The 50,359-nt window shown below is 63.5% G+C and carries 44 protein-coding genes; 17 read left to right on the top strand and 27 right to left on the bottom strand.

From position 1 onward, the window contains the following. The first annotated feature begins 184 nt into the window (after positions 1-184). From EGJ86_RS09000 to EGJ86_RS08990, 3 genes are all read left to right on the top strand, one after another. On the top strand, positions 185-760 hold the full coding sequence (locus tag EGJ86_RS09000) for a TetR/AcrR family transcriptional regulator (RefSeq protein ID WP_125834848.1): 576 nt from the start codon (positions 185-187) through the stop codon (positions 758-760). Between the two features lies 1 nt (position 761). Continuing rightward, positions 762-1,640 (top strand): alpha/beta fold hydrolase, encoded by an 879-nt coding sequence (locus EGJ86_RS08995; RefSeq protein ID WP_125834847.1) that lies wholly within the window; start codon positions 762-764, stop codon positions 1,638-1,640. 384 nt (positions 1,641-2,024) lie between these two features. Further along, a complete protein-coding gene (locus EGJ86_RS08990) occupies positions 2,025-2,684 on the top strand; it encodes an endonuclease (RefSeq protein WP_125834846.1) in 660 nt (219 codons plus the stop codon). A 59-nt stretch (positions 2,685-2,743) separates the two neighbouring features. Here the strand turns inward: EGJ86_RS08990 and hutC are convergent, their stop codons facing one another. From hutC to hutI, 6 genes are all read right to left on the bottom strand, one after another. After that, entirely contained in the window at positions 2,744-3,457 is a 714-nt protein-coding gene (gene hutC, locus EGJ86_RS08985; RefSeq protein WP_106733253.1) for a histidine utilization repressor, read from the bottom strand. Between the two features lie 88 nt (positions 3,458-3,545). Then, a complete protein-coding gene (hutH, locus tag EGJ86_RS08980; RefSeq protein WP_125834845.1) occupies positions 3,546-5,081 on the bottom strand; it encodes a histidine ammonia-lyase in 1,536 nt (511 codons plus the stop codon). A gap of 116 nt (positions 5,082-5,197) precedes the next feature. Then, the gene (hutU, locus tag EGJ86_RS08975; protein ID WP_125834844.1) at positions 5,198-6,859 is read right to left on the bottom strand and encodes a urocanate hydratase; all 1,662 of its coding nucleotides are present in this window, start codon (positions 6,857-6,859) and stop codon (positions 5,198-5,200) included. Between the two features lie 38 nt (positions 6,860-6,897). Continuing rightward, the gene (locus tag EGJ86_RS08970) at positions 6,898-8,223 is read right to left on the bottom strand and encodes a YjiH family protein (protein WP_125834843.1); all 1,326 of its coding nucleotides are present in this window, start codon (positions 8,221-8,223) and stop codon (positions 6,898-6,900) included. Between the two features lie 80 nt (positions 8,224-8,303). After that, positions 8,304-9,239 carry a formimidoylglutamase gene (gene hutG, locus EGJ86_RS08965; RefSeq protein ID WP_125834842.1) on the bottom strand — a complete coding sequence of 312 codons (936 nt, stop codon included), beginning with the start codon at positions 9,237-9,239 and terminating at the stop codon, positions 8,304-8,306. Next, on the bottom strand, positions 9,229-10,446 hold the full coding sequence (gene hutI / locus EGJ86_RS08960) for an imidazolonepropionase (protein ID WP_125834841.1): 1,218 nt from the start codon (positions 10,444-10,446) through the stop codon (positions 9,229-9,231). Before hutI ends, hutG begins: the two co-directional genes overlap by 11 nt. A gap of 227 nt (positions 10,447-10,673) precedes the next feature. On the opposite strand from hutI, the gene EGJ86_RS08955 reads away from it, so the two are divergent. Together EGJ86_RS08955 and EGJ86_RS08950 are read left to right on the top strand one after the other, a co-directional pair. Beyond that, positions 10,674-11,264 (top strand): HutD family protein, encoded by a 591-nt coding sequence (locus EGJ86_RS08955; protein WP_125834840.1) that lies wholly within the window; start codon positions 10,674-10,676, stop codon positions 11,262-11,264. A gap of 267 nt (positions 11,265-11,531) precedes the next feature. After that, on the top strand, positions 11,532-12,836 hold the full coding sequence (locus tag EGJ86_RS08950) for an OprD family porin (RefSeq protein WP_125834839.1): 1,305 nt from the start codon (positions 11,532-11,534) through the stop codon (positions 12,834-12,836). A gap of 59 nt (positions 12,837-12,895) precedes the next feature. Here EGJ86_RS08950 and EGJ86_RS08945 read toward each other — a convergent pair whose 3' ends face one another. The 10 genes from EGJ86_RS08945 to bioB all read right to left on the bottom strand — a co-directional run bounded on the left by EGJ86_RS08945 (position 12,896) and on the right by bioB (position 24,055). After that, on the bottom strand, positions 12,896-14,674 hold the full coding sequence (locus EGJ86_RS08945) for an acyl-CoA dehydrogenase C-terminal domain-containing protein (RefSeq protein ID WP_125834838.1): 1,779 nt from the start codon (positions 14,672-14,674) through the stop codon (positions 12,896-12,898). 165 nt (positions 14,675-14,839) lie between these two features. After that, entirely contained in the window at positions 14,840-16,159 is a 1,320-nt protein-coding gene (locus EGJ86_RS08940) for a GGDEF domain-containing protein (protein ID WP_372237964.1), read from the bottom strand. A gap of 115 nt (positions 16,160-16,274) precedes the next feature. Next, entirely contained in the window at positions 16,275-18,080 is a 1,806-nt protein-coding gene (locus EGJ86_RS08935; protein ID WP_099525876.1) for a phenylacyl-CoA dehydrogenase, read from the bottom strand. A 169-nt stretch (positions 18,081-18,249) separates the two neighbouring features. After that, complete coding sequence (locus EGJ86_RS08930) at positions 18,250-18,987, bottom strand: putative metalloprotease CJM1_0395 family protein (protein WP_125834837.1); 738 nt, start codon at positions 18,985-18,987, stop codon at positions 18,250-18,252. 54 nt (positions 18,988-19,041) lie between these two features. Then, a complete protein-coding gene (locus EGJ86_RS08925) occupies positions 19,042-19,341 on the bottom strand; it encodes a hypothetical protein (RefSeq protein ID WP_099525878.1) in 300 nt (99 codons plus the stop codon). Positions 19,342-19,440: 99 nt separating this feature from the next. Beyond that, entirely contained in the window at positions 19,441-20,127 is a 687-nt protein-coding gene (gene bioD / locus EGJ86_RS08920; RefSeq protein ID WP_125834836.1) for a dethiobiotin synthase, read from the bottom strand. Positions 20,128-20,185: 58 nt separating this feature from the next. Further along, complete coding sequence (gene bioC, locus EGJ86_RS08915) at positions 20,186-21,031, bottom strand: malonyl-ACP O-methyltransferase BioC (protein ID WP_256672393.1); 846 nt, start codon at positions 21,029-21,031, stop codon at positions 20,186-20,188. Next, positions 21,024-21,746 (bottom strand): alpha/beta fold hydrolase, encoded by a 723-nt coding sequence (locus EGJ86_RS08910; RefSeq protein ID WP_125834835.1) that lies wholly within the window; start codon positions 21,744-21,746, stop codon positions 21,024-21,026. Before EGJ86_RS08910 ends, bioC begins: the two co-directional genes overlap by 8 nt. Further along, positions 21,739-22,908 carry an 8-amino-7-oxononanoate synthase gene (gene bioF, locus EGJ86_RS08905; RefSeq protein ID WP_125834834.1) on the bottom strand — a complete coding sequence of 390 codons (1,170 nt, stop codon included), beginning with the start codon at positions 22,906-22,908 and terminating at the stop codon, positions 21,739-21,741. Before bioF ends, EGJ86_RS08910 begins: the two co-directional genes overlap by 8 nt. A gap of 88 nt (positions 22,909-22,996) precedes the next feature. Next, a complete protein-coding gene (bioB, locus tag EGJ86_RS08900; RefSeq protein ID WP_125834833.1) occupies positions 22,997-24,055 on the bottom strand; it encodes a biotin synthase BioB in 1,059 nt (352 codons plus the stop codon). Positions 24,056-24,251: 196 nt separating this feature from the next. Here bioB and EGJ86_RS08895 point away from each other — a divergent pair, with 196 nt between their 5' ends. The 5 genes from EGJ86_RS08895 (at position 24,252) to rarD (ending at position 28,340) form a co-directional block, all read left to right on the top strand. Next, positions 24,252-24,545: a hypothetical protein gene (locus EGJ86_RS08895; RefSeq protein ID WP_017675774.1), complete on the top strand. Its 294-nt coding sequence runs from the start codon at positions 24,252-24,254 to the stop codon at positions 24,543-24,545. Positions 24,546-24,588: 43 nt separating this feature from the next. Further along, on the top strand, positions 24,589-25,329 hold the full coding sequence (locus EGJ86_RS08890; RefSeq protein ID WP_125834832.1) for a ComF family protein: 741 nt from the start codon (positions 24,589-24,591) through the stop codon (positions 25,327-25,329). Positions 25,330-25,390: 61 nt separating this feature from the next. After that, entirely contained in the window at positions 25,391-26,155 is a 765-nt protein-coding gene (locus EGJ86_RS08885) for a TOBE domain-containing protein (protein ID WP_125834831.1), read from the top strand. Positions 26,156-26,253: 98 nt separating this feature from the next. Beyond that, the gene (locus EGJ86_RS08880) at positions 26,254-27,228 is read left to right on the top strand and encodes a serine/threonine protein kinase (RefSeq protein WP_125834830.1); all 975 of its coding nucleotides are present in this window, start codon (positions 26,254-26,256) and stop codon (positions 27,226-27,228) included. A gap of 218 nt (positions 27,229-27,446) precedes the next feature. Beyond that, entirely contained in the window at positions 27,447-28,340 is an 894-nt protein-coding gene (gene rarD, locus EGJ86_RS08875; protein ID WP_125834829.1) for an EamA family transporter RarD, read from the top strand. Positions 28,341-28,652: 312 nt separating this feature from the next. On the opposite strand, the gene EGJ86_RS08870 is transcribed toward rarD, so the two are convergent. Continuing rightward, positions 28,653-29,171: a glycine cleavage system protein R gene (locus tag EGJ86_RS08870; RefSeq protein WP_125834828.1), complete on the bottom strand. Its 519-nt coding sequence runs from the start codon at positions 29,169-29,171 to the stop codon at positions 28,653-28,655. Between the two features lie 36 nt (positions 29,172-29,207). Continuing rightward, positions 29,208-29,657: an N-acetyltransferase gene (locus EGJ86_RS08865; RefSeq protein ID WP_125834827.1), complete on the bottom strand. Its 450-nt coding sequence runs from the start codon at positions 29,655-29,657 to the stop codon at positions 29,208-29,210. A gap of 303 nt (positions 29,658-29,960) precedes the next feature. Here EGJ86_RS08865 and EGJ86_RS08860 point away from each other — a divergent pair, with 303 nt between their 5' ends. Then, positions 29,961-32,138 carry a malate synthase G gene (locus tag EGJ86_RS08860; RefSeq protein ID WP_125834826.1) on the top strand — a complete coding sequence of 726 codons (2,178 nt, stop codon included), beginning with the start codon at positions 29,961-29,963 and terminating at the stop codon, positions 32,136-32,138. Between the two features lie 123 nt (positions 32,139-32,261). Here EGJ86_RS08860 and EGJ86_RS08855 read toward each other — a convergent pair whose 3' ends face one another. Then, on the bottom strand, positions 32,262-34,328 hold the full coding sequence (locus tag EGJ86_RS08855; protein WP_125834825.1) for an LTA synthase family protein: 2,067 nt from the start codon (positions 34,326-34,328) through the stop codon (positions 32,262-32,264). Between the two features lie 165 nt (positions 34,329-34,493). On the opposite strand from EGJ86_RS08855, the gene EGJ86_RS08850 reads away from it, so the two are divergent. Further along, the gene (locus EGJ86_RS08850; protein ID WP_125834824.1) at positions 34,494-36,425 is read left to right on the top strand and encodes a putative nucleotidyltransferase substrate binding domain-containing protein; all 1,932 of its coding nucleotides are present in this window, start codon (positions 34,494-34,496) and stop codon (positions 36,423-36,425) included. Then, positions 36,422-37,123: a PolC-type DNA polymerase III gene (locus tag EGJ86_RS08845; protein ID WP_125834823.1), complete on the top strand. Its 702-nt coding sequence runs from the start codon at positions 36,422-36,424 to the stop codon at positions 37,121-37,123. The genes EGJ86_RS08850 and EGJ86_RS08845 overlap by 4 nt, the downstream gene beginning before the upstream one ends. Before the next feature lie 124 nt (positions 37,124-37,247). Here the strand turns inward: EGJ86_RS08845 and yegQ are convergent, their stop codons facing one another. The 8 genes from yegQ to EGJ86_RS08805 form a co-directional block, all read right to left on the bottom strand. Then, positions 37,248-38,555 (bottom strand): tRNA 5-hydroxyuridine modification protein YegQ, encoded by a 1,308-nt coding sequence (gene yegQ / locus EGJ86_RS08840; protein ID WP_125834822.1) that lies wholly within the window; start codon positions 38,553-38,555, stop codon positions 37,248-37,250. 166 nt (positions 38,556-38,721) lie between these two features. Beyond that, complete coding sequence (locus tag EGJ86_RS08835; protein ID WP_099525892.1) at positions 38,722-39,228, bottom strand: hypothetical protein; 507 nt, start codon at positions 39,226-39,228, stop codon at positions 38,722-38,724. A gap of 91 nt (positions 39,229-39,319) precedes the next feature. Beyond that, the gene (locus EGJ86_RS08830) at positions 39,320-41,089 is read right to left on the bottom strand and encodes a sodium:solute symporter family protein (RefSeq protein ID WP_125834821.1); all 1,770 of its coding nucleotides are present in this window, start codon (positions 41,087-41,089) and stop codon (positions 39,320-39,322) included. A 6-nt stretch (positions 41,090-41,095) separates the two neighbouring features. Beyond that, positions 41,096-41,356 (bottom strand): DUF4212 domain-containing protein, encoded by a 261-nt coding sequence (locus EGJ86_RS08825; protein WP_099525894.1) that lies wholly within the window; start codon positions 41,354-41,356, stop codon positions 41,096-41,098. 140 nt (positions 41,357-41,496) lie between these two features. Further along, complete coding sequence (locus EGJ86_RS08820; RefSeq protein WP_125834820.1) at positions 41,497-42,285, bottom strand: hypothetical protein; 789 nt, start codon at positions 42,283-42,285, stop codon at positions 41,497-41,499. Between the two features lie 144 nt (positions 42,286-42,429). Further along, positions 42,430-42,732, bottom strand: coding sequence for a hypothetical protein (locus EGJ86_RS08815; RefSeq protein WP_125834819.1), 303 nt, complete (start codon positions 42,730-42,732; stop codon positions 42,430-42,432). A gap of 52 nt (positions 42,733-42,784) precedes the next feature. Beyond that, positions 42,785-44,128, bottom strand: coding sequence for a cell envelope integrity protein CreD (gene creD / locus EGJ86_RS08810; RefSeq protein ID WP_125834818.1), 1,344 nt, complete (start codon positions 44,126-44,128; stop codon positions 42,785-42,787). A 179-nt stretch (positions 44,129-44,307) separates the two neighbouring features. Then, on the bottom strand, positions 44,308-44,730 hold the full coding sequence (locus EGJ86_RS08805; RefSeq protein WP_112211574.1) for a phage infection protein: 423 nt from the start codon (positions 44,728-44,730) through the stop codon (positions 44,308-44,310). Positions 44,731-44,975: 245 nt separating this feature from the next. Here EGJ86_RS08805 and EGJ86_RS08800 point away from each other — a divergent pair, with 245 nt between their 5' ends. From EGJ86_RS08800 to EGJ86_RS08785, 4 genes are all read left to right on the top strand, one after another. Continuing rightward, complete coding sequence (locus EGJ86_RS08800; RefSeq protein ID WP_125834817.1) at positions 44,976-46,607, top strand: VRR-NUC domain-containing protein; 1,632 nt, start codon at positions 44,976-44,978, stop codon at positions 46,605-46,607. After that, positions 46,604-48,892 carry an ATP-dependent DNA helicase gene (locus EGJ86_RS08795; protein ID WP_125834816.1) on the top strand — a complete coding sequence of 763 codons (2,289 nt, stop codon included), beginning with the start codon at positions 46,604-46,606 and terminating at the stop codon, positions 48,890-48,892. The genes EGJ86_RS08800 and EGJ86_RS08795 overlap by 4 nt, the downstream gene beginning before the upstream one ends. Positions 48,893-49,268: 376 nt before the next feature. Further along, complete coding sequence (locus EGJ86_RS08790; protein WP_125834815.1) at positions 49,269-49,604, top strand: hypothetical protein; 336 nt, start codon at positions 49,269-49,271, stop codon at positions 49,602-49,604. A gap of 154 nt (positions 49,605-49,758) precedes the next feature. After that, positions 49,759-50,241 (top strand): hypothetical protein, encoded by a 483-nt coding sequence (locus EGJ86_RS08785; protein ID WP_125834814.1) that lies wholly within the window; start codon positions 49,759-49,761, stop codon positions 50,239-50,241. Positions 50,242-50,359 lie beyond the last annotated feature (118 nt).

The following is a 50,359-nucleotide window of genomic DNA, read 5'->3' as shown; positions in this document are numbered from 1 at the left end:
GGCCCCGCCCGGCCCCCCCGCCCTCCCCCCCCCCGGCCCCCCCCCCCCCCCGGGGGGGGGGGCCCCCACCCCCCCCCCCCCCCCCGCCCCCCCTCCGGGGGGGCGCTTCACTGTGCCGATATGCCCTGATCTGAGGCCTGAATGACACTGGCGACTAGACCGACCGGTCTACATAATCCACGCCATGACCAAGACCACTCGCGACAAACTCATCGACGCCATGATCGATGCCCTGCAACGCAAGGGCCTGCATGGCATCGGCCTGACCGAACTGCTGGCCAGCGCCGCAGCGCCCAAGGGCAGCCTTTATCACCACTTCCCGGGCGGCAAGACCGAGCTGGCCGTGGCCGCCATCGAACGTGTCGGTCAGCGCGCCACACAGGGGTTCGCCACACTGTTCGAGCGTCAGTCCGACCCTCTCGAAGCATTCGCCACCTGGCTGCAGAACGCCATCGAGCAATTGCAGGGCAGCGTCTTCGAGCGCGGCTGCCCGCGGGCCGCCATCGCCCGGGAAAGTGGCCCCGAAGACAGTGAAGTGCGCCTTGCACTGGCCAATGCCTTCAGCGCCATTCGTGAGGCCCTGCAAGAGCAACTGCAACGCCATGGCTACCCGCAACCGCAGGGCCTGGCCACCCTGTTCATCGCCCTCTACGAAGGCGGCCTGCTGCAAGCCCGCGTCGCCGGCAGCAGCGAGCCACTGCAGCAGGCTGTCGCCACCCTGCTGCACCTGACCCGCCAGCACCGCATGGAGCCCACCTGACATGAGCACGAGTATTCGCCGCGAAACCCAACCCCTGCTGGCCCTCGACGACTATCCGTTGGCCGCCACGCGCTACCACGCCGAGCGCCCCCAGGCGCAGTTGCTGATCGCCGGCGCTACCGGCGTGCCGCAAGGTTTCTATCGGCGTTTCGCCGAACACGCCGCCAGCCGTGGCTTCAACACCCTGACCCTGGACTACCGCGGTATCGGCCAATCCAGGCCCGACAGCCTGCGTGGTTTCGAGATGGAGTATCTGGACTGGGCCAATCTTGACCTGGCCGCGGCGGTGGATCAGCACCGGCACGCCGAGCGTCCGCTGTTCATGATCGGCCACTCCTTCGGCGGCCATGCCTTCGGCCTGCTGCCCAATCATGATCAGGTCGCCGGCTTCTACACCTTCGGCACCGGCGCCGGCTGGCACGGCTGGATGCCCAAGGCCGAGCAAGTGCGCGTGCTGGCCATGTGGCGGGTGATCGGCCCGTTGATGACGCGCTACAAGGGCTACCTGGCCTGGAGCAAGCTGGGCATGGGCGAAGACCTGCCGCTGGGCGTCTACCGCCAGTGGAAACGCTGGTGCCGTTTCCCCCGCTACTTCTTCGACGACCCGCAGATGCCGGGGCTGGCCGAGCGCTTCGCTCAGGTGAACACGCCGATGTTGGCGCTCAACAGTCTGGACGACCTGTGGGCCCCGCCTACCTCACGCGACGCCTTCATGGCCGCGTACGTCAACGCGCCCTACCAGGCGCGTACGCTCGACTCGCAGGCGGAAGGCCTGGGCAATATTGGTCATATGGGGTATTTCCGCCCGGCGGCGCAGCGCCTGTGGGACGAGACGCTGGATTGGTTCGAGCAACTGCGCGTCGAACAACGCGCGGCGTGAGCAGGCTGCTGAAAATCCATGGGCCAGAAAAAAGAAAACCCCGCGATTGCGGGGCCTTGCAGACTGTAGTCCTGACATCCTTGATCTGCTCACCATCCTGGCGGCTGTCCAGCGTGTCCCTGTTTGTCTAGGCGCTTCCTGCGCTGAATCCATGTGCGGCAGAGTACGCCCGTACCAGATCAACCAACAGTGGCGATATTCGGCACATCGTGTAAGCCATGGCTTACACGGAACCACCTTTCGTCAGCCGCCTCGCTTTGCCCTGACCATCCCGAGTTGGGCGAAAGCATTTGGCCATGTTTTTTGTGACGTACGTCTTGCTAGACTGCAGTTTGTCCTACAAAAACAACAGACCCCGACAACGGCGGTCACTGGGGCTCGAGTATGCGCGCAGTCACCTTGCTTCTCGGTTGCCTGGCAACCTGCACCAGCACCTTCTCCCTGGCCAGCGGCCAGACCCGACTGGACGATGCCAAACAGGCCATCGATCAGGCGTTCTGGCAGGAGCTCTACGGCAGTGGTGGCACCACGCTCTACTGCGGCCAGACCTTCGCCCGCGAAAGCGGCACCCTGACTGCCAGCCCGATCTACAGCAGCAAGCAGCTCAAGAGCGCGATGCGCTGCGTCACCGACCGCCAGTGCACCATCATGAACCCGCGCTATCCGTACATCGTCGCCGACCTGCACAACTACTACCCGGCGCTGACCCGCGTCGAGCTGGTACGGCGCAACGCCCAGTTCGCCGAACTGGGCGATGACGTGCCGAGCAAGTTCGCCGACATCGGCTGCGACCTGAAAACCAGCTTCCAACTGGTGGAGCCGCGGGGCGAAGCCAAGGGCAATATCGCCCGCGCGATCTTCTACATGCATGTCGAGTACGGCCTGCCCATCGTCGGCCTGGTGCCGATGTACAAGGCCTGGCACCGCATGGACCCGCCGGATGCCGAGGAGAAGGCGCGCAACGACAAGATCGAGGTACTGCAGGGCACGCGCAATCGCTTTATCGACGATCCTTCGTTGGTGGATCAGCTGATCAGCGACTGACTTCGATCACTGTGGGAGGGGCTTTACCACTGCGGATCGCCCTACGGTTGGTGGACAGCCTACGCTCTGCGCTTGTGCAGCGAGCGCAGCTTGTAGCGGTCACCGGGATGGATCAGCCGCGCGTAGCTGATCAGGTGATCGTCCGACCAGGTACGGCGGATCACGCTCAGGCAGGGCATGGCCGGGTCGATCTGCAGCAGCTCGGCCGTGCGCGCATCCGCCAGTACCGCCTCCACCACATGCTCGACATCCGAGATCGGGCAACTGGCGACCAGCACTTCGTTGGGCGTGACTTGGGTGAAGTCGCTTTGCAGGTAATGCGGCACCCAGCGCGGATTGACGAAACGATCCTCGAGCTGGATCGGCAGGCCATCCTGCAGGTGCACGAGGATGCTGTGAAACACCTCGCCACCCAGGCGCAGCCCCAGGCGCAGGGCCACTTCGTCATCGGCGGCGATGGCTTCGCAGCGCACCACTTCGTTGCTGTATTCGTGACCGCGACCGCGCACTTCACTGGCGATATTCATCACCTCGTGCAGCGGCGACTCGGCCTTGCGGTCGGTAACGAAAGTGCCCAGCCCGGCCTGACGCACCAGATAACCCTTTTGCACCAGGTTCTGGATCGCCTTGTTGGCGGTCATGCGACTGACGGAGAAATCCCGCGCCAGTTGCTCCTCGGGCGGGATCTGGTGATTGACCGGATAGGCACCGCCGTGAATGCGCTCGAGGAGGAAATCCTCGATGGCCTTGTAGCGCGGGGTGGGACTGGTCACGGCTGCTCCTTGGGTATGCCCGGTGCGCGGATGATAGCGGAGCTTGCGCCACGCTCCCACTTGCGGGAGCGGGCGCAAGCCAGGCGCATCAGCCTACCGACGGCAACATACCGGCCGGCAGCAACGGCGTCAGCACGCGCTCGGCGAGCAGTGCATCGGCGGCGGCGATGTCCGGGGCGAAGAAGCGGTCCTCGACGTAGTACGGTACCTTGGCGCGCAGCGCCTGGCGCGCCTGTTCCAGCGCCGGCGTGCTCTTCAGGCCTTCACGGAAGTCCAGGCCCTGGCAGGCGCCCAGCCATTCCACGGCCAGCACGCCACGGGTGTTGGCCGCCATGTCCCACAGGCGTTTGCCGGCAGCCGGGGCCATGGATACGTGGTCTTCCTGGTTGGCCGAGGTCGGCAGGCTGTCGACGCTGTGCGGATGGGCCAGTGCCTTGTTCTCGCTGGCCAATGCCGCGGCAGTGACCTGGGCGATCATGAAACCGGAGTTCACCCCGCCATTGGCCACCAGGAACGGCGGCAGCTGCGACATGTGCTTGTCCATCATCAGCGAGATACGGCGCTCGGACAGCGCGCCGATTTCAGCGATGGCCAGGGCGATATTGTCGGCGGCCATGGCCACCGGCTCGGCGTGGAAGTTGCCGCCGGAAATCACCTCGCCTTCAGCGGCGAACACCAGCGGGTTGTCGGAGACCGCGTTGGCCTCAACGCCGAGCACTTCGGCAGCCTGGCGCAGTTGGGTCAGGCAGGCGCCCATGACCTGCGGCTGGCAGCGCAGCGAGTACGGGTCCTGCACCTTGTCGCAGGCGGCGTGGGAGCGGCCAATCTCGCTGCTGTCACTCAGCAGGTGACGGAAGGCAGCCGCCGCGTCGATCTGCCCACGCTGGCCGCGAGCGGCATGGATGCGCGCATCGAAGGGCGAACGTGAACCGAGCAGCGCCTCAACGCTGAGCGCGCCGCAGACGCTGGCGGCGGCGTACAGGTCTTCACCTTCGAACAGGCCCCGCAGGGCGTAAGCGGTGGACACCTGGGTGCCGTTGAGCAGCGCCAGGCCTTCCTTGGCAGCCAGGGTCATCGGCTCCAGGCCGGCGATGGCCAGCGCCTCGCTGGCCGGCATCCACTGGCCCTTGTGGCGCGCCTGGCTTTCGCCGAGCAGCACGAGCGACATATGCGCCAGCGGCGCCAGGTCACCGGAGGCGCCGACCGAGCCTTTCAGCGGAATGTGTGGATAGACCTCAGCGTTGACCAGGGCGATCAGCGCGTCGATCACCTGGCGGCGGATGCCGGAAAAGCCACGCGCCAGGCTGTTGATCTTGAGCAGCATGATCAGCCGCACCATGGCATCGCTCAGCGGCTCGCCGATGCCGGCGGCGTGGGACAGCACCAGCGAGCGCTGCAGCTTTTCCAGGTCGTCGTTGGCGATGCGGGTCGAGGCCAGCAGGCCGAAACCGGTGTTGATGCCGTAGGCGGTGCGGCCCTCGGCGATGATCTGGTTGACGCAGGCGACGCTGGCTTCGATGGCCTGATGGGCGCTGGCGTCCAGGGTCAGGTGCACGGGGGCCTGGTAGGCGGCGCGCAGATCGGCCAGGGTCAGTTGGCCAGGTTTCAGGTTCAGGGTGGTCATGTTCTGTTCTTCCACGGTTGAGTTCGCGCCTGGCGAATCAGAGCCGAATAATGGCTGAAGTCGCGATACGTGCAGTGATTGATGCGCCGGCCCAGCGGGCCGGCGTCGAACGTGTCTTAACCGATCATCGGCAGATTCAGGCCCTGCTCCTTGGCGCAATCGATGGCGATCTGGTAACCGGCATCGGCATGACGCATCACGCCTGTGCCCGGGTCGTTGGTCAGTACGCGGGCAATGCGCGCGGCGGCTTCATCGGTGCCATCACAGACGATGACCATACCCGAATGCTGGGAGAAACCCATGCCCACGCCGCCGCCGTGGTGCAGCGACACCCAGGTCGCACCGCTGGCGGTATTGAGCAGGGCGTTGAGCAGCGGCCAGTCGGACACGGCATCGGAGCCGTCCTGCATGGCCTCGGTCTCGCGGTTGGGGCTGGACACCGAGCCGCTGTCCAGGTGGTCGCGGCCGATGACGATGGGCGCACTCAGCTCACCCGAACGCACCATCTCGTTGAAGGCCAGGCCGAGCTTGGCACGCAGACCCAGGCCGACCCAGCAGATACGCGCCGGCAGACCCTGGAAGGCGATGCGCTCGCGGGCCATGTCCAGCCAGCGGTGCAGGTGGGCATCGTCCGGGATCAGTTCCTTGACCTTGGCGTCGGTCTTGTAGATGTCCTCGGAGTTGCCGGACAGCGCCGCCCAGCGGAACGGGCCGATACCGCGGCAGAACAGCGGGCGGATATAGGCCGGGACGAAACCGGGGAAGTCGAAGGCATTGCTCACGCCCTCTTCCTTGGCCATCTGGCGGATGTTGTTGCCGTAGTCGAAGGTCGGCACACCCATCTTCTGGAAGTCGAGCATGGCCTGTACATGCACAGCCATGGACTGCTTGGCAGCCTTGACCACGCCAGCCGGGTCGGTGGCTGCACGATCCTTGTACTCGGCCCAGCTCCAGCCGATCGGCAGGTAGCCATTGAGCGGGTCGTGGGCGCTGGTCTGGTCGGTGACCATGTCCGGGCGCACGCCACGGCGCACCAACTCCGGCAGGATCTCGGCAGCGTTGCCCAGCAGGGCGACGGAGATAGCCTTGCCTTCGGCGGTGTACTTGGCGATGCGCGCCAGGGCGTCGTCCAGATCAGTGGCCTGCTCGTCGACGTAACGGCTGCGCAGGCGGAAATCGATGCTGGTCTGCTGGCATTCGATGTTCAGCGAGCAGGCGCCAGCCAGGGTGGCGGCCAGCGGCTGGGCACCGCCCATGCCACCCAGGCCGGCGGTCAGCACCCAGCGGCCCTTGAGGTTGCCGGCGTAGTGCTGGCGACCGGCTTCAACGAAGGTTTCATAGGTTCCCTGAACGATGCCCTGGCTGCCGATGTAGATCCAGCTGCCGGCGGTCATCTGGCCGTACATGGCCAAGCCCTTGGCGTCCAGCTCGTTGAAGTGCTCCCAGCTCGCCCAATGCGGCACCAGGTTGGAGTTGGCGATCAGCACGCGCGGGGCATTGGCGTGGGTCTTGAACACGCCGACCGGCTTGCCGGATTGCACCAGCAGGGTCTCGTCATCATTCAGGTTGGTCAGGCTCTCGACGATCTTGTCATAGCACTCCCAGTTGCGCGCGGCACGGCCGATGCCGCCGTACACCACCAGCTCCTTGGGGTTCTCGGCCACGTCCGGGTCGAGGTTGTTCATCAGCATGCGCAGCGGCGCTTCGGTCAGCCAGCTCTTGGCGGTGAGCGTGGTGCCGCGCGGGGCGCGGATTTCGGTGTCGCGGAACTTGGTCATGTTGCGGGCTCCTGTGGGAACGGGTCAGTGGTGGGTGGTCAGAGCCAACCCAGAAATTGGGCGAGGTAGGCCAAGGGGATGGCCAACAGCAGGCTGAGCAGGGTGCGCTGCAGCCAGATCAGCAGCAGGTGGCCCAGGCTCAGCGGAATTCGCGTGGCCAGCACGCAGGGAATCGAGGCGGAGAGAAACAGCACGCTGCTGACCGAGACGATGGCGGTGACGAACTTCACCAGCACGTCGGCGTCCTTGAGCAGCATCGCCGGAAGGAACATCTCTGCCAGGCCGGCGGACATGGCGCGCGCCACCTGCATGGGTTCTTCCAGGCCGAACAGCCAGGTCAGCGGGTAGAGCAGCACGCCAAGGGCGTCGAACAGCGGCGTGTACTTGGCAGCGAGCAAGCCAAGCAGGCCGACGGCGAGAATGCTTGGCAGGATGGCGGCGGTCATGCGCAGGCCATCGACGAAGGTTTCGCGCAGCGCCGAGCCCAGCGACGGCGCGTTGCTGGCTTGCTGCATACCGGCGCGCCAGGCGCTGCCCAGGCGGCTTTCACCGGGTTGCAGCTGCGCCTCGGGCGTGGACTCGGACGGCAGGCGCGACAGCGGGTAGATGCGCGCGCTGATCGCGGTGACGGCGAAGGTCACCGCCATGGCGCTCCAGAAATACAGGTTCCACTGGCCCATCAGGCCCAGGGTCTTGGCGATGATCACCATGAACGGCGCCGACACGGTGGAGAACCCGGTGGCGATGATCGCCGCTTCACGCACGCTGTAATGGCCTTGCTGGTACATGCGGTCGGTGATCAACAGGCCCACCGAGTAGCTGCCGACGAAGGACGCCACGGCATCGATGGCCGACTTGCCCGGCGTGCGCCAGATCGGCCGCATCACCGGCTGCATCAGCACGCCGATCAGCTCCAGCAGGCCGAAGCCGATCAGGAACACCAGGGCCAGCGAACCCAGCGGCACGATCAGCGCCAGACTGAGCACCAGCTTCTCGAACAGGAACGGCAGCATGTCCGGCTGGTACAGCGCCTGCGGGCCGAGCTGCAGCAGGTAAGCGGCGCCGATCAGCAGGCCAAACACCTTGAGCACGCTGAATACCGTGTGGGTCAGGCTGCGCCGCCAACTGCCGTCGAGCCAGGGCGCCAGCGCGCCGTAGAGCATGAACAGCAGCGCCACGCCGATCACCAATGGTCGCGCATGCAGTTGCAGGGCGCTGGCAGCGTGGTCGAGGAGGATGGTCGAGCGCCCGGCGATCTCGAACGGCACGAAGAACAGCAGCAGGCCGATCAGGCTGTAACCCAGCAGGCGCGCCAGGGCGCGCGGGCGCGATACGCCGCCGCTCAAGGACAGGGACTCAGACATGACGCGGCTCCTGGCCACGGCGGGCGGTGATGAACATCGGTGTTTCCTCGTAATTGTTGTTGTGCGGGAAGGCGTCGGGCTCAGAGGCTGAGCAGATGAATAAGCCGCGCAGCCACCTTGGCGGTGCGGTTGTCGATGTCGTATTCGGGGTTGAGCTCGGCCAGGTCGGCCAGGCGCAGCTTGCCGCTGGCCTTGAGCCGTTCGAGCAGCGGCTCCAGCAGCTCCAGGCGCACGCCACGGGCGGCTGGCGCGCTGACGCCTGGCGCTTCGCAGGCCGGCAGCACGTCGATGTCGATGGTCAGGTAGAGCGCGTCGCACTCGGCGACGAAGGCGTCCAGCTCAGCACCGATGGCATCGAGTGTCGACTCGCGAATCTGGTGATCCTCACGCACCAGCACGTTCAGCTCGGCGGCGCGGGCGAACAGCGCGCGGGTGTTGCTGGCGCGGCTGACGCCGAGGCAGGCATAGCGGAACGGCCAGCCGCGTGCAGCGCACTGCTCGGCGATCTGCGCGAAGGGCGTGCCGGAGGAATGCACATGGGCCGGGTCGCGCAGGTCGAAATGGGCGTCGAAATTGACGATGCCAATCTTCGGCGCAGGGTTGCCACTCAGGTACTCGGCCAGACCCGACCAGCTACCGAACGCCACTTCGTGACCGCCGCCGATCACCAGCGGCAGATGGCCGGCGTCCAGCAGTGCGCAGACGTTTTGGCCAAGGCGCGCCTGGGCAGCTTCCAGGTCGCCGTCCTCGCAGGTCACGTCACCGGCGTCATAGGCAGGCGCCTGACGGTGCCAGGCCAGGTTGGCCAGGGCCTTGCGCACGCTTTGCGGCGCAGCGGCGGCGCCGACACGGCCATGGTTGCGGCGCACACCTTCGTCGCAGGCAAAGCCGAGCAGGGCCAGGCCAGGCTGGCTGTTTTCTGCCAGCGCCTGGATGCGCTGGTGCCAGCGCGCGCTGTCGGTTTCCGGATCGGTACGGCCGCTCCAGGCGGCCATGCTGTGACGATCAGCGAGCATAGGTCACGACTCCATTGAACACGCGCTGGCGCAGACGCCCGGCCTGTACCGCGTAGGCCAGTTCGGCCGGTTGCTGGATATCCCATAGGCACAGATCCGCTGGCGCGCCGACAGCAATGCGGCCGAGATCTGGCAGGCCGAGGGCGCGGGCGCCGTGGGCGGTCATGCCGGCCAGGGCTTCGCGCGGGGTGAGGCGAAACAGGGTGCAGGCCAGGTTGGCCATCAGCGTTGGCATGCAGATCGGTGAAGTGCCGGGATTGGCGTCGCTGGCCACCGCCATCGACACGCCGTACTGGCGCAGCAACTCAATGGGCGGCAGCTGGGTTTCGCGCAGCACGTGGAAGGCGCCAGGCAGCAACACGGCAACGGTGCCGGCTTCGGCCATGGCGCGCACGCCGGGCTCATCCAGGTATTCGATATGGTCGGCAGACAGCGCGCCGTAGCTTGCGGCCAGAGCACTACCGCCGAGGTTGGACAGTTGCTCGGCGTGCGCCTTGATCGCCAGACCATGGGCCTGGGCTGCCTGATAGATGCGCTCGCACTGCGCCGGAGAAAAGCCGATGCCCTCGCAGAACACATCCACTGCATCGGCCAGCCCTTCACGGGCAGCGACCGGGATCATCTCGTCGCAGACCAGGCTGACGTAATCGTCGGCGCGCCCGGCATATTCCGGCGGCAGGGCATGGGCGCCGAGCAGCGTGGTGAGTACTCGCACCGGACGCAGCTCGCCCAGGCGACGGGCCACGCGCAGCATCTTCAGCTCGTCGGCAACGGTCAGGCCGTAGCCGGACTTGATCTCTAGCGTGGTCACGCCATCGGCCAGCAGGGCATCCAGGCGCGACAGGCTGGCGGCGATCAGCTCGTCTTCGCTGGCAGCCCGGGTAGCGCGCACGCTGCTGAGAATGCCGCCACCGTTGCGGGCAATGGTTTCGTAGCTGACGCCTTCGAGACGCTGCTCGAATTCACCGGCACGATCACCGGCGTAAACCAGATGGGTGTGGCAATCGACCAGTCCGGGGGTCATCACGCCGCCACGCCCAGCTTCGACTGCACCCTGAGCCAGCGCCTCGTCGAAGGTGCGCGACGGCCACAGGCCGGCGATGCAACCGTCCTCGACCAGCAGGTTCATCGCCTCGCCCAACTGCGCCAGGCCATCGAAGACCTGCACATCGCGCCAGAGCTGTTTCGAGGTGGAATGCATCGACATGGGATTCTCCCGGCTTGTTTTGTATATACAATATGAGTGGATCGAATCGGCGTCAAGCCGTGAGCAACGGCCTGACCTTATGATCACAAGACCAGGCAAGGCATATGCAGCACGCCTTGATAGCGCTGAATAGAGCCTGACCGGCCTCTATCTGAAGACATCTTCGTCAACTTTGTGATCGGGACCGTTTGTCGCTCAATCACAATGTATATACATTTGGAGAGATCATGCCCTGCATCCTGCTAGACACCGCAACCGCTCGTGCGATGCCCTGGAAGAACGGTGGCGGCACCACAGTTGAGTTGGCCATTTCGCCAGCGGATGCCGGCCTGGAGGGTTTCGCCTGGCGCATCAGCACTGCTCAGGTGGCAGTGGATGGTGCCTTTTCCAGCTTCCCGGGCATCGACCGCAGCCTGGCCGTGCTCGCTGGTGACGGCATGTGCCTGCAACGCGCCGACGGGCGACGCGAAATGCTGCTTAGCGGTGACGCCATCGCAGTATTCAGGGGCGAAGAGGCGATCAGCGCGCAGTTGCTGGGCGGCCCGATCACCGACCTCAATCTGATGACCCGTCGCGGCGTCTGGAGCCATGAGCTGCGCCTGGTGCGGCTGCAGGGCGAGCAAGTACTGGTGAACGACGCCGAGCTTTTGCTGCTGTGGAATGCCGCACCCGAAGCTCTGCACTATCAACTGCCAGAGGGCGGTCAGCAGGTACTGGCAGCACACAGCGGTGTGCTGCTGGAGAACGAGCAGGGGCGCCTCACACTGGAAAGTGATCAGCCATCACCACTCTACGTTGGCCGAATGCGCAGAGGCTGAGGGCCAGAACCGCTGGACGCCAAAAACGACCTCCACCCGATGCCCATGCGCCATCACGTCGGTATCTGATCGCTGACCGTCGCTCTCGCCCATTACCTCACCCGTCACCTCCGTACCCTCCCCCGGGTTCGCCGCATGCGAACTCGGGGGATTCGCTGCTTCACGGCCAGCACATCGGCCCTTTCAACACTCTCGCCCTACCAAGGGAGGACGCGACACCCCTTTCTCTGCCGCCAACGATGTCTAACAACATACGGAGAGCAAGCCATGTCATTTCGCAGAAAAACACTACTGGCCCTGGCCATCAGCACCGCAACGGGGGCACCACTGGCATTGGCCGATCAGGCCGAAAGCCAGGGTTTCATCGAAGACAGTCACCTGAAGTTCATGACTCGCAACATCTACTGGAATCACGACCGCCATGGCGGCGCTGCTGACCGGCGTGAATGGGGTCAGGGTTTTCGCCTCGACTACACGTCTGGCTACACCCAGGGCACCGTTGGTTTCGGCGTCGACCTGAGCGCCTATTCGGCGATCAAGCTCGATGGTGGTCGTGGATACTCCGGACAGGCGGGCGTACTGGTACCGGATGGCGAAGGTACCAAGGACGCAGCAGGCTCTGCAGGCGCCTCGGTGAAGATGCGCCTGTCCAACACCGAACTGCGTTATGGCAACAACCTGCGTCCTTACAACCCGGTTTTCGCACCGGCCGACGCGCGTCTGGTTCCAGGCACCGCTACCGGTTTCTGGCTGACCAGCTCAGAGTGGACAGGCCTGGACCTCGAAGCCGGACACATGACCGCCTCCAAGGACTTCAACAGCACCAACAGCAATGATGATTTCTACGCATCCTATGCCGGCGTCAGCACCGATACCGTGGACTTCGTCGGCGGCAACTACGCCATCACCGACAACCTCAGCGTCAGCCTCTATGGCTCGGAGTACAAGGACATCTGGCGTCAGTACTACGCCAACACCAACTACACCTACCCGCTAAGTGACGACCAGAGCCTGAACTTCGACTTCAACATCTATCGCTCGAATGACGAAGGCCGCAAGCTGGCCGGCGAGATCGGCGTCACCGCCTGGTCGTTCGCCGCCGCCTATACCGTCGGCGCGCACACCTTCAAGGTGACCCACCAGCGCATCAACGGCGACCAGCCGTTCGACTACCTGGGCATGGGCCCAGGCACCTTCCACGACTCCATCTACCTGGCGAACTCCTCGCAGCTGGTGGACTTCAACGGTCCGAACGAGCGTTCCTGGGGTCTGTTCTACGACCTCAACATGGCCAGCTATGGCGTGCCCGGCCTGACCTTCCACGCCCGCTACATCCGCGGTACCGACGTCGATGGCAGCAAGATGGACCCGAGCAGCCCCTATGCCTATTACGCGGACAGCGAAGACCACTGGGAACGCGATCTCGCCGTGGGCTATGTGGTGCAGAGCGGCCCGGCCAAGGACCTGTCCTTCAAGCTACGTCAGGCCACTCACCGCATCGGTAACGGCAAGTCCGACGTGTCCTCCGATCAGGTTCGCCTGATCATCGAGTTCCCGTACGAGATTTTCTGACCCTGTAAATGCACAAGCCCCGGCACTCAGGCCGGGGCTTGTGTACGCACCGCGTTGAATCAGAACTGCGCAGCGTCCAGCAGGTACAGCGATTCGCTACCTGCCTTGACCGATGCGCTCAGCGAGTGAATGCGCGGCAGCAGGCGGGCGAAGTAGAAGCGCGCAGTGCCCAGCTTGCTGGCGTAGAACTCGTCCTGCCCTTCCTTGCCGATCGCAGCACGTGCCATCAATGCCCACATGTAGGCATAGGCGGTGTAGCCGAACACGTGCAGATACTCGACCGAAGCAGCGCCGATTTCGTTGGGGTTGCCCTTGGCACGGTCCAGCACCCAGGCGGTCAGCTCATCGAGGTTCTGCACGGCAGCCGCCAGCGGCTTGGTGAACTCGGCGAGGTTGGCGTCAGCCGAGGCGACGAAGCCCTTGATCTCGTCGGCCAGGTGCTTGTAGAAGCTGCCGCCGCTGCCGACGATCTTGCGCCCCATCAGGTCCAGCGACTGGATACCGTTGGTGCCTTCGTAGATCTGGGTGATGCGGCAGTCACGCACCAGCTGCTCCTGGCCCCACTCGCGAATGAAGCCGTGGCCACCGAAGATCTGCTGACCATGCACGGTGGTTTCCAGCGCCATGTCGGTGAGGAACGCCTTGGCTACCGGCGTCAGCAGAGCGACCAGTTCGTCGGCGCGCTGGGCGGTGGCCTTGTCCTCGCTGTATTTGGCGGTGTCGAGCTGCATGGCAACGTAGCTGGAGAAGGCGCGACCGCCCTCGTTCAGCGCTTTCATGGTCAGCAGCATGCGACGCACGTCCGGATGCACGATGATCGGGTCGGCGGCTTTGTCCTTGGCCACCGGGCCGGTCGGCGCGCGGCTCTGAATACGCTCGCGGGCGTACTCGATGGCGCTCTGGTAGCTGCGCTCGCCCAGGGCCAGGCCCTGGATACCAACGCCCAGGCGCTCGTAGTTCATCATGGTGAACATGGCATTGAGGCCCTTGTTCACTTCACCGACCAGGTAACCGGTGGCACCGTCGAAGTTCATCACGCAGGTGGCCGAGGCCTTGATGCCCATCTTGTGCTCGATGGAGCCGCAACCCAGCGAGTTATTCTCTCCGAGGGAGCCGTCGGCATTGACCATCACCTTGGGCACGATGAACAGCGAGATGCCTTTCGGGCCAGCCGGTGCGTCCGGCAGCTTGGCCAGCACCAGATGGATGATGTTCTCGGTCAGGTCGTGCTCGCCACCAGTGATGAAGATCTTGGTACCGCTGATCTTGTAACTGCCGTCAGCCTGAGGTTCGGCCTTGGTGCGGATGATGCCCAGGTCGGTACCGGCATGCGGCTCGGTCAGGCACATGGAACCGGCCCAGACGCCGGCGTACATATTCGGCAGGTACTGCGCCTTCAGCTCTTCGCTGGCGTGGTTGAGGATCGACAGGCAGGCGCCGGCGGTCAGCATCGGATACAGACCAAAGGACAGGTTGGCCGAGTTGACCATCTCCTCGACCTGGGCGCCGATCACCTTGGGCATGCCCATGCCGCCGAACTCCGGCGAACCGCCAACACCGACCCAGCCACCCTCGGCGTAGGTCTGGTAGGCCTCGGGGAAACCGGCAGGGGTTTTCACCGCGCCGTTGTCCCAGGAGCAGCCCTCTTCGTCACCGCTACGGTTCAGCGGGGCGATGCTGCCCGCCGTGACCTTGCCAGCTTCTTCCAGGATGGCGCTGGCGGTCTCGGCATCGACCACCTCGGCCAGGGCCGGCAGCTCTGCCCAGAGCGTGGAGACGTCGAATACTTCATTGAGCACGAAGCGCATGTCGCGCAGGGGGGCTTTGTAATCGGCCATGACACATCCTCGAAAAACGGACTTACGTGAGAGGACCGAGTTTACTTGAACAACTTTATAGACACATAGGGTCTTTTTGTGACTATAAATTCACAAAAGGTCACCAAGTATCTGATTGACCAAGGGCGAGGAAAAAACCTGCTGACCGCTCGTCTGCCAGCGCCGCTATTCGCGTCCGGCGGCCAGCTTAACGGCGCCGCGACGCTGACCGGCGCTACGGATGCAATTGCGCCCGGCGGCCTTGGCGCTGTACAGCGCCTTGTCCGCCTCCTTGATCACTTCCTGCGGAGTGCGCTGCTCGGCCTGACGCTCGGCGACGCCCATGCTCACGGTCACCGATACCTCGCTGGCGGTCTTGCCGGCCCGACGCTGCTTGCCTTCACGATCATCGCGCGGCCGGCTTTGCGAGTCGCGCAGTTGCATGCGGTACTGCTCGATGCCTATACGCACCGCTTCCATGTGCGGCATGCATTGCTCCACGGTCTTGCCAGGAAACAGCAAGGTGAACTCCTCACCGCCATAGCGGTAGGCCTTGCCACCGCCACCGACCTTGCGCATCTGGCTGGCGACCAGACGCAACACCTGATCCCCCACATCATGGCCGTGGGTATCGTTGAATTTCTTGAAGTGATCGACATCGACCATGGCAATCACGTAATCACGCCCCAGGCGCTGCAGACGCTCGTTGAGCGCGCGCCGTCCCGGCAGCCCGGTGAGCTCGTCACGAAAGGCCATCTGGTAGGCCTCGTGCGCTACCGCCGCGACCAGCATGAGCATCACCATGCTGATCATCACCTGCAGCGCATTGGCCAGGATGAACACCTGCGGCAGCATCCACAGCAAACCGATCAACCCCACCAGTTGCGCGGCATGCAGCGGCCTTGGCCGACGCAGGTACTGCACCAGCAGGGCGATGAAGGCGACCAGGAACGCCACGTAAACCAACTGCGCCAGGCTCATCCAGGCGCCATGCAACGATGGCCAGTGAATCTTAGCCAACCAGTCGGCAATACCCTGCGGATAACGGTGCGCCAAACCAAAGGCCACCGCGCTGACTGCCAGCAAGATCAGGGCGCGGGCGAACATGTCCTGCAGCAGGTGCGAACGCTCCTCCCAGCAGCCGTAGAGGGCATAGAGCAGTGGTAGCAACAGGCAGATCAGATGGAAGACCAGAACCGCATCGTCGCGGATCTGGCCATTGTCACGAAAGTGATCGACCTGGATATCCAGCAGGAAGTAGCCGACATACAGCACCAGCAGCAGGAAAATTTCCCGCTGACGGCCATAGACCAGACAGAACGCGCCGCCGAGCAGCAACAGCAACGTCGGCAATACATTGAACAGGGAGATGAAGAACTCGCTCAGCACCGGCAAGCGTGCAGCCACCAACCCGCCGACCAGCAAGGGCAACGACGAATAGAAGTGACTGAGGCGCAAATTGGCCAGACGGATCACGCTGACATCCTGAGCGAGAGATGGAGGCATTCTGCCTGCTTCGACTCTTGAAAACAGCGACAGGATGCGACATTCCCTTCAGTGTCCAGCGCAAAAACGACAACGCCGCCCCAGGGGGCGGCGTTGTGGTTCAACCGATCAGGTCTTAGAAGCCGAGCGCGAAGTGCTCTTCATCCATTTCCATCAGGTTGCTGGCGCCCGACAGCATGGCTTCGACATGCGTGCGGGTACGCGGCAGGATGCGCGCGAAGTAGAAGCGAGCGGTCTGCAGCTTGGCTTTGTAGAAAGCCTCGTCGCCAGTACCGGCAGCCAGCTTCTCGGCAGCCAGGCGCGCCATGTCGGCCCAGAAGTAGGCCAGGCAGGCGTAGCCAGAGTACATCAGGTAGTCCACGGAGGCGGCACCGACTTCTTCGCGATCTTTCATCGCAGCCATGCCGACTTTCATGGTGATGTCGCCCCACTCCTTGTTCAGCTTGGCCAGCGGCTCGACGAATTCCTTGACGGAATCGTTGCCTTCGTTGGCCTGGCAGAACTTGTGGACGATCTTGGTGAAGTTCTTCAGGGCACCGCCCTGGGTCATCAACACCTTGCGGCCCAGCAGGTCGAGCGCCTGAACGCCGGTGGTGCCTTCGTACATCATGGAGATGCGGCAGTCACGCAGGTTCTGCTCCATGCCCCACTCGCTGATGAAGCCGTGGCCACCATAGATCTGCATGCCGTGAGAAGCGGACTCGAAGCCCACTTCGGTCATGAAGGCCTTGGCGATCGGGGTCAGGAAAGCCAGCAGTTCGTCGGCAGCTTTCTTCTCTTCTTCGTCCTGGCTGTGCTGAACGATGTCCACCTGCTTGGCGGTGAAGTAGACCATGGCGCGGTTGCCTTCGGCGAACGCCTTCATGGTCAGCAGCATGCGGCGTACGTCCGGGTGCACGATGATCGGGTCAGCGGCTTTTTCCGGCGCTTTCGGGCCAGTCAGCGAACGCATCTGCAGACGCTCGCGAGCGTACTTGATGCCACCCTGGAAGCCGACTTCGGCGTGGGCCAGGCCTTGCAGCGCGGTACCCAGGCGAGCGGTGTTCATGAAGGTGAACATGCAGTTCAGGCCCTTGTTGGCCGGGCCAATCAGGTAGCCAGTGGCGCCGTCGAAGTTCATCACGCAGGTGGCGTTACCGTGGATGCCCATCTTGTGCTCGATGGAGCCACAGGAAACGGCGTTGCGCTCGCCTACGCCGCCTTCGGCATTGGGCAGGAACTTCGGCACGATGAACAGCGAGATACCCTTGGTACCGGCCGGCGCATCGGGCAGACGGGCCAGAACGATATGGACGATGTTATCGGCCATGTCGTGCTCACCCGCGGAGATGAAGATCTTGGTACCGGAGACTTTGTAGCTGCCGTCGGCCTGCGGTTCGGCCTTGGTGCGCAGCATGCCCAGATCGGTACCGCAATGCGGCTCGGTCAGGCACATGGTGCCGGTCCACTCGCCGGAAACCAGTTTGGTCAGGTAGGTGTGCTTCTGCTCGTCGGTGCCGTGAGCGCTCAGGGTGTTCATCGCGCCGTGGGAAAGGCCCGGGTACATGCCCCAGGACCAGTTGGCCGAACCGACCATCTCGCTGACAGCCAGACCGAGCGACTCAGGCAGACCTTGGCCGCCATGCTCGACGTCATGCGCCAGGCTCGGCCAGCCGCCTTCAACGAACTGCTGATAGGCCTCTTTGAAGCCAGTCGGGGTTTTCACACCGGATTCGCTCCAGGTGCAGCCCTCGGTGTCACCCACACGGTTCAGCGGAGCCAGAACCTGCTCGCAGAACTTGGCGCCTTCTTCGAGGATGGCGTCGACCATGTCTGGAGTGGCGTCCTGGCAGCCAGGCAGGCTCTGGTAGTGCGCTTCATAACCCAGCAGTTCGTCGCGAACGAAACGAATGTCACGCAAGGGGGCCTTGTAGTCAGGCATAACGGTAAACCTCTGCGGTGGATTCCTAGTAGTTGGGGTGACCGTCTTGGCGGTCGCTCTCGGGATCACTCCCGGCTGCCTGGCCACGAGGCTGCGGCCGAAGCAATCAAACAGGCGTTTGAAACATACGTTTACGCCACCCCCTTGTCAAGCGCTGCCAATCGGCCGACTACGCGACCAGATCGATGCGGGGCTCCGGCGCAGGCAATTCACCCAGTCGCCGATACAGATCAAGATTAGGCGCTGGCGGCGAAGCCTGCTGCGACTGCTCGGCCGACGGCTCATCGGCGGGTCGAGCCGTGTCATCCGGCTTGCCCTCCGCGTCGGTACCGCTGGCCTCGTCACGCCGCAACTCGGCCAGTTCGACGCGTGCCTGCGCCGCTTGCGCCTGGGCCAGAGCGGCTACGCGCAAGTCCTGCGGGGAAGGTTCGATGGGCGCGAGCGCTGCGCGCAGGACGATTTCCATCTTGCGTAGCGTCGCTTCGGGGTCATTGGGAATGGGAGCGGTATCGATGCTGACTTCACCGGAAACAGCGTAACGCTGCCCATCGGGGCCACGCTTGAAACTGTAGGTCGGTGCTCCCGCGTATTGCCCGCCAACGGCAGCATGCGCCTGCTCGTGGGTACGGACCTCACGATCACGCTGCACGAGGTCGGCGATTTCCAGCTGTTGCTGGCGCTGCTCCTGAGGGCTTGGCTCGGATTTTTCTGCGCGGTTCGATGGGTTGGCCTCGCGATCCGCTTCCTCTCGACCGGATGCCGCGGAGTCGGCTTGCTGCTCCTGCGGCGCCGCAACAGGTGCCTGATCGGCACGGGCAATATCAGGGGAAACGTCGGACGACAGAGGCCTTGCCGAACTGACGGACGGCGCGGGAGTGAACGGTGGCAGGCTGCTGCCAATCTGCATGATCGCCCTCCTGCCCCGCTGCTGGCCGCATCCACGCGGCCGGGGTGAGACGACTTAAGCGCGGGTATCGATCAGGGTGCCCAGCACCTCGTCGGCGGTGTCGACGACACGTGCATTGGCGCGCACTTCGTTTTCACCGACACGCAGCGCCACGAGGCTTTCGGTCAAGTCAGGGCGGTTACGCTCGGATACCTGCGAACTCGGATTGACCTGGTTTTGCGGTGGGGTCTGAGTCGTCTGCTGCGACGGGTTGATGGTGTTGCTGGCGATATCACCGGCGGCCTGTTCGACACGGCGTTGCCCGGCCTGAATACCGTTCAAACCCGAATTGAATGCGTTGGCGGAGATTTCCATCGGCAGCCCCCTGAGGGATGTAGAACCTGATAACAGGTATTGAAGCAGAAATCGGCTAAAAAACGTACAGGCAAAAGGCTATGGTCAGTTTGCTGTTTATTACCAGTCAGCCAGCAACTCCAGTTTGAGGTGTTCCGCCACCGCAGCGGCCGTCACCTTGCCTAGGTGTGGCACACGCCCCAGGCAAGGCGCTGGTAGGCGCTCGGTGAGGGTGGCGAGGTTTTCCTCCAGACGTGAGGTCTTCGGCTCGACGATATTGGCCACCCAGCCGGCCAGCTTCAGCCCATCACGCTCGATCGCCTCTGCGCTCAGCAGCGCGTGGTTGATACAACCCAGGCGTACACCCACCACCAGAATCACCGGGATAGCCAATGCCACGGCCAGGTCCGACAGGTTTTCCTCACCGGCCAGCGGTACGCGCCAGCCGCCTGCGCCCTCCACCAGCGAGAAATCCGCGCCCCTGGCCAGGATCGCCTGCACCGGCGGCAGCAGGCTGGCGACATCCAGTTTGATGCCCACTTCGCGAGCGGCCAGGTGCGGGGCAATGGCCGGCTCGAAGGCCAGCGGGTTGACCTCTTCATAGTGCAGCGGCAATGAACACTGGGCGAGCAAGGCCAGCGCGTCGTCGTTGCGCAGCCCATCGGCGGTTCGCACGCAACCGGAAGCGACCGGCTTGGCCGCTGCGGTGCTCAGGCCCTGCTGACGCGCCGCATGGAGCAGGCCAGCGGCGATAGTCGTCTTGCCGATTTCGGTATCCGTGCCGGTGACGAAGTAGGCTTGGGTCATCTGATCCTCGTGGGAGCGAGCTCTGCTCGCGAAGCGGGTTGACGAGCGAGGTTCGTGCCTAGGAAGGCTTCTGCAGCACGCCGTACACCACCTGATAGGTGGCTGGCAGTCCCTGCGGCTGACGGAAGTGCTCGTAAGCCTCGATCAGTGCACGAATGCGCGAGCGCCCCGTCAGCCCACCCGGACGCCCCGGGTTGAGATTGTGCGCACCGAGGTCCTTGAGCGAGGTGGTCAGGCTGCGCAGATCGGGAAAGTGCAGAACCTCCGCCTCGCGTTGCAGCGCCAGCACCTGCAGGCCACTGACCTTGCACATATGCTGATAGGCCTCGAAATGGCGGAAGCGATTGACGTGGACCAGGCCGTCGACCGCCAGCCAGCTGTCACGCAGTTCCTGCAGCGTACCCGCGCACAGGCTGGAAAACGCCAGCACGCCACCGGGGCGCAACACCCGCTGTGCTTCGCTCAGCACGCGCGGGAAATCGGCACACCATTGCAGCGCCAGGCTGGAGAACAGCAGATCGACGCTGGCGCTTTGCAGCGGTAGCGCTTCGGCATCGCCGGCAATGAAATGCGCAGCACCGCCCTGAGGCCTGGCGTGGCGCAACATACCCTCGGCGATATCCACCGCCAGGCCCTCGCTCGGTGCATAACGTTCGGCCAGGGCGCGGGTGAAATGGCCTGTGCCGCTGCCCAGGTCCAGCCACAGTCGCGGCTGTAGCGAAGCAGGCAAACGCGCCAGCAGCTGGTTGCCGACACTGCGTTGCAGCTCGGCCACCGAGTCGTAACTGGCTGCCGCACGGGAAAACGACGCGGCAACCTGACGCTTGTCCGGCAACGCCACATCTCCGTAGGGTGCACCGTGCGCACCAGAGAACTCATGAGGCGCCACACGCAGCTCAGACATCACTGGCCTCACGGATGAAATCGAGCATCAAGACCGCCAGGGTATCTGCCTGCTCGCGCACGAAGGCATGGCCGCACTCTTCCAGCACGTCCACCTCACCCGCTGGCAACAGCGCCAGCAGTGCGTCGCCTGCCGCTGCTGGCACCAGCGCATCCTGCTCGGCCAGCAGGTGCAATTGCGGCCCGTTATACGCGGCCAGCGCAGCGCGATTGTCCAGGCTCGCCAGTAGGCGCAGCCCGGCCAGCAGAGCGGACTCGTCGCTGGTCGACAGATGGCTTTGCAACTGCCGTGACAGGCCGCGCGCGTCAGCGCCACCCTGGGCACAGAGCATGGCGAAACGTTTGAGCGTAGCGCCGGCTTTCTCCTGGCAGCCCTCGTAGAAGGCTGCGTAGGTCTGTGCCGGCATGGCCGTCGGCCAGGTATCGCTGGCGACGAAACAGGCATTGCTGGCCAAGGTGATCAAGCCACGGCAGCGCTTGCCACGACGCGCAGCCAGGGCGGCGGCGAGCATACCGCCAAGTGACCAGCCGGCCAGCCAGCAATCATGCGGCAGACGCGTATCCAGCTCGTCGAGCCAGTCGGCAGCGGCCGCACTGCTCAGTCGCGGCAGGGCTGGCACCTGCACCTGCATATCGCCACCCAACGCCTTGGCCAGCGGTTGCAGCAAGGCGCCGTCCAGGCCCCAGCCCGGCAACAGAATCAGCGTCTCACGCATCGGTCTGCACCTGCGGCCAGCACTCGGCCAGAGCCTCGAGTAGCAGTTCGAGCTGCGCATCGCTGTGCGCAGCAGACAAGGTCACGCGTAAACGGGCGCTGCCAGCCGGTACGGTCGGTGGGCGAATCGCGCCGACCAGCAGGCCGCGATCCTTGAGCAGCGCAGACAGCTTGAGCGCACGCGCACTGTCGCCGACCAGAATCGGCTGAATCGGGGTGGGACTGTCCATCAGGCTCAGGCCGATCTCGGCGGCGCCCTGACGGAAGCGGGAGATCAACCGCTGCAAGTGTTCGCGACGCCAGCTTTCGCTGCGCAGAAGCTCCAGGCTCTTCAACGTGGCGCAGGCCACCGCCGGCGGTTGGCTGGTGGTGTAGATGTAGGGCCGGGCGAACTGAATCAGCGTCTCGATCAGCTCCTCGCTGCCGGCGACGAAGGCGCCAGCGGTACCAAAGGCCTTGCCCAGTGTGCCGACCAGCACCTGCACGTCATCCTGGCCCAGACCGAAGTGCTCGACGATACCGCCGCCGGTGGCGCCCAGCGGGCCGAAGCCATGGGCATCATCGACCATCACCCAGGCCTGAGCGGCACGCGCCTCGGCGCATAGGGCCGGTAGATCGGCCAGATCGCCGTCCATGCTGAACACGCCATCGGTGACCACCAGGCAGTTGCCAGTGACCTTGCGCAGGCGGTTGGCCAGGCTCACTGCGTCGTTGTGCAGGTAGCGAGAGAATCGCGCTCCGCAGAGCAGGCCGGCATCGAGTAGCGAGGCGTGGTTGAGACGATCCTGCAGTACGCTGTCGCCCTGCCCGAGCAAGGCGGTGACGACCGCCAGGTTGGCCATGTAACCGGTGGAGAACAGCAGCGCACGCGGCCTGCCGGTGAACGCGGCCAGGGCCTCCTCCAGCTCATGGTGCGGGGTGCTGTGGCCGATCACCAGATGCGATGCGCCGCCGCCGACGCCCCATTTTTCCGCGCCCTGCTGCATGGCGCGGATCACCTCGGGGTGGTTGGCCAGGCCTAGATAGTCATTGGAACAGAAGGCCAGTAGCTCCTGATCGTCCGCGCGCACCTGCGGCCCCTGCGGGGTCTGCAACAGCGGGCGTTGGCGGAACAGATCGGCGGCCTGGCGCTCGGCCAGGCGCGTAGCAAGATCGAAGCTCATGCACGTTTTCCGTAGGAGCGAGCGTCGCGAGCGAAAGACCAGGACAGGAGGTCATTCGCGAGCAGAGCTCGCTCCCACATAAAAGGAATCAGGCCGAAGCGGCGTTGTAGAACAGCTTGGAATCGCGCTGCTCGAACAGCGCCTGTTCGATGGCCGCCTGGTGCACCTCGTCGGCGTGCTCTTCGCGCTCCTCAGGCTTGATGCCGAGGCGCTTGAACAGGGCCATGTCCTTGTCCGCCTGCGGGTTGGCGGTGGTCAGCAGCTTCTCGCCGTAGAAAATCGAGTTGGCGCCCGCCATGAAGGCCAGGGCCTGCATCTGCTCGTTCATCGCCTCGCGGCCGGCAGACAGGCGCACGTGGGATTTCGGCATCATGATCCGTGCCACGGCCAAAGTGCGGATGAAGTCGAACGGGTCGACGTCCTTCTCCTCGGCCAGCGGCGTGCCCTTGACCTTGACCAGCATGTTGATCGGCACGCTTTCCGGGTGCTCCGGCAGGTTGGCCAGCTGGATCAGCAGCCCGGCGCGGTCATCCACCGACTCGCCCATGCCGAGGATGCCGCCCGAGCAGATCTTCATCCCGGCCTCGCGCACGTAAGCCAGGGTCTGCAGGCGCTCGCCGTAGGTGCGGGTAGTGATGATGCTGCCGTAGAACTCCGGCGAGGTGTCGAGGTTGTGGTTGTAGTAGTCCAGGCCTGCGTCAGCCAGCGCCTGGGTCTGCTCCTGATCGAGGCGACCAAGAGTCATGCAGGTTTCCAGGCCGAGCTTCTTCACGCCCTTCACCATTTCCAGCACGTAAGGCATGTCCTTGGCGGACGGATGCTTCCACGCGGCGCCCATGCAGAAACGCGTGGAGCCGATGGCCTTGGCCTCGGCGGCCGCCTCCAGGACCTTCTGCACTTCCATCAGCTTTTCCTTGTCCAGGCCGGTGTTGTAGTGGCCGGACTGCGGGCAGTACTTGCAGTCTTCCGGGCAGGCGCCGGTCTTGATCGACAGCAGGGTCGAGACCTGCACGCGATTCGGGTCGAAGTGCTGGCGATGGACACCCTGCGCCTGGAACAGCAGGTCGTTGAAAGGCTGCTCGAACAGCGCGCGAACCTCGGCGAGGCTCCAGTCGTGACGGGTGGTGATTGCAGCGGTTGCGCTCATCTGAGAAGTCCTTCGACGCTTGGTGGCATCTGTTGTCAGGCCCACACGGGGCATTCAGGCTTTGGCCATCATAAGTGGCGATTGGATGCTGTCAACCACGACAAAGACACAGGTTTACATATGGTCAATTAACAACCAATAGAACTTATGTCATGGCACAAGGCCAAATGCTTACCCCTCCCACAGGATGTTCTGCATGCAGGTTGAAGGTTTTTTTGAAGGGCTCGGCGAAGCGCTGGGTCGCGCCATCCGTTTCATCGTCGACATGTTGTCCGGCGTGCTAGGCGCCATGGCCGATGCCATCGACGACTTTCTCCAGGGTATGGCCAGGGCCATTGGCATGGACGTGTCGATCTTCAGCATCATCCTGCTGATCATCGGGCTGCTGTTCCTGTTCAGCGGCGCTCGTTCACTGCTGCGCGGCTCGATCATCGGCGGAGTGATCTGGCTGTTTCTCGGCCTGATCGTCATGGGCTGGCTCATCCGCTGACGCGAACTACACTTCTGGCACCACCGCTCATGGATGAGCCGCGATGCCAGCGTTCGACCCAACCCTCCTGCAACGCCTCCCCTGGCTGCGACCGCGCCGCCATTGCCAGCTTTGCGACGAAACCACCGATCACCCCACGCACGCGGTCTGCACGGCTTGCGAGGCCGAGTTGCCGTGGCTCGGTGCGCATTGCCAGATCTGTGCGGTGCCATTGCCGGCCCACGGCATGATCTGCGGCGCGTGCCAGAACAAGCCACCGAGTTTCAGCCGCGTGGAAGCGCCCTGGCGCTATGCCTTTCCCGTCGACAATCTGATCACCCGCTTCAAGCATCAGGCGCAATGGCCGTACGGCCGTCTGCTCGCCGAGCTGTTGGCCGAGCACCTGCACCACGCCTTCGATGAAGGATTGCCCCGCCCCCAGGCACTGTTGCCCGTCCCACTGGCCCGCAAGCGCCAGCGGCGACGCGGCTTCAATCAGGCGCAGATGCTCGCCGACTGGCTGAGCACCAGACTCGACCTGCCGGTAGAGCGTGACTGGCTCGAGCGCCGTGTCGATACGCCCGCACAGCAAGGGCTGGATGCCGCGACGCGCAAGCGCAATCTGCGTCAGGCCTTCAGCCTGGAACTGCAGGCCAAGGTGGCTGGCGCTCACCTGGCGCTGGTCGATGACGTGCTCACCACCGGCGCCACGGCGGGCGTGCTCGCCCACCTGCTGCGTCGCGCCGGCGCCCTGCGCGTCGATGTGTATTGCCTGGCCCGCACGCCAAGGCCGGGGGACGCCTGACTTGACGCGCTAGGCGCAGTCACGCACCTTGCCCGACATCCTTCCTGGCCACGCCTCAATCATGTCGCAGCTCGATCCCCTCGCCCAACTGCTCAGCCGCCGCCCGAAACGCCTGGCCCTGCTCGAGCAGATCGCCGAACAAGGCTCCATCACCCGCGCCGCCAAAGCCGCCGGGCTGAGCTACAAGGCCGCCTGGGACGCCATCGACGAGTTGAACAACCTCTCGGAGCAGCCCCTGGTCAGCCGCAACGTCGGCGGCAAAGGCGGCGGCGGTGCACGCCTGACACCCGCTGGCGAACGTCTGCTGGCACTGCAACAACGCCTGCAGGCGCTGCAGGTGCAACTGCTGCAGGCCGCCGGTGACGACGCCGACCTGGCGCTGCTCGACCGCCTGATGCTGCGCACCAGTGCGCGTAACCAGCTCACCGGCCGCGTGCGCGCGATTCACGCCCACGGCCACAACGACCTGATCGATATCGAACTGCCCGGCGGCAGCCGCCTGCAAGCGCAGATCACCCATGACAGCACCGAGAACCTGCAACTGAGCGAAGGCAGCGGCGTGGTCGCCCTGATCAAGGCTGGCTGGCTGGAACTGCAGCCACTCGATGCACCGCCAGCAGAACAGCACAATGCTCTCGAAGGCCGTATCGAACAGATTCTGCCGGCCAGCGACGGCCCCAGCGACGTGCGCATCAGCCTGCCTAATGGTCAGACCTTGTGCGCCCTGCTCGAATCCGCTCGCCTGGCCGAGCTGGGCCTGCGCGTCGGCGACCCGGTGCGCGCACAGTTCGCCGCCAGCCAGGTGCTGCTCGGTACGCAACTGTAGGGCGGCTGCAACTCGCTAATAACGCCAACGGCGGGTTACACCCGCCCTAGGTTCAGCGCAAGCCGGTAGACTGGGCGCCCACTCACGCGGAGCCGTTCATGAGCCATCCCTTTTCCACCCTCACCCCGGATCTGGTGCTCGATGCCGTGGAGAGCCTTGGCTACCTCAGCGACGCCCGCGTATTGGCACTCAACAGCTACGAGAACCGCGTCTATCAAGTCGGCATCGAGGACGAAACACCGCTGATCGCCAAGTTCTATCGCCCGGATCGCTGGAGCGATGCGGCAATCCGCGAGGAGCACAGTTTCAGCGCCGAGCTGGCCGAGCACGAGGTCCCGGTGGTGGCGCCCCTGGCGCGCGATGGCGAGACACTGTTCGAGCACGGCGGCTTCCGCTTCGCCCTATTCCCGCGCCGGGGCGGCCGCGCGCCAGAGCCGGGCAACCTGGATCAGCTGTACCGCCTTGGCCAGCTGCTCGGACGCATGCATGCCATCGGCGCCAGCCGTCCTTTCGCTCATCGCGAAACCCTGGCGGTGGACAACTTCGGCCATGCAGCCCTGGCGTCTCTACTCGATGGCGGCTTCGTGCCGCGCAGCCTGCTGCCGGCCTACGAGTCGGTAGCGCGCGATCTGCTCGCCCGCCTCGATGAACTGTTCGCCCGCGTGCGCTATACGCCGATTCGCCTGCACGGCGACTGCCACCCAGGCAACCTGCTGCACCGCGACGACGCCTTCCATGTCGTCGACCTCGACGACTGCCGCATGGGCCCGGCTGTGCAGGACCTGTGGATGATGCTGGCCGGCGAACGTCATGAACGCCTTGGCCAGTTGGCCGAGCTGGTCGACGGCTACCAGGAATTCCACGACTTCGCCGCCCGCGAGCTGCCGCTGATCGAAGGCCTGCGCGCCCTGCGTCTGATGCATCACAGCGCCTGGATCGCCCGCCGCTGGGACGACCCGGCCTTCCCCCTGGCCTTCCCCTGGTTTGCCGGCGAGCGCTACTGGGGCGACCAGATTCTCGCCCTGCGCGAACAGATGGCCGCACTGGATGAAGAGCCGCTGCGACTGTTCTGAGCCGATGCAATCCGGGAGCGCAGTTCCCGGATTGCATCCGGGCTACGCACCGACCGCGCCACGTCCTCGCACCCATACAGTTGCGCGCACCGCGTAAAGTTTGCCTTACGACTTTGCCGGCGTTTCGGTATACATAAAAAGCTGAACGAACAGACAAGGCAGAGGCCAGAGCGCTAGAATTTCGCAGCAACCGTTAGCTGCCTAACCAAGGATTCTCGATGGCCACCGCCAACCCGCAACGCGGGTACGTTCTGGGCCTTACCGCCTACATCATCTGGGGCCTGTTCCCGCTCTACTTCAAAGCCCTGCAAAGCGTGCCGGCGATGGAAATCATCGTGCACCGCGTGCTCTGGTCAGCGCTGTTCGGCGGCCTGCTGCTGCTCGTCTGGAAGCACCCTGGCTGGTGGCGCGAGCTGCGCGACAACCCCAAACGCCTGGCGGTGCTGGCCGGCTGCGGCCTGCTGATCGCAACCAACTGGCTGGTGTACGTGTGGGCGGTGAACAACGACCGCATGATCGAGGCCAGCCTGGGCTACTACATCAACCCCTTGATCAACGTATTGCTCGGCCTGCTGATTCTCGGTGAGCGCTTGCGTCGCCTGCAGTGGCTGGCCGTGGCGCTGGCCGCGATAGGCGTGCTGCAACAACTGTGGCAGGTCGGCAGCCTGCCCTGGGTATCGCTGGTGCTGGCGCTGACCTTCGGCTTCTATGGATTGATCCGCAAACAGGCGCCCGTGGCGGCACTGCCCGGATTGGTAGTGGAAACCTGGTTGCTGGTGCCGGTGGCGCTGGCCTGGCTGGTTCTGCACCCTACAGCGATGAGCAGCCAGGCCAGCTTCTGGACCAGCAGCGAGGCACTCTGGCTGGCCGCCGCCGGGCCGATCACTCTGGTGCCGTTGGTGTGCTTCAACGCCGCGGCGCGGCATCTGCCGTACACCACGCTGGGCTTCCTGCAATACCTGGCTCCGACCCTGGTGTTGCTGCAGGCCATTCTGCTGTTCGATGAACACTTCTCGCCGAGCACCCTGCTGGCATTCGCCTGCATCTGGGCAGGGCTTTTTGTGTATAGCCTGGATATCTGGCTTAACCTGCGCAAGCGCTCAACGCAGTAAAAGGCTGGTGCGCACAGCGCACCCTGCGCAGGTCGCGGAAGCCGCAAGGTGTCGCGGGTCCACCTAAGCCGTGTGCACCGGCTTTCCTGCTAGCACTCGCTGAACAGAAAACATCCACCCAGCGCCAAGCCTCGCCAGCCCTGGCGCGGCGCCTTTCATCCCCGGTTTATCCACAGCTCCATCCCCGGCCTTTGTGCACAAGCTATTGATCCTGCTGAATTTTTAGTCAGCCCATGAAAAACCCCGGGGCACTAAGCTGTGCGCCGGGGCTCCCCAGTTTATCCACAGGCTGATCCACGCATACCGTGGATATCAATCCTCAGCGCGCAGGTTCAGCTCCACCATCAGGTCATCGGCCAGGGTTTCCAGGCGTGCCTGCAATTGCTCCAGCGCCAGCGTCTCCGGCACGGCCAGCAGCGCTTCGGCGGTGAACAGCAACTCGCCGCTCATCGGCGCTGGCGCCACCTCGGTCAGCAGGCTCTCCAAATTGACGCCCTGTTCGGCCAGCACGCGGGTGATATCGCGGACGATACCGGGCCGGTCGTTACCCACCAATTCCAGGCGAATCGCGGTGAAGCGCCCGCCCGGCTCACTGCTGCTGGCCGCCAGTTGCACGCGAATGCCTTGCGCGCTGAGGGCTTCGAGCGCCTGGATCAGGCCGCCGTGGGCCTCGGCCGGTACATCCACCCGCACGATCCCGGCGAACTGCCCGGCCATGCGCGCCATGCGGCTCTCCAGCCAGTTGCCGCCGTGGGTCGCTACACAACCCGCCAAGCGCTCGACCAAGCCAGGTTGGTCCTCGGCAATCACCGTCAGTACCAGATGATCCATGTACTACCTCACTCGTTCACATAGGGTTCGAAAAGGTCAGCCGCGCAGCGACAACCAATAGGTGAAGAACTGTTCGTCACGCACGTAGCCAAGTCGCTCGTAAAGGCTCTGGCCGGCCAGATTGGTTTTCGCCGTTTCCAGTTGCAGACCACAGGCGCCGGTCGCCTCGGCATGTGCGCGGGCGGCGTTCATCAATGCCTCGCCCACACCCGAGCGGCGGGCGCGTTCGTCGACATACAGATCACTGAGCAACCAGGCCGGTTCCAGCGCCAACGAGGACTGAAAGGGATAAAGCTGCACGAAGCCCTGCGCGGCGCCCTGCTCGTCGCGGGCGATGAACAACTGCGAATCTCCACGCTGCAGGCGCTGGCCAAGAAAGCTGGCAACTTCCGCCGCGTCCCGCGGCACTTGGTAGAAGCGCAGGTAGCCGACGAACAGACGGGTGAGATCAACAAGGTCAGCAGCAACAACAGCGGATACCGTCATGGCAGGCTCCGGAATGACTGAAAGGCAGTATAGGCGAGGTGGCGTAGGCCATATCGGCGCACTTGTCAGCAGCCAACTCAATTAATCGTGTACGATTTTGCTTATTTTGTGGAACAATAGCGCACTTTTTTGCACGCACAGCGCACTAAATGTGACCATAAATAGTCTTTTGGTCGCAGACTGACGCTACCCCGCTGCATTTACCCAGGATCTTGATGTAGTATGCCGCGCTTTGGACTACAAGACGGAAAACCCGTCTCCAAAGCGGCTATTGAGTAGAGCTCAGAGAGAGTGAGGCAAGTGATGACTGAACGCGTTCAAGTCGGCGGCCTGCAGGTCGCCAAAGCCCTGTACGACTTCGTGAACAACGAAGCCATTCCCGGTACCGGCATCGCTGCCGACCAGTTCTGGGCCGGTGCCGCTGCGGTCATCAAGGACCTGGCGCCGAAGAACCATGCCCTGCTGGCCAAGCGCGACGAACTGCAGGCGCAGATCGACGCCTGGCACCAGGCGCGCAAGGGGCAGGCCCATGACGCGGCTGCCTACAAGGCCTTCCTCCAGGAAATCGGCTACCTGCTGCCGGAACCGGAAGACTTCCACGCCACCACCACCAACGTCGATGAAGAAATCGCCCGTCTGGCCGGCCCACAGCTGGTAGTACCGGTGATGAACGCGCGCTTCGCCCTGAACGCCTCCAACGCCCGCTGGGGCTCGCTGTACGATGCGCTGTACGGCACCGACGTGATCAGCGAAGAAGGTGGCGCCGAGAAGGGCAAGGGCTACAACAAGGTCCGTGGCGACAAGGTCATTGCCTTCGCCCGCGCCTTCCTCGACGAGGCCGCGCCGCTGGCTGCCGGCTCGCACGTCGACTCCACCGGTTATGCCATCGTCGACGGCAAGCTGGTCGTCGCCCTCAAGGGTGGCAGCAACAGCGGCCTGCGTGACGATGCGCAACTGGTCGGTTTCCAGGGCGAGGCCAGCGCGCCGATCGCCGTGCTGCTCAAGCACAACGGCCTGCACTTCGAAATCCAGATCGACGCCTCCAGCCCGATCGGCAGCACCGACGCCGCCGGCGTCAAAGACGTGCTGATGGAAGCGGCGCTGACCACCATCATGGACTGCGAAGACTCCGTCGCCGCCGTCGATGCCGATGACAAGGTGGTGGTCTACAAGAACTGGCTGGGCCTGATGAAAGGCGACCTGGCCGAGGAAGTGTCCAAGGGCGGCAAGACCTTCACCCGCACCATGAACCCGGATCGCGTCTACACCAAGCCGGACGGTTCCGAGCTGACCTTGCATGGCCGTTCGCTGCTGTTCGTGCGTAACGTCGGCCACCTGATGACCAACCCGGCTATCCTCGACGCCGCAGGCAACGAGATCCCGGAAGGCATCCAGGACGCGCTGTTCACCAGCCTGATCGCGGTGCACAACCTGATCGGCAACACCAGTCGCAAGAACACCCGCACCGGCAGCGTGTACATCGTCAAACCGAAGATGCACGGCCCGGAAGAAGTCGCCTTCACCAGCGAAATCTTCGCCCGCGTCGAGGATGTCCTGGGCCTGGCCCGCAACACCCTGAAAGTCGGCATCATGGACGAAGAGCGTCGCACCACCGTCAACCTCAAGGCGTGCATCAAGGCTGCCAGCGAGCGCGTGGTGTTCATCAACACCGGCTTCCTCGACCGTACCGGTGACGAGATCCACACCTCCATGGAAGCCGGCGCCGTGGTGCGCAAGGCCGCCATGAAGAGCGAAGCCTGGATCGGTGCCTACGAGAACAACAACGTCGACGTCGGCCTGGCCACCGGCCTGCAAGGCCGTGCGCAGATCGGCAAGGGCATGTGGGCCATGCCGGACCTGATGGCCGCGATGCTCGAGCAGAAAGTCGCGCATCCGCTGTCCGGCGCCAACACCGCCTGGGTTCCGTCGCCGACCGCCGCAGCCCTGCACGCGCTGCACTACCACAAGGTCGACGTGTTCGCCCGTCAGGCCGAACTGGCCAAGCGCGCTCCGGCGTCGGTCGACGACATCCTGACCATTCCGCTGGCCAAGGACACCAACTGGAGCGACGAGGAAATCCGCAACGAGCTGGATAACAATTCGCAAGGCATCCTCGGCTACGTGGTGCGCTGGATCGACCAGGGCGTCGGTTGCTCCAAAGTGCCGGACATCAACGATGTCGGCCTGATGGAAGACCGCGCCACCCTGCGAATCTCCAGCCAGCTGCTGGCCAACTGGCTGCGCCACGGCATCGTCAGCGAAGCGCAGGTGGTGGAAAGCCTCAAGCGCATGGCGCCGGTGGTGGATCGTCAGAATGCCAACGACCCGCTGTATCGCCCGATGGCCCCGGACTTCGACAACAACGTCGCCTTCCAGGCCGCGCTGGAGCTGGTGGTCGAAGGCACCAAGCAGCCCAACGGCTACACCGAGCCGGTGCTGCATCGTCGTCGTCGCGAGTTCAAGGCCAAGAACGGTCTGTGATTCGCTCACTGCGCGAATTAAAAACCGCCCTTCGGGGCGGTTTTTTTATGGGAAGTTTCGCGGCTAAAGCCCCTCCCACAAAGTTGAGTGTCCCGTGGGAGGGGCTTTAGCCGCGACGGGCAGTCAGGGCTTGGCCTGCGCCGCCTTCTCCGCCGTCACCCCCGTGGTGTTGCCCAGCAGACTGGCTGTCGCGGTCTGTACGAAGGCCGACAGCTTGCGTTCCAGATCGCTGCGCCGCTGCGCGTCATCGATCACCTCGGCACTGGCCTCGTGGCCAAGCTGGTAGCGATACAGGCGCGCATCACGGTCACGCGGTTTGACCAGGATGTTGTCGCCGGTCACCAAACCCACGGTCTGGTCGCTCCCGGACGGTTTGATCACCGCCACACCGGCATCACCCTCAGGCAGCGCCAGCAGGTCGCGGCCCCAGCATTGCTGCTGCACGGGCTGACCGAGGCGGCCCATGATGGTCGGTACTACGTCGATCTGGCTGCCAACGGTGTCGCGGCTGCTGCCGAAGGTGTCCTGCACGCCAGGGCCGATCAGCAGCAGCGGAACGCTGAAGCGCGACAGGTCCATCTCGGTAATCTGCTCGTCGTTGCCGAAACCATGGTCACCCAGGACCACGAACAGGGTGTCCTTGAAATAGGGCTCCTGGCGCGCCTTGGCGAAGAACTGGCCGAGCGCCCAGTCGGCGTAGCGCATGGCGGTCAGGTGTTCGTCCAGTGAACCGTAGCCGGTGACGCGCTCGACCGGCAAGTCTTCCGGCAGGGCGTAAGGCGTGTGGTTGGACAGCGTCTGCAGCAGTGCGTAGAACGGCTTGCCCTGGCTGCCGAGCTTGGCCAGTTCGTCGGCACCGCGGCTGAACATGTCCTGGTCGGACACGCCCCAGGTCGGATCGATGAACACCGGGTCGACGAAATCGTCACGGCCGACGAAGTTGCGCATGCCCTGGTTAGCGAAGAAGCCGGATTGGTTATCCCAAGCGAAGCTACCGTTGTAGACATAAACGTCGTCATAGCCACGGGCGCTGAGCAGTTGCGGCAGGCCGGAGAACTGATGGCCGCCCTCAGGCATGCGCATCAGGTATTCGAACGCCGGCAAGTTGGGGAAGCAGGCCATGGTGGCGAACATACCCTGATGGGTATGGGTGCCGTTGGAGAACACGCGCTGGAACAGCAGCCCTTCCTTGGCCAGGGCATCGAAGTTGGGGGTGATGCCGTCCTGATTGCCCATGGCGCCGATGTAACGGCCGGCCATGCTCTCCATGAGGATCACCACCACGTTACGCACCTGCGGCAGTTGGCCTTCGGCCGGCGGCGTGTAAACGCGGCGCACGGCGGCCTGGTCGGCATCAAGCAACTGATCGCGTGGGGTCAGCAGCAGGTCGCGGGTGATCTGCTGCGCTTCGTCAGCCGGCAGGGTGGCTTTCCAGCTGTTGTCGCGGTGATCGGAGAAGAAGTTTTCGGCAGCGTCGACCAGGGTCAGCGTACCGTTGAGGCCCAGGTGATTGGCGAACATCGAATCGGTGGTGTAGGCATCGCCCCAGCGCAGCGGCGGGCCGGAGCGCAGGGTGCCACGGGCAGCGACCACGCATACCAGCAGGAACATCACGAAAACGGCGGTGCGGGCCGGCCAGCGCGGCGGCGCAGCATGCCCGCGCGCACGCGTGGCGCGCTCGACACGGCGGAACAGCCAGGCCAGCAGCAGTGTCGCCAGGGCCCAGGCCAGCAGCAGGCGCAGCACCGGGAAACCGTTCCAGATCATGCTGCTGACGGTGCCGATATCTTCCTGCATGTACTGGAACACCAGGCTATTCAGGCGCTGGTGAAACTCACGGTAGAAGTTCAGCTCGACCACGGCGAAGAACAGGCACAGGCTGGTGGCGAACGTCAGCCAGGCGACGTGCAGGCGCCGGGCACGCATCGCCGTGACGCTGAGCAGCGACAGGCTCAACGGCACGCACAGGTAGACGATCAGGCGCAGATCGAAGCGCGCGCCATTGATAAAGGCTTCGACGAAGGTGCTGGCCGGCGTATCGGCGATCAGTGCGTGGTTGTAGGCCAGAAGCCCCAGACGGGCCAGGGCGAAGAGCAGCAGCATGCACAGCGCGCTGCCAAGGATGAACGCCAGGTGACTACCAACACTGACCTGTGCCGCCTTGTGGGCAACTGGTACGGATGACTGCATGGATGTGCCTTGCTCTTTACGGAATACGTGGGCGGGGGCAGTCTGCCTGGGCACAAGTCAAAATTTCGTCAAAACTGCGCTGCTTGCACCCTACTTAGGTGCAATGGGCAACCCGGCGGGCCAGGGCCACACTGACAACATCCCGAAACTGCGAGGCGCAAGCCCATGAGCAAGGCCGACGCAATGGCCGATGCGGGCAAGACTGCGGTGCTTCAGAACATCCACGGCACCATGGAGTTCCTGCACAAGTTCCCGCCTTTCAACCAGATGGACACCGCTCACCTGGCGTATCTGGTCGAGCACTGCCAGCTGCGCTTCTATGCCGAAGGCGACTCGATCATCAAACCCAGCGATGGCCCGGTCGAGCACTTCTACATCGTCAAACAGGGCCGTGTGCACGGTGAGCGCCCACACAGCGCCCGACGCGGCACCGAGACCACTTTCGAGATCACCGCCGGCGAGTGCTTCCCCCTGGCGGCGCTGATCGGCGAACGCGCCACGCGTACCGAGCACCTGGCCGCTGAGGACACCTTCTGCCTGCTGTTGGCCAAGCACGCATTCATCAAGCTATTCGCCGTTTCCAACCCGCTGCGCGACTTCGCCCTGCGCGGGGTCAGCAGCCTGCTCGATCAGGTCAACCAGCAGGTGCAGCTGCGCGCAGTGGAGACCCTCGGCGCCCAGTACTCGCTGGACACCCGTCTGGGCGAACTGGCCATGCGCCAACCCATCGGCTGCGCGCCCGACACACCTGTTCGCGATGCCGTGCGACTGATGCACGAGCAGCACGTGGGCAGCATCGTGGTGCTCGATTCGGCCGACAAACCGCTGGGCATCTTTACCCTGCGCGACCTGCGCCGGGTGGTGGCCGACGGCATCGACCTGGCCCAGCCCATCGACAACCTGATGACGCGCAACCCCTTCCACCTGCCGCCGGATGCCAGCGCCTTCGATGCCGCCATCGCCATGACCGAGCGGCATATTGCCCACGTCTGCCTGGTGGAACACGAGAAGCTCTGCGGGGTGATTTCCGAGCGCGATCTGTTCAGCCTGCAGCGCGTCGATCTGGTGCACCTGGCCCGCACCATTCGCCATGCCGGCAAGGTAGAAACCCTGGCCGGGCTGCGCAGTGACATCCGCCTGCTGGTCGACCGCATGCTCGCCCACGGCGCCAGTTCGACACAGATCACCCATATCGTTACCCTGCTCAACGACCACACCGTGTGTCGGGTGATCGAGCTGACCCTCGAAGAGATGGGCGCCCCAGGTATCCCCTTCACCTGGCTGTGCTTCGGCAGCGAGGGCCGCCGCGAGCAGACGCTGCACACCGACCAGGACAACGGCATCCTCTTCGAGGCGGAAAATGCCAGCGAGGCTGCGGCGATTCGTGAGCGCCTGCTGCCGATCGCCCGCGAGATCAACCAGCGCCTGGCGCAGTGCGGCTTCACCCTGTGCAAGGGCAACATCATGGCCGGCAATCCCGAGCTATGCCTGTCGCGCCAGGAATGGTCACGGCGCTTTGCTGGCTTCGTCCTCGAAGCCACGCCGGAGAATCTGCTGGGCTCGTCGATCTACTTCGACCTGCGCACCATCTGGGGTCCGGACGAAGGCTGCGAACAACTGCGCGAAGAATTGCTCGGCCGCGTCGCCAGCAACAGCCTGTTCCAGAAGATGCTGGCCGAGAACGCTTTACGCCAGCGCCCACCGGTCGGGCGCTTCCGTGATTTCGTGGTGGCGCGTTCCGGTGCCGACAAGGACACCCTCGACCTCAAGGTGCAGGGCCTCACGCCTTTCGTCGACGGCGCGCGCCTGCTGGCGCTGGCCAATGGCATCGGCGCGGTGGGCACTCTCGAGCGCCTGCGCGCCTTGATCACCAAGGGCGTGATCGACGCCCTGGACGGCGCCGCCTACGAAGAGGCCTACCATTTCATTCAGCAAACGCGCATGCAGCAGCACCAGTTGCAGGCACGTGACGAGCTGCCCTATTCCAATCGGGTCGACCCCGACCACCTCAACCACCTGGACCGGCGTATTCTGCGCGAGTCGTTCCGCCAGGCGCAGCGCCTGCAGAGCAGCCTGGCCATGAGGTATCAGTTATGAGCAAGTTCACCTGGTTCACCGGCCGCGGTCCGGCCCTGCCCCAGCAGCAGTTGCAACGCCGCGACGCCTTGAGCGCACCGGCAGCGTTCGACGAGCGTCCGCTGCACCAGCAGCGCTTCGTCGTGCTCGATCTGGAAACCACCGGCCTGAACATGCGTCGTGACCAGGTGTTGGCCATCGGCGCGGTGGTGATCGATAACGGCGCCATCGACTTCGCCGAGCAGTTCGAATGCACCCTGCACCGCGCCGATCACCAAGCCAGCGCCAGCACCCTGATTCACGGCATCGCCCCCAGCGAAGTGGCCCGTGGCGTCGAGCCGAGTGAGGCGCTGCTGGATTTCATGGAGTTCGTCGGCAACAGCCCCCTGCTGGCGTTTCATGCCGAATTCGACCAACGCATGCTGGCTCGCGCGCTGCGCCAGAGCCTGGGCTATCGCCTGCAACACAGCTTCTTCGATGTCGCCGAAATCGCACCGCTGCTGTGCCCGCAATCGCGCATTCGCCAAGGCGGGCTTGATGAGTGGGTCGCCGAATTCGGCCTGCAGGTACACCAGCGCCACAACGCCAGTGCCGATGCGCTGGTAACCGCCGAACTGGCGCTGATGCTGTTCAGCAAGGCGCGGCGGCAGGGCATCGACAGCCTCTGCGAGCTGGAGCGTCAGTTGGCTAGCCGTCGCCGGCGCCAGCACGCCATGTAGCCGCACGCTGCCAATCATCTAGCAGCGGGCGCCTCCATCTTGGCGCACGCCTCGTGCGCATCGGAGCCACCAGGAATCGCGGCCTACAGGTTGGTTTACGGCAGGCAATGCATCCTACGAAAGCCTACAGATCGCGCATCAGCAGCCCGTATTCCAATTGCACATCTGCCGGCAGCGGCAAGTACAGGATGTGACCGTCGCCCGGCGCCACCTGCTGCGCCTGGCCCTGCGCGTCCTGCAGGTGTTCCAACGTGAAACGCAGATTGCCCCGTGGCGTCATCAGCTCCAGCCCATCGCCCACGGCGAAGCGGTTCTTCACCCGTACCTCGACCAACTCACCACGTCGCTCACCGGTGAGTTCGCCAACGAACTGCTGGCGCTCCGCGACCGAGCTGCCGCGCTCGTAGTTCTGGTATTCGTCGTGCACATGGCGGCGCAGAAAGCCTTCGGTGTAACCACGATGCGCCAGTGACTCCAGGCTGCCCAGCAGGCTCGGGTCGAAGGGTTTGCCGGCCAGCGCGTCGTCGATGGCTCGGCGGTAGACCTGCGCCGTGCGCGCCACGTAGAAATGGCTCTTGGTGCGTCCTTCGATCTTCAGCGAATGCACGCCCATGCGCAGCAGGCGCTCGACGTGCTGCACCGCGCGCAGGTCCTTGGAGTTCATGATGTAGGTGCCGTGCTCGTCTTCGAAAGCGGCCATTTCTTCACCTGGACGACCGGCCTCTTCGAGCACGAAAGCCTGAGTGCTCGGCGCGCCCTGCCCTAGCGTCGGCTCGACCACGCGGACGATTTCACCCAGCTCGTTTTCGCTGGCGGGCGTGGCCTGGTATTGCCAGCGACAAGCGTTGGTACAGGTGCCCTGGTTGGGATCGCGGCGATTGATGTAGCCCGACAGCAGGCAACGCCCGGAATAGGCCATGCACAGTGCGCCATGAACGAATACTTCCAACTCCATGCTCGGCACCTGGCTACGGATTTCTTCGATCTCTTCCAGCGCCAGCTCACGCGACAGGATCACCCGCGTCAGCCCCTGCTGACGCCAGAACTCGACGCTGGCCCAATTCACCGCATTGGCCTGTACCGAGAGGTGAATCGGCATCTGCGGATAATGCTGACGCACCAGCATGATCAGGCCCGGGTCGGACATGATCAGCGCATCGGGCGCCATCTCGATCACCGGCGCCAGGTCCTTGAGGAAGGTCTTCAGTTTGGCATTGTGCGGGGCGATGTTGACCACCACGTAGAACTGCTTGCCCTGCGCGTGCGCCTCGGCGATGCCGAGCGCGAGGTTGGCGTGGTCGAACTCGTTGTTGCGCACGCGCAGGCTGTAGCGCGGCTGCCCGGCATACACCGCGTCGGCGCCATAGGCGAAGGCGTAACGCATGTTCTTCAGGCTGCCAGCTGGCGACAACAGTTCGGGGAAACAGGGCATGACCGAAAGCTCGAAAATCAGGGGCTGGCGATTCTATGCAGGTGGCAGGCGTGGATATTGATCTGGGTCTATGGGGCGCAGAAAAGCACCCAGGCGGGGTTAAATGGATCAGGTGGTCGCGTAGGGTGCGCCGTGCGCACCACTGCCGCGACACAAGAATGACGGGCTAGCGACACACTTGGCGATACAGCGCGTCGTCCTTGTCGATGCGCTTGAGCTGGGCAAGCTGAGGCTGCTTTTTCTCGTCCAGCGGCAACAACTCGCCAGTTGCGCAATTGAGCAGATGAGCTCGGTGCGAGACGTGGTCGATGTGCTGCTTCTCGAAACGATAGAGCATGAACTCGGCCACTTGCGCGTCCGCCACCTGCTCGCGCACGACGCTCTTGCTGTCGAGCACGGTGAAGGCGGTGACCATCGGCACGAAGTAGCTCCACGGGCGCCAGAACACGTGACCCGCTTCGGTCGCGACCACAACCGACTCCTTGGGCTGGCGCGCCTGCTGATGCTCGAACCAGGAGTACTCGTAGAACACCTGATAGCCCAGCATCCCCAAGCCACCGAACAGCGGCACGATCCACTTCGGCAGTTTGTTACGCGTCAGTTTACGCAGCAGCAGAGCGATACCGGCAGCGCCGAGCCCCGCCACCACGATGGCAAGCAAAGTCCACAACATATGGTTGTTCCCGAAAAAAGACGGGCCTCCAGTGGAGGCCCGTCTGTCAGAGCCTGGACCATCGACAGATGGCGTCAGGCCAGGATTATGCTTAGTGGTTCAGAGCGGCACCAGCACCTTTGGGGGTACGTACGCTTTCCACCAGGTCCTGGATTTCCTGCGGCGGTGCAGCAGTGACCTGCGATACGCCGTAAGCCACAGCGAAGTTGATCAGCGCACCGACGGTACCAAAGGAAGCCGGGGAGATACCCATGAACCACTGGTCCGGGGTGTTCGGCAGCATGTTGGTGCCCGGAATGAAGAACCAGCCCAGGTAGGTGAAGATGTACAGCAAGGTGATCACCAGGCCGGCGACCATCCCGCAGATCGCACCCTTGTCGTTCATGCGCTTGGAGAAGATCCCCATCATCAGCACCGGGAACAGGGTCGCCGCCGCAATACCGAAGGCCAATGCCACCACCTGCGCGGCGAATCCGGGTGGATTCAGGCCCAGGTAGGTCGCCAGCAGAATCGCTGCAGCCATCGACAGCCGCGCTGCCATCATCTCGTTCTTCTCGCTGATCTTCGGATTGATCAAGGTCTTGATCAGGTCATGACTGATCGCCGAAGAAATCGCCAGCAACAAACCAGCCGCCGTCGACAGTGCCGCCGCAATTGCGCCCGCCGCGATCAGGCCGACCACCCAACCTGGCAGGTTGGCGATCTCCGGGTTGGCCAGAACCAGGATGTCGTTGTTCACGGTCAGCTCGTTACCGTTCCAGCCACGCTCCTGAGCGGTCGCAGTGAAGGCCGGTGCAGCATCGTTGTACATCTGGATGCGGCCGTCGCCGTTCTTGTCTTCCCACTTGATCAGGCCGGTTTGCTCCCAGTTCTTGACCCACTCAGGACGCTCGTCATAGGCCAGCGCGGGGGCAGAAGCACCTTCCGGATAGATGGTGGTCACCAGGTTCAGGCGCGCCATCGAGGCAACGGCCGGAGCGGTGAGGTAGAGCATGGCGATGAAGATCAGGGTCCAACCCGCCGACCAGCGTGCGTCGGAAACCTTAGGCACGGTGAAGAAGCGGATGATCACGTGCGGCAGACCAGCAGTACCGATCATCAGCGACATGGTGAACAGCACCATGTTCAGCTTGTTATCGACATCGGCGGTGTAGGCAGCGAAGCCCAGCTCACGTACCACCTCATCGAGCTTCTGCAACAGCGGCACGCCGGACTCGACGTGGTCACCGAACAGGCCCAGCGGCGGGATCGGGTTACCGGTCAGCTGCAGGGAGATGAAGATCGCCGGAATGGTGTAGGCCACGATCAGTACCACGTACTGAGCGACCTGGGTGTAGGTGATGCCCTTCATGCCACCGAATACGGCGTAGGCGAAGACCACCGCTGCTGCGATCCAGATACCCGTGGAGTTGCTCACTTCGAGGAAGCGCGAGAAGGCAACACCGGCACCGGCCATCTGACCGATAACGTAGGTCACGGAGATGATCACCAGGCAGATCACTGCAGTCAGGCGTGCGCCACGGCTGTAGAAGCGATCACCGATGAAGTCCGGCACGGTGAATTTGCCGAACTTGCGCAGGTAAGGCGCCAGCAGCATCGCCAGCAGCACATAACCACCGGTCCAGCCCATGAGGAAGGTGGAGTTGGCATAACCACCGGCGGCAATCAGGCCCGCCATGGAAATGAAGGAGGCTGCGGACATCCAGTCGGCGGCCGTCGCCATGCCGTTGGTGACCGGATGCACACCACCGCCAGCGACGTAGAACTCTTTGGTGGAGCCGGCACGCGCCCAGACGGCGATGCCGATGTAGAGCGCGAAGGACGCGCCTACGAACAACATGTTGATAACGAATTGGCTCATGACCACTTACTCCTCAACGCCATATTCTTTATCGAGTTTGTTCAGTCTCCACGCGTAGTGAAAAATGAGCCCGATAAAGAAGAGGATTGAGCCTTGCTGGGCGAACCAGAATCCGAGGTCGGAACCGCCAACGGAGATTCCCGCGACCATCGGGCGCAGGATCATGGCGAATCCGTAGGAAACCAGCGCCCAGACAATCAGGCTCCAGGTGATGAGCCGCACATTGGCCTTCCAATAGGCCGCGGCATTGCTTTGTTCAGAAGTCATAGACGCCTCCGGTTATTGTTATTCTGATGCAGCTTCAAGCTAGCAGCAGGCCAGCACCGACCGACAGCTAGACATTGGTATTAGCCGCATCGCAGAGCGCTTCTGGAACGTCTTATCCCACCCGAGCAACGCACACCCCTTCAGTACGGGTCGGAGACCAACTCGATCGGCAGCAGATAGCGTTCTTCGTCGTACTCGATACGGAACTGGCCGCGGCGGGCATCGGCTTCGATGGTCTGGCATTCGCCATCGGCCACCACCATGCGCCGGCCAGTATAGGTTTGCCTGAAGATCAGGTCGCGGTAGCTATCGCGGCCAACCTTGTCGGTAACGATGAGCACGCCCTTGGCCTCGCCGAACGAAGCCGTGCAGTCGCCGTCTCGTTCACCGCCGAAGCTCTCCACCACCAGCCCTCCCATCAGGGGGCGCAACCCTTGCGCTTTCAACTCGTAGAGAGCGAGCTCGGTTTCCGCGAAGGGATTCATCCACGACCCGTTGCGGCGATTGATTCGAACGCCAAAGGCCAGGTCATCGCCTCGTAGTCGATAAGGCGCGGTATCCAAGACCAACCGGTCCACATAGATCGCGTCCCAATCCAGTAGATTGGGCTTGACCAGGCGCGCCACGACGTCTTGCCTCGTATGATCCAGCACCAGTATTTCAAGGTCGCTCTGGCCTTGGTCAGGCTGCGCCTCGCGTACCAGCGGCACGGCGAGCAGGGTCAGCTGAGGACGCGCAGGCCAGATCTTGCAGATGCTCTGCTCGGCGTCGACCCGATAGGCGCCGCGCTTATCTTGCAGCCAAGCGCCGCCGGCATGGCCGGGATGCGCCAGCTCCAGCCAGGCTGACAGTTGCACCGTGCAGTCATCGGCCAGCGCCACGCTGACCGACAACAGGCCACCCAGGGCCGTTGCGAATAGTCCTTTCATCCTTGAGTTCCTTCATTTCATCCCGGCGCGAGTCTACGCCGCTGACCGCCCACTGCCCATGATGGGCATCGCGAAACAGCCAGGCGATACGCCGCGCCAGAAGGTGCCCGGCACGCGCCTCCTCGCGCAAACCGATATGCCCGCTCATGGCCGATACCACAGGCGCATAAAGCCCAGTGCCAGCAGCAGGCCAACCTGGCCCAACGCGGCGCACAGCGACAGGAAGGAGCGCAGCGTGCCGTTACTCGCCGCATCCTGAATACCGGTCAGGGCGTTCCAGAAACCGTCCGGCAGCACCATAAGGCTCAGGCTGGCGAGCGGCTTTCCGGTCAGCAGCAGGCCGTCGATCAGGTTGAACCAGCCGCAGAACATCAGGCCGATGAGGATCATCACTGCCACCACCAGACCGAGGCCAAGGCAGGCGGAGAACTGCACGAGAAGACGCATGGGTATTACCTCCGACAAGAGGCGCGGCCTGCACTGACCGCGCCGATCAGATTCAGGCCTGCGGAGCGCTACGGCCAACGCCGTACCAGTCCAGTTTGCGGGTCAGCACCATCACGCTGCCGAGTACGCCGAACACCAGCAGCGAGCCCATCAGCAGGGCGTAGTCCTCGGCGTTGAGCAGGCCGTAGAGCATGGCGTACAGGGCTGCCAGCAGCGCGCCAAAGCCCATGCCACGTCGCCAGCTGTGCAGCACGAAGCTGACGTAGAAGCCGATCAGGCCGACGCAGGCGCCCGCCGAAAGGCCATAGGCCAGGGTGAACGGCAGGTGCTCGGACAGCGACAGCAGCAGCAGGTAGAACAGCGCCAGCGACAGGCCCACCAGGGCGTATTGCACCGGGTGCACGGCCAGGCGCTTGAGCACCTCGAAGAGGAAAAAGGTGGCGAAGGTCAGGGCGATGAACAGCAGCGCATATTTGATCGCACGATCGGTCTTCAGATACTGATCCACCGGATCGACGAAGCTCACTCCAAAGTTGCGGCCGAACAAAGCCTGGCAACGATCACCGCCCACGCAGTCGCGCAATGCCTCCTCCAGATTGGTGGCGAAGAAGCTGGTCTGCCACTCGGCAGTGAAGCCTGCGGCACTGATCTCGCGGCTGCTCGGCAGGTATTCACCGACGAAGCTCGGGTGCGGCCAGTCGGAGCTCAGCTTGACTCGACTGTCCCGCCCGACCGGCACCACCGAGAGCTGCTCGGTGCCCTGCAGTTTCAGGTCGAAAGCGAACTCGAGAATCTGCCCGCCCTGCGCATCCAGAGCCGGAATCGGTGCATGCACGCCAGCGCCGAAGTTATCGTCAGCACTGCCCGGCGCGAAGCTCAGGGTCTGGCCATTGAGGCGCAGCTGCAGATCGTTGCTGATGCCGCGGATATCGCTGATGCCGACGGAGAGGAAGGGCTTCTCGAAACGGTAGAAGCCCAACTCGTCGCCCAGCCCCAGGCGCGCCGGCAGGCGGAATTGACCGCTGACCTGGCTGTCGCTGCGGTACAGGCGCGCTTCATAGATGCCGCGGGCACGCAATTCGGTGCCCACCTGACCTTCGAGCACGAAGCGCTCCGGCAGGAAGTACAGGCGGCCGCGACGCTGGCGCTCTTCGCTATAGCGCTCACCGGTCTTCTCGTTGGTCTTCCACTCATGGGTGGTCTTGATATACGGCAGCACCAGGATTGGCCCGGTGATCTGCTGGCGGTAGCTAGAACTGCGGGCGATATCCTGCAGCACCTCGTAGCGCAGCCCTTGGCGCTCGTCGACCAGGCCATCGATCATCAGCAGGGGAATCATCAGCAACAAAATCAGCAGGGCGATGGCGCCCAGCTTGAAGCCCAGGGAACGGCTCATGGTACGGCTCTCCGTAGCGAGTGAAGGTACGGCAGAGTCTGGGCAAGGGCGGTGGGAGGCGTGTGGGGCGAGCGTGGAGATTGTGTGGAGAATGGGTGAAAGAAAAAGGGCGCCGATTCAGGGCGCCCTTTCTAACTGCTATGCGGCATAAGACTGCTCCCGCGTGATGGATATCCGGATCAGCTGATACGGCTGGCACCCACGCGGTCGGCACCATCTTCGGCTACACGGTTCAGACCAACGCGGTCAGCACCACCTTCTGCTACGCGGTTCAGACCAACGCGATCAGCACCACCTTCTGCGACACGGTTCAGACCAACGCGGTCAGCACCACCTTCTGCAACACGGTTCAGACCAACGCGATCAGCGCCACCTTCTGCAACACGGTTCGGGCCAACGCGATCAGCACCATCTTCGGCTACGCGGAAACGCTCCAGAGTGCGCTCGGCACCGCCTTCGGCTACGCGGTTCGGGCCGACGCGATCTGCGCCATCTTCAGCAACTACAGGGGCTGCAGACTGTTGAGCGTTGATCTGCGGCAGGGCGAAAGCACTGGCGGACAGAGCGGCAATAACGAGGCTGGCGAGGATTTGCTTTTTCATGTTCGTTCTCCTGAGGGGGTAAGTAACTGGCTACGGTTGTCATGTTACGCACGCCCCAGAACGGCAAAAGGCACATCTCGGGATAGTGACAATCGACGCCATTGATACCTGAAAAAGCGCTTATCGATCAGACAGATAGTTGCCACGATCACTCGCACAGCGCTGCCCTCGCCTTCCGTCTACTCGGTGCGGTAGCGGGTGAACGGCACTGGCATCTGTATAAAAAACCAGTAAAACTTCGCCCCATGCTCAGCCTCGACGCTCCCGAACTCTATTATCTGGCCAACTTCCGCAAGGCCCTCGCCTGGCTCGACACCCATCACCGTGAACTGATGGATGACGCCGAGCGCGCCTTCGTTACGGACTTTCCCCAGTTGCCATTGCCCACCCAGGCGCTGCTGGTCCGCCTGGTGATGCGCAAGGGCATTCACTTTCGCGCGAGCAAACTGCGCTACGCCGAGATCGGCGATATCCCTACTGCCGCAGAACAATTGCTGGAACTGGGCTGGCTGATCGACTACGCCGCACTGAGCTTCGACGAACTCGGCGCCCTCCTACTCAAGGACGAACTGGCCGCGCATTTCGCCGCCGACCTGCCGCGCGGGACGTTGAAGAAAAGCGAAGTGCTCGAGCACCTGTGTGAGCTGCATATCGAACCCCGCAGCCTGGCCGACTGGTGCCCGAATATGGAGGAGCGTCTGCTGAGCCTGGCCATCGGCCCGCTATGCGACCGCCTGCGCCTGATGTTCTTCGGCAACCTGGCGCAGGACTGGTCGGAGTTCGTGCTGGCTGACCTGGGGATATTCCGCTACGAGCAGGTGCCGATCACGCCGGGCTCGCGCGGCTTTCGTCACCGCCAGGACGTCGACGACTACTTGCACTTACGCGCCTGTCGCGAGGCCTTCGAGATCGGCATGCCGGTCACCGAGGTACTGCAGCAGCTCGGCGATTTCTGCAGCGACAGCCCGCATATCGGCGAACGCCACCAGCGCCTGCTGCTGCAATTGGCGCAACACCTGGAACGCGCCGGTGAACTGGACTCGGCGCTGGTGCTGTACCGCGACACCCGTGCAGTGGGCTCGCGGCAGCGGCAGATTCGCGTGCTGGAACGCCTGGGCCAGGATGCCGAAGCGCTGACACTCGCAGAACAGGTGATCGCGGCGCCGCACAATGCCGAAGAAGCGCAACTGGCCGAACGCGCACGCACGCGCCTGCGCAAACGCCTCCGCCTGCCGCCAGCAGCCAAGGCGGCGAAGCTGAACGAGGATCGCATCGACCTGCGCCTGCCGCGCGCCGCCAGCGTCGAGCTGGCCGTGGCCATGCACCTGAGCGAACCCGATGCGCCGGTGCATTACGTGGAGAACACGCTGATCTGCGGGCTGTTCGGCCTGCTCTGCTGGGAGGCGATCTTCGCCCCGCTGCCTGGCGCCTTCTTCCACCCCTTCCACACCGGCCCGGTGGACCTGCACCGCGCCGACTTCCATGCACGGCGCAGCGAGCTGTTCGCCGCCTGCCTGGCACGTCTGGACGACGGTAGCTATATCGAGGCCATGCGCCGTACCCATGCTGAGAAATTCGGCATCCAGTCGCCCTTCGTGTTCTGGGAGCTGCTCGACGCCGAGCGCCTGGAACAGGCCCTGGCCTGTCTGCCACCCGCGCACCTGGCTGCCTGGTTCCGCCGCCTGCTGGCCGATATTCGCGAAAACCGCGCCGGCATGCCCGACCTGATCCAGTTCTGGCCCAGTGAGGCGCGCTACCGGATGGTCGAGGTGAAAGGCCCGGGCGATCGCCTGCAGGACAACCAGAAACGCTGGCTGGCCTTCTGCGCCGAGCACGGCATGCCGGTCAGCGTCTGCTACGTGGAGTGGAGCGATTGAGCCTGCGCATCGCCGTGCGCGAGCTGTGCGAGTTCACCGCCAAGGAAGGTGACCTCGACCTGCGCTTCACCCCCTCGCCCACCGCGCAGGAAGGCATGGCCGGGCACGCCACGGTGGTGGCCCGGCGCGGCCCAAATTACGTGTCCGAGCTGCCACTGATCGGCGAATTCGAGGGGCTGACGGTCAGCGGCCGCGCCGATGGCTTCGACCCCGAGTTTCGCCTGCTGGAAGAGATCAAGACCCATCGCGGCGACATCTCGCGCATCCCCGCCAACCACCGTTTGCTGCACTGGGCGCAGGTGAAGATCTACGGCTGGCTGCTGTGCCAGGAGCTGGGCTTCGATGAACTGGATCTGGCGGTGGTGTACTTCAACGTCATGACCCAGCAGGAAACGGCGTTCCGCGAGCGCCATAGTGCCGCGTCACTGGGCGAGTTCTTCGCCCTGCACTGCCGCCGCTATATCGATTGGGCGAGGCAGGAACAGGCGCACCAGCAGGCACGCAACCAGGCGTTGGAAAGTCTGAGCTTCCCCTACGGCGAATTTCGCCACGGCCAGCGGCAACTGGCCGAAGCCGTATACCGCGCCGCACGCGACGGCCATTACCTGCTGGCGCAGGCCACCACCGGCATCGGCAAGACCCTCGGCACCCTGTTCCCGCAACTCAAGGCCATGCCCGGCCAGCAGCTCGACCGCCTGTTCTTCCTCAGTGCCAAGACGCCAGGCCGGCGCCTGGCGCTGGATGCCCTGCAACGCCTGCGCGAACCCGACACACCATTGCGCGTGCTGGAGCACGTGGCCCGTGACAAGGCCTGCGAACACCCGAGCAAGGCCTGCCATGGCGACTCCTGCCCACTCGCCAAAGGCTTCTACGACCGCCTGCCGGCTGCACGCAGCGCGGCGCTCAAGGAACGCTGGCTGAATCAGCAGGCCGTGCGCAATATCGCCATCGCCCACGGCGTGTGCCCCTACTACCTGAGCCAGGAGCTGTGCCGCTGGAGCGACGTGGTGGTGTGTGACTACAACTACTACTTCGACCTCGGCGCGCTGCTGCACAGCCTCACCCTGATCAACCAGTGGCGCGTCTGCCTGCTGGTGGACGAGGCGCACAACCTGGTGGAACGCGGGCGCGGCATGTACAGCGCCGAGCTGGATCAGGCGCGCTTCAAGGCCATGTGCCGCGACGCGCCGAAGCGACTGAAGAGCGTGCTGGAACGGGTCGACCGCCACTGGGATCAACTGCACCGCGAGCAGGAGGTGCCCTATCAGGTCTACCCGCTGGCGCCGGACTTGCTGCTCGCAGCCCTGGGCAAAGCCGTTAGCGCCATCACCGACCTGCTTACCGACCAGCCGGAAGGCAACGCTGGCGAACTGCTCAGCTTCTATCTGGATGCCATGCTGTTCTGCCGCCTGGCGGAAAGCTTCGGCCCGCACTCGCTGTTCGACATCAACCGCATCGAGGAGGGCAACGGGCGCAGCTTTTCGACCCTGTGCATCCGCAATATCCTGCCGGCGCCCTTTCTCGGCCCACGCTTCGAGGACGCCCACAGCGCCACGCTGTTCTCCGCCACCCTCAGCCCCAGCCACTATTACCTCGACCTGCTCGGCCTGCCTGAAGAGACCCAGTGCCTCGACGTCGCCTCGCCGTTCAGCGCCGAACAACTGCACGTACAAGTAGTGCGTAACCTGTCCACCCGCTACCAGCACCGCGACGCCTCGCTGGCGCCGATCTGCCAGTTGATGGCACGCCAGTACGCCGAACGCCCGGGCAACTACCTGGCCTTCTTCAGCAGCTATCAATATCTGGAACAGGTACTACAGGAGCTGCGCCGCGATCACCCGCAGATTCCGGTATGGACGCAGTCACGGCAGATGGACGAAGCGGCGCGTCAGGGCTTTATCGAACGCTTCCAGATCGGCGGCCGCGGTATCGGCTTCGCCGTGCTCGGCGGCGTATTCGGCGAGGGTGTCGACCTGCCCGGCGAACGCCTGATCGGCGCCTTCGTCGCCACCCTCGGCCTGGCCCAACTCAACCCGATCAACGAAGAAATCCGCCAACGCATGGACGCCCTGTTCGGCAATGGCTACGACTACACCTACCTCTACCCCGGCTTGCAAAAGGTCGTACAAGCCGCCGGCCGGGTGATCCGCACGCCGGAAGACCAAGGCGTGCTCTACCTGATCGACGACCGCTTCGCCCGCCCGGAAGTGCGCCGTCTGCTGCCGAGCTGGTGGCAGGTGGAGCTGTTGCGTTTGCCGCTAAAGGCGCCGTCGTTGGAAATCTAAACGCCCGGACACCTGGCCGCCGAATCGGTGGGCAAGCTTCGCGTTGCCCACCCTACAAATCCATCGCCGACGTAGGGTGGATGACGCTCTTTCATCCACCGCAACCGCGCCCCACCTGACCGCCGCCAACCGAGAAATACGCCACCAACCCGTAGGAGCGGATTTATCCGCGATCATCGCAGCCCGTGATGCGCAGCAATCCTGAAGACACCACTTACCGTCACTCCCGCGAAGGCGGGAGCCCAGTTGCTCTGTAGCGCCGTCATTCCCACCTGCGCCTAAAGGCCACTTGCCAGCACACATCCAACTTGGTGTATAACCAGCCAAACACCGCGCCATACCAACTGCAACCAGCGAGATAGAGAAGAACTTAAAAATGAAAAATGACCTCGTATTATTGGCGCTGGATGCAGAGCAAATAGCCAAAGCGAAAGACGAAAACGGAAAGCGTAAACAGATAACCCATGCGCTTGTCGTTGGAAGCTATGGGGTGATGTTCGGCACTGAGAAGCAATGCATGAAGTATTACTCGGTCTGGAAGGATATCTTCAAAGACCTATTTGGCGAATGCTACGAAACTGACCAGTACCACCTCACTACCTACACCGACTCCGGTAATGTGGTGATGGATCTGATAGAAGAATCAGATAGACGCAAACCCAAGATAGATTTCGTCGAAGAAGCGGTGAAACGAGAGCAGGAAGGCTTTTGATAGCAACTATCCGATGACGCTCTGCGTTACCAACGGACTCAGGCGCTTGGCCGCTTGTGAGTGGACGCAGAGCGTCGAGAGTTGCATTATTACGCGGAGCGTGGGAGCGATCAAACTACAGACCTACTTCAGACCATCCCTATCTGGATTTAATATGCCAACAAAAAAAGAAGCCTGCGCAGCAGACATATTTATTGAAGCGATTCGCTACGCAACAAAAAAGGCTGAACGATTCAAACTTGAAGAAATTTATCAACACCTAAACCTCAACTACAACCAAAAACAAATTCTTAGAGAGCAGATTCGCTCAGGAAACATATTTCACTCCACATTCCCGCTTGACCATTTAGACACAGATGACGGCGGCAGCTACGTTATAAGCGCATCCGTAGAAGACCGCTTCCGGCTATTAGCTTATGAAGACCTTCAACAAGCTAGAAAATCCGCATGCCACGCTTGGGCCATGGCAATATTCTCTATCTTTGTCAGTTGTACTCTAGGAGCACTTTCAATTCATCAATCATATGAACAAAATAAATCAAGCAACGCTACAAGTGAACTTCTCATCGAAGCAATAAACACAACCAACAAGACCCTAGAAACAATCCAAAAAGAGCAGGAAAACAAAAGCAAGTAGCCTGGGTAGAGCAAGGCGAAACCTGGGATAACAAACACCAAGAGGGTGTGCAGAATTTTGTGTAACCGGGGCTTGGGTTACTGCTGCGGCAGCCTGTCTTCGTAACTGATCGTAAAGC

It is taken from the genome of Pseudomonas sp. o96-267 (assembly GCF_003935465.1).
GTDB lineage: Bacteria > Pseudomonadota > Gammaproteobacteria > Pseudomonadales > Pseudomonadaceae > Aquipseudomonas > Aquipseudomonas sediminis.
The sequence above is the reverse complement of the archived record's forward strand: the minus strand, read 5'-3'. Positions and strand labels throughout refer to the sequence as shown.

Excerpts from the sequence above, each read along its gene's own strand:
- EGJ86_RS09000 (WP_125834848.1), top strand. The coding sequence starts at position 185 with ATGACCAAGACCACTCGCGACAAACTCATCGACGCCATGATCGATGCC.
- EGJ86_RS08995 (WP_125834847.1), top strand. The coding sequence starts at position 762 with ATGAGCACGAGTATTCGCCGCGAAACCCAACCCCTGCTGGCCCTCGAC.
- EGJ86_RS08990 (WP_125834846.1), top strand. The coding sequence starts at position 2,025 with ATGCGCGCAGTCACCTTGCTTCTCGGTTGCCTGGCAACCTGCACCAGC.
- hutH (WP_125834845.1), bottom strand. The coding sequence starts at position 5,081 with ATGACCACCCTGAACCTGAAACCTGGCCAACTGACCCTGGCCGATCTG.
- hutU (WP_125834844.1), bottom strand. The coding sequence starts at position 6,859 with ATGACCAAGTTCCGCGACACCGAAATCCGCGCCCCGCGCGGCACCACG.
- EGJ86_RS08970 (WP_125834843.1), bottom strand. The coding sequence starts at position 8,223 with ATGTCTGAGTCCCTGTCCTTGAGCGGCGGCGTATCGCGCCCGCGCGCC.
- hutG (WP_125834842.1), bottom strand. The coding sequence starts at position 9,239 with ATGCTCGCTGATCGTCACAGCATGGCCGCCTGGAGCGGCCGTACCGAT.
- hutI (WP_125834841.1), bottom strand. The coding sequence starts at position 10,446 with ATGTCGATGCATTCCACCTCGAAACAGCTCTGGCGCGATGTGCAGGTC.
- EGJ86_RS08955 (WP_125834840.1), top strand. The coding sequence starts at position 10,674 with ATGCCCTGCATCCTGCTAGACACCGCAACCGCTCGTGCGATGCCCTGG.
- EGJ86_RS08950 (WP_125834839.1), top strand. The coding sequence starts at position 11,532 with ATGTCATTTCGCAGAAAAACACTACTGGCCCTGGCCATCAGCACCGCA.
- EGJ86_RS08945 (WP_125834838.1), bottom strand. The coding sequence starts at position 14,674 with ATGGCCGATTACAAAGCCCCCCTGCGCGACATGCGCTTCGTGCTCAAT.
- EGJ86_RS08940 (WP_372237964.1), bottom strand. The coding sequence starts at position 16,159 with ATGCCTCCATCTCTCGCTCAGGATGTCAGCGTGATCCGTCTGGCCAAT.
- EGJ86_RS08935 (WP_099525876.1), bottom strand. The coding sequence starts at position 18,080 with ATGCCTGACTACAAGGCCCCCTTGCGTGACATTCGTTTCGTTCGCGAC.
- EGJ86_RS08930 (WP_125834837.1), bottom strand. The coding sequence starts at position 18,987 with ATGCAGATTGGCAGCAGCCTGCCACCGTTCACTCCCGCGCCGTCCGTC.
- EGJ86_RS08925 (WP_099525878.1), bottom strand. The coding sequence starts at position 19,341 with ATGGAAATCTCCGCCAACGCATTCAATTCGGGTTTGAACGGTATTCAG.
- bioD (WP_125834836.1), bottom strand. The coding sequence starts at position 20,127 with ATGACCCAAGCCTACTTCGTCACCGGCACGGATACCGAAATCGGCAAG.
- bioC (WP_256672393.1), bottom strand. The coding sequence starts at position 21,031 with ATGTCTGAGCTGCGTGTGGCGCCTCATGAGTTCTCTGGTGCGCACGGT.
- EGJ86_RS08910 (WP_125834835.1), bottom strand. The coding sequence starts at position 21,746 with ATGCGTGAGACGCTGATTCTGTTGCCGGGCTGGGGCCTGGACGGCGCC.
- bioF (WP_125834834.1), bottom strand. The coding sequence starts at position 22,908 with ATGAGCTTCGATCTTGCTACGCGCCTGGCCGAGCGCCAGGCCGCCGAT.
- bioB (WP_125834833.1), bottom strand. The coding sequence starts at position 24,055 with ATGAGCGCAACCGCTGCAATCACCACCCGTCACGACTGGAGCCTCGCC.
- EGJ86_RS08895 (WP_017675774.1), top strand. The coding sequence starts at position 24,252 with ATGCAGGTTGAAGGTTTTTTTGAAGGGCTCGGCGAAGCGCTGGGTCGC.
- EGJ86_RS08890 (WP_125834832.1), top strand. The coding sequence starts at position 24,589 with ATGCCAGCGTTCGACCCAACCCTCCTGCAACGCCTCCCCTGGCTGCGA.
- EGJ86_RS08885 (WP_125834831.1), top strand. The coding sequence starts at position 25,391 with ATGTCGCAGCTCGATCCCCTCGCCCAACTGCTCAGCCGCCGCCCGAAA.
- EGJ86_RS08880 (WP_125834830.1), top strand. The coding sequence starts at position 26,254 with ATGAGCCATCCCTTTTCCACCCTCACCCCGGATCTGGTGCTCGATGCC.
- rarD (WP_125834829.1), top strand. The coding sequence starts at position 27,447 with ATGGCCACCGCCAACCCGCAACGCGGGTACGTTCTGGGCCTTACCGCC.
- EGJ86_RS08870 (WP_125834828.1), bottom strand. The coding sequence starts at position 29,171 with ATGGATCATCTGGTACTGACGGTGATTGCCGAGGACCAACCTGGCTTG.
- EGJ86_RS08865 (WP_125834827.1), bottom strand. The coding sequence starts at position 29,657 with ATGACGGTATCCGCTGTTGTTGCTGCTGACCTTGTTGATCTCACCCGT.
- EGJ86_RS08860 (WP_125834826.1), top strand. The coding sequence starts at position 29,961 with ATGACTGAACGCGTTCAAGTCGGCGGCCTGCAGGTCGCCAAAGCCCTG.
- EGJ86_RS08855 (WP_125834825.1), bottom strand. The coding sequence starts at position 34,328 with ATGCAGTCATCCGTACCAGTTGCCCACAAGGCGGCACAGGTCAGTGTT.
- EGJ86_RS08850 (WP_125834824.1), top strand. The coding sequence starts at position 34,494 with ATGAGCAAGGCCGACGCAATGGCCGATGCGGGCAAGACTGCGGTGCTT.
- EGJ86_RS08845 (WP_125834823.1), top strand. The coding sequence starts at position 36,422 with ATGAGCAAGTTCACCTGGTTCACCGGCCGCGGTCCGGCCCTGCCCCAG.
- yegQ (WP_125834822.1), bottom strand. The coding sequence starts at position 38,555 with ATGCCCTGTTTCCCCGAACTGTTGTCGCCAGCTGGCAGCCTGAAGAAC.
- EGJ86_RS08835 (WP_099525892.1), bottom strand. The coding sequence starts at position 39,228 with ATGTTGTGGACTTTGCTTGCCATCGTGGTGGCGGGGCTCGGCGCTGCC.
- EGJ86_RS08830 (WP_125834821.1), bottom strand. The coding sequence starts at position 41,089 with ATGAGCCAATTCGTTATCAACATGTTGTTCGTAGGCGCGTCCTTCGCG.
- EGJ86_RS08825 (WP_099525894.1), bottom strand. The coding sequence starts at position 41,356 with ATGACTTCTGAACAAAGCAATGCCGCGGCCTATTGGAAGGCCAATGTG.
- EGJ86_RS08820 (WP_125834820.1), bottom strand. The coding sequence starts at position 42,285 with ATGAAAGGACTATTCGCAACGGCCCTGGGTGGCCTGTTGTCGGTCAGC.
- EGJ86_RS08815 (WP_125834819.1), bottom strand. The coding sequence starts at position 42,732 with ATGCGTCTTCTCGTGCAGTTCTCCGCCTGCCTTGGCCTCGGTCTGGTG.
- creD (WP_125834818.1), bottom strand. The coding sequence starts at position 44,128 with ATGAGCCGTTCCCTGGGCTTCAAGCTGGGCGCCATCGCCCTGCTGATT.
- EGJ86_RS08805 (WP_112211574.1), bottom strand. The coding sequence starts at position 44,730 with ATGAAAAAGCAAATCCTCGCCAGCCTCGTTATTGCCGCTCTGTCCGCC.
- EGJ86_RS08800 (WP_125834817.1), top strand. The coding sequence starts at position 44,976 with ATGCTCAGCCTCGACGCTCCCGAACTCTATTATCTGGCCAACTTCCGC.
- EGJ86_RS08790 (WP_125834815.1), top strand. The coding sequence starts at position 49,269 with ATGAAAAATGACCTCGTATTATTGGCGCTGGATGCAGAGCAAATAGCC.
- EGJ86_RS08785 (WP_125834814.1), top strand. The coding sequence starts at position 49,759 with ATGCCAACAAAAAAAGAAGCCTGCGCAGCAGACATATTTATTGAAGCG.